Below are 52,645 nucleotides of genomic sequence, written 5' to 3'. Positions count from 1 at the left end.
GCCCTGTTTATTAGCAGGTCCCGCTAAAGAAATCAGCGCATCATCACCCGTAACATAATGTTTTACCTGAACTGCATCACCTGCTGCATAAATATCCGGTACAGAAGTTTCCATTCTGTCATTCACTACAATACTTCCCTTGATGCCAAGTTCCAGACCAGCTTCTTTTGCTAATGCTGTGTCTGGTGTGACTCCGATTGCTAGCACCACCATATCAGCCTGAAGGGATGGATTATCTTTTAATAAGATCTCCACTCCATTGTCTTTTCCTTTAAATCCTTCTACTGTATAGCCTAGTACCAGTTTTATTCCATGCTTTCTCATTTCATTATGGATCATGGATGCCATATCCGGGTCAAATGGATTCATCAGCTGCTTAGGCCGCTGGACAATCGTAACATCCATGCCAAGCTCCCTCAAATTTTCTGCCAGCTCTAAACCAATAAAACCGCCGCCAGCCAATACAGCCGATTTTGGATGATTCTTATTTATATATTCCTTTATCCGAAAAGTATCTTCTACAGTACGAAGTGTAAATAGTTTATCAATACCTACTCCAGGAAGTCTCGGCTGTGTTGGCTTTGCACCTGGAGAAAGGATCAGCTTATCGTAATTTTCTTCAAATATTTCACCGTTTTCTAAATTCTTCACTGAAACAGTTTTACGTTCCGGATGTATGGAGATAACTTCATGATGAATTTTCATATTAATACGGAAGCGTTTAAAAAAGCTCTCAGGTGTCTGTAGTGTAAGTTCTTCCGGATCTGTGATCACGTCTCCAATATAATATGGAAGCCCACAATTCGCATAGGATATGTATCCGGATCTTTCAAACACAGTAATTTCTGCATGTTCATCCAGTCTTCGTATTCTTGCAGCAGCTGTAGCTCCTCCGGCTACACCTCCTACGATTATTACCTTCATCTTATTTTTCCACCTTTCCTGAATAAGCAGCAATGCCACCGATATTATTTACTTTAGAATATCCCATTCGTTGCAACAACCCTGTTGCTTGACGACTTCGGGCTCCGGAATAACAGTATACAAACAGTGGAATTTCTGTATTCTTCACTACTGAAACAACATTGTTAAGTTGTTGTAACGGTACATTTTTACTTTCTGGTATATGCCCTTCCTGATATTCCTGCGGAGTACGTACATCCAGCAGAACTGCACCAGCAGTCCTTTTATATTCCTCTATCCCTTGATTAATATTCGCCTGTTTAAGGAAATCAAAAAATCCCATTAGTGCACCTCCTCCTTAAAGCATTTCTAAAATTGCATTCTTAGGTCTCGCACCTGAAACCTGTTGTACGATCTTCCCATTCTTCATAACCACCAAAGTTGGGATACTCATAATACTAAATTCACTTGCCAGTTCAGGCTGCTCATCCACATTGATTTTACCAACTCTGATATCAGGGCGTTCACCTGCAATCTCCTCTATGATAGGAACCACCATACGACAAGGAGCACACCAAGGCGCCCAAAAATCCAAAAGGACAGGTTTATCAGAATTCATTACTTCACTCTGGAAATTATTTTTATTGATATTAATTGCAGTCATTTTATAATCCTCCCTATCATTTCTTTGTGGCTTTATTATAATCTGATTTTTATTTCTTTTCTGTGATGACATCACCATACCACATTGACTTAACTTCTTGCCATACCATCTACACTTAATATAACACCTGTAATGTAACTCGCCTCATCTGAAGCAAGAAACACAAATGCATTGGCAATATCTTCTGGCTGTCCAAGACGACGCAATGGAATTCTTTCAATCATAGGTTCGATAACTTCCTTTGGCACGGCCTTCATCATATCAGTTTCTGTAATCCCAGGTGCAACAGCATTAACACGAATACCTTTAGGTCCTAGTTCTCTTGCTAATGATACAGTCAATCCGTTTACTGCAAACTTCGATGCCGGATAAGCAAACCCACTTGGCTGTCCCGAAATACTCACCATGGAAGAAGTTGAGAGAATGACCCCCTTGCCTCTTGCCACCATACATTCTGCTGCTACACGAGTAGTATTAAATACTCCTTTTACATTTAGATCCATGACTTTATCAAAAGTCTCCTCTGTATAATCCATAAATGAGGTGTTTTCTGAAATCCCTGCATTATTTACCAGTATGTCGACACATCCATATTTTTCAGTTGCCTCTTTAAAAGCCTTTCTGACAGACTCCATGCTTGCCAGATTTGGACTAATTCCAGCAACTATTGCATTGGGATATTTTTCTTTTAATTTATCTACAGCAACGTCTGCCGATTCCTGTGAACTTGCTGCCAACACAACTGAAGCACCTTCCTTCAAGAATTTATCAGCTGTAGCAAATCCTATACCACGGCTTCCACCCGTAATGATTGCAACTTTATCTTTTAATCTCATTTAGACTACCTCCTTACTTTGTTTGTAGTTACATTATAAGCTAAAGGTAAATCATTTTCTGTGATATCATCACAAACTATCGCAATAAAAAACCCTGTTGCTCACACACGCACCAGGGTTTTTGTTTATCTATCCGTATTTAAATAATCAGAATTTTATTCAACTTCTGAAAACTGATCTTTTCCAACATTACATAATGGGCATTCAAAATCTTGTGGAACGTCCTCCCACTTTGTTCCTGGTGCAATACCACCTTCTGGATAACCTTCCTCTTCATCATATTCCCATCCGCAAACGTCACATACATATTTCATTAGTTTGTTCCTCCCTTTACCTTCTCCCTGCATTTTTGGCAAATACCTTTAAATGAAATATCCTAATCCAAAAATTCGATTCCATGAGTGTTATGAATTCTTTCCAGCAAATCCGGTATTTCATCCATATCCACATCTGAAACTTCACCGCATTTTGTACACCTGACATGGTAATGATTTTTCAATGAAAAATCGAACCTATTCGCTCCATCCGGAACTTCAACCTTCCTTAACGAACCCTCATCTACCAATATATCAAGATTTCTATATACAGTTCCTTTTCCGATTGTAGGATATGCTGCTTTTATATCTTGCGTTCGATTGTTTCCAACTCCCGCCGTTTTTTTCTATCAGTTTTTTCTGATTTAACAACTTATCTTCTATCACGTCGATGTCTCTGTTTCCCAAAAACTCTCCAATCTGACCCAATGGCATATCCAAAACGCGCAAGTAACGAATCGTATTTAAAACCTCAAACTGACGTGCACTATAATAGCGATAGCCTGTTTCCGGATCTGTGTATTCTGGTTTCAACAGACCTGCCTGTTCATAATGCCGCAGGCTGCCAACACTGATATGAAACATTTTTGCCACATCACCAATCTGGAATAATTTTTTATTCTCCAAGCTGTTTCTCCTCATGAATTATGTCTGTCATTTTCTGATCAAAACAAGCATCAACCTGTGAAGCGATTTCTCCATCAAGCCATCCTTTTTCTACCATATCATTTAAAATACCGTAAGCTTTTTCATGTGGCATTCCCTGTTTATACGGGCGGCTTTCTGTCAGTGCCTGATAAATATCGACACACGCCATGATGCGTTCCTGTGTGTTTAATTCAGCAGCTGTTTTTCCAAATGGATAGCCTGTCCCGTCCAGTCTTTCATGGTGAAAGGCAGCCCAGTCACATATCTCTTCAAAATCATCGATTTCTGACAGAATAGAATAAGTATATGCTGCATGGTGTTTCATAACTGCAAACTCATCATCCGTCAGTCTTCCCGGCTTCTCCAGAATTTTGTTACCTATGGCAACCTTTCCAATGTCATGCAGCGCTCCTGCAAGATACATTTTCTGCATTGTCTCCTCATCAAATCCCATAAATCTGGATAATTTCTCAGCATCTGCAGCCACACCTATGGAGTGTGTACTCGTAAATGGTGATTTATAGTCTACGATGCGTGCGAAAAATTTCGCCAGTGCTTTAATCTGTTCAAAGCTAAGATCTTGTTTTGTACGCGGCACTCTGTTCCATAAACGAGTCTCCACATCTTTTTCTCCAAGTGACAGAAAATGTTGTTCAGAAAAAGCATGTCTAAATGCTTCTATACATTCTTCATCCGCTATAGAACCTGTGATTTCCTGAAGAAATGCTTCTACCTTCTGCCAGGTGTCTGAATCAAAAGAATCACTGCAGCAGACCTGGTCAAGCAGATCGCATAGATGGATAATTCGTGCAAAAACCGGTACTTCTGTCCATTTTTTTCCAAAAGGTCCACTTCCATCTGCATTCTCATGATGATACAAAATGACATTCTTTATATCCGTATGGGATGGAATGTCTTTCATGTTCTTCTCACCTGCCGCACAGTGAATTCCCAGCTCCAGTGGAATCGCCGAACCTATTGCACTTGCAATATCATTGTGTAATTCTTCCTGAATATATTGAGTCAGTGCATTATCATGTAACAACGCACCGGCTGTCAGATCCTGCAGACTCTCCCCCTGAATTCCCATCTGTTCTGCCATGCAGACACTCATATATGCAACACGCTTCGCATGCTTATCTGTTACATGCACTAACTCTGCTTCCACACAGTCCAATGCATAGGAACACGCTCCCAACAATCCCAAAACATCTAATTTCATCCCCTTTTGTCTCCTGTCTGTATTATATATCTGACTGTTATTTTATCACAAAAAATTTATATAAAAAAGGTTTCATTATTATTTATACAAAAATAACAGGCAAATCTTTATCTGCATAATTATCAAATAAAAGACGGGATTGTATATCATCATTATTATATTGTCAATAATATAGTAATAATTCTCATTATTACTAAAAGATGCTCATGCTGAGCATCTTTAATCTAAATCATTGTTCTATTTTTCGTTCAAAAACATATTCAGTATCTGATGATAAATCAGACCGGAATGAATAACCAAGTCTGTCGAATTTCTTAATATCCACCGGATTCTCAATATTATTTTCTGCCATAAATCTGACCATTTCACCACGAGCCATCTTGGCATATGTACCTTTTGTTACCATTTTATCTCCAGAAGCTTCACAAAATGTAACCGAAATATATCTGTCCTGTGGTGTCAAATACTTTTCTATACATTTTGAGTATTCTTTTGATGCAAGATTAATGATAATCCTGCTGTCATCTATTACTGAACGGTATAACAAGTCACCCCAGTACTCATACAGATTTTTGGAATCTCCAATCCTGATCTTTGCCTGCATTTCCAAACGATAAGGTGTCACACCATCCATTGGTTTCAGAGCACCATAAAATGCAGACAATATTCTCAAATGATTTTGCACATACTCAAGCTGCATATCTTCAAACACAGATGGTGCCATATATTGAAAAGCAATTCCTTCATATGATAAAACAGCCGGACTGAGCATCTGATAAAGATTCATATTTCCCAATCTATTGAAATTTTGTTCTGCAATCTTGTCATTACATTTCCAAATTCCTTTCAGTTCCTCTTTTGACTTACTTTTCAACCAACTTTGTATCTCTGTCGTCTTTTCAATAAATTCAGGCAATGCATCCGGTTCAATACTGTCAGTATCTGTAATCATCTTTTTAGCAGGGGATAATATTATCTTCATTAATCTAATTCCTTGAGCATATTTTCAGGATCATCTGCAGCCTTGACTTTATCATTTGCCTTTATAATAATCCCCTGTTCATCAATAAGATATGTGGTTCTTACTACTCCCATAGAGACTTTGCCATAATTTTTCTTTTCTTTCCAGACATCATATGCTTCAATAACTTTACGCTCCGGATCTGCTAATAGCGTAAATGCCAGTCCGTATTTTTCTTCAAATCTCTTGTGAGACGCTACAGAGTCCTTGCTTACTCCGAGAATAACAGCTCCCTTCTCAGTAAACTGTGGATAACGCTCAGAAAAGCCACATGCCTGCTTCGTACATCCTGGTGTATTATCCTTTGGATAAAAATATAAGATCACTTTTTTTCCTGCATAATCGCTTAATTTATGCACTTCTCCGTTCTGATCCGGCAATTCAAAATCCGGTGCTTTTATTCCTAACTCTAACATTTACTATTCCTCCGCTTTTGTATTTTTCACCTGTTTTCTTGTTCTTTTATTACCCGAAATCATTTTATGACCAGAATAGACTGCCATAATCATACATATCAGAGAGCCAAATGCAAAGTATTTGTGTGCTGCTTTTAACCCTTTATATCCTGTATAAAAAGTTCCAATCATTGTGATTAAAGCTCCTACTGACCAATATTTATGTGCTTTCATGTAATTCCTCCATTTTTTCAGTGTATTCAATTCTAATTATATGCTACCATATTCCTATGTCAATTTGATAATAGAGCATTCCTATAAAATTTTTCAAAATATCATTGTCAAAACTATGTATTGTTATCCTTTAATTTTTCTTTGAAATAATTGACAAAAAGTTTGCTTTCAGGAGATTACTATTTAATCTTTTTTCCATCTATATATAGTTGAAATTTATCAGGATTATTGACAACATCATAGTCCTTTCCGTATTCTACAGGTCTATATTCGGCTGTCATTACCGATTCCCCGTCTTCAATATCCTCTTTCCATAAATAGATGTTCATATCAATGCTCGTCGCATATCCTCTGTCTGTGGAAAATTTTGTCGAATGAAAAGAATCATCCTTGTACATCTGCAAAAGTTTTCTTGCAAACGCTTCTCTATCCTCTATATCTTCCCTATTTGCGACCACGGTTATATTTTCATCCCGATTTACAGAAAAAGTTCCAACTACATCTGGTTCGCCTTCTTTATGACTGGATTCAAATTTCCCATAAATACTTCCTGCAGCAATTATCAAAATTGCTGTTCCTGAAATTACTGCAATTATCTTTTTCTTCATATTTTTAATTTCCTTTTAATTTTTTTACTGCGTAATTGATTACTTCTTCCGGTGTGGGCCTGTCTCCTTTAAGTGTCATTTTCTTCCATTCTTCCTGCACAGCCGGGTCAGGATTATCAAATCCTGCATCTATGGCTATCTGCATTTCTCTGCGTACTTCTTCTGGTGTTGTGTTATACTTTTCTGCAATCTTCTCATATATAGTTTTCTCTCTCATTCATTTTTCTCCGATATATAAGTGGAATTATATCTTGTTCTATAAAATCAATTTAGCATATTTCTGTTGGCATGAAAAGAGACTTTACAACTTAAAATTGGATAAAAAGTACAAAAAAAAAGAGCTGCTTGCTCTTCCCATATAGTAGTAGTAAAATAACATGTCATGCCAACGCAATATATTACCTAGAATATCGCTATAACAGGAAAGGGGCTGTATTGTGACAGCCCCTAGTTTACTTCATCACATTGTCTACATTCTGAATGAACTCGTTCCCTGGTTTATTTTAGCATCGGTCTGGATTTTGTTTCATAAAGATAAATTTTGCCACAGACCGGTCGTATGTTTTAATGTGTCCAAACAGCCAGTCGATTACATTTTTCTGTACAAGTTCACTGAACCGATCTGTTGGTCCTTCATACTCCTGAAGGTATTCATGCAGTTCCTGAATTGTCTTTTTAAACTCTTCATGTTTTTCATGATGGTTTTCACGCTCTGGATAACCGGATTTTTCCTGAAGCTTTTCCTCTTCTTTGAAATGAAAGTCAGTATATTCATCCAGATAATCCAGCATTTTGATTGCTTTTACTTTGCTGTCGCCATTTTGACAGGCAGTTACAAAGTTCTGGATACGGTCGATCAATTCTTTATGCTGGGTATCAATTGTTTCATTTCCTGTTACTAAATTGTCATCAAAGGTAATGTTTAAATCGTAAGTCATAATTTGACCTCCATTTCTTTTATATGTTCTCTTAGGATCTTTTAATGTCTGGCAGTTTCGTACCTGCATTTTCTGCTTAGTCTTCTACAGGAACGAAAACATCTTTTCCTAATCCGCAGATTGGGCATGTCCAGTCATCTGGAATATCCTCAAATGCAGTTTCTGGCTCGATACCAGCGTCTGGATCTCCTACTGCCGGATCATAAATATATCCACATGGTTCACATTCATATTTTATCATAGTCATTTTCCCTTTTCAATGTCGATTTATTTTTGTTACCAAGTTCCTAACAATTTTTCTAACACTTTGTTTCTTGTATATTTGTATTATACATGATAATTATTCTCTTGTCAATAATAGTAATTATTATTATTGTACTTAGCATAAACTTATATTTGAATTGCAAATTTACATATTGTATATATCATGGGAATAGTTGAATAAAAAAATGAACTCTATTCATTAAAGACAGAGTTGCTGGAAATTATTTCTCTCCAACAACTTTTTCGTCTTTAATTCCTTGAAACACAATACTGTCCAATCAGATTCATCCAACTGTTATATTTATTCTTTTCACACACCTTTCGGCAAATTTCATTTTCCATCAATACACAGAACATCTTATCATAATCAAATGCCCAAACAGCACCATTCACATGGTTTTCCACTGCTTTCTGATCTATGTTCTTTAAACGTGTGACCATTTTTTCAATTTCTCCATTTCTCAAGTTACCGATATTTTTGCAGATAAACCGAAAGAAATTCAACGTTGCATATTCGTCATGCCAATGGAACTCTTCTGGATTGTTTTTTATTTTACTGGCTCGCTGCTGTTCTTTGATTATCTGATCAGCTACACCTTTCATCGAATCTTCGTATCTCATATTACTCACCTACTCTTCCTCAACGCCCAGTGACGGTTTAAATCTTTTATCCTTTGCCTGCGGTACCACGATCTCATAAAAATAAAATCCTAAATATCCAAGTGCCTGCTTCTTCATTTTATAAAAAGAAGTCCTGCCTATTCCTAACTCCTGCTGTACTTCCACATCTGTCTTATTATAATGACTGCAAAAACAGGAATGAAGGATCTCACTGAGCATCACACCATTCGGTGCATAGAACTTCACCAGTGTCATTCCACGATAGATCATATCTGACAAACCATAAATGATCATCAGGTTATTCATTTCCCGGTGCATCTTTGGCACATTCAGCTGATTGTTATAAATGCTCAGATAACTCAACGCATATGCCATATCTTCATTGATTTTCTCCTGGCACTCCATATCCAGTTCTTCTAACACAATCTGATTTTCCAAAATCAATTTCTGATAGCTTGTCATCAGTTCTTTAATATCAGTATAATGTCTTTCGATTGTAACTTCCAGATAATCCTGCGCATGGCTTGCCATCTGGAAGGTAATCTCTTTCATTGATTTAATTGCATAATCTCTGTCTGTCATCAGTTTCAAAATCTCCTTATCATCATCACACTAACTGGCGGTCTTTCAGACCAGTTCGCTTTCCCCATGATTTTGATGGGAAGCAATTACTTACTACAATTTGCAGAAGCGGATATCCAAAAGGCATTGTGGGAGCTGCCTTTGCTGACCAGAATCCCTCTTCTTATGTAAAACCTGCAGGAATATAAAGGGAAAGTGACTATCCCTGCCGGTTAATAATCCAAATAATATCGTCTATACCAATCTCTCCTTATGCTGTTTTTCTCTCCATAAACCATTTATCCACTTCGTAAAACAAGTGGCTTTCCTGCCCTTGTATCATACAGGTGTACATCATTCCTACACCGCCTGCTTTTCTGCTGGCGCATCGCTCGATTTTCAAAATTCTGTCAATGCTATACTTTCTTCCATCCTCCCATGTAAAAAATATGGGAACCAGCTGTCCGTCTTTCCGAAACTCTGCTACTACATCTACATATACTTTGTTCATGCCGACACCTCACTATAAAATCTCAATTGCTCTTGGCGATGCCGGGATTCTGCGGATATATCCATTTAACTCCAACTGCTTGATTCTGGAAAATGTTGATGATGTTGATTTCACCCCGATCAATTTTCCAAATTCCCGAACTGTCGGCGGGTATCCATGCTCCTTCGTATAATTCAAAATACACTGATAACTTTCTTTCTGTTTTCTGGTTAATACTTTTTTCAAATCTATCCCTCCAATTACCCATGAAAATAACTGTGTGGATGGATCGTGTGCGTACCAGCGTCTAAGTGGGATAAGACTTTATCCTGATACATTGCCGCTCGCTGTATACTGAAATATCCAAACCGTCGTCTAATCTCATCTACAGTACGATCCAGCTTCTCTAACTTTTCCTTTTTCTCCTGATTTCCAAATAAATCCAACTGCACGGGAATATCATCTAACACAAGATCCGCAGCTCGGATTCCCAGGCTTCTAATGGGATGTTCCCATTTGTAATTATCTTTAAATAGCTGAAATGCTGCAGTTACAATCTCGTTTGTAATATTCGTTGGCTGTCGTAAATGTATCTGTCTGGAAAAACTATACAATCGATTATCTCGAACTGTAATTTCTACTGTTTTGCATTTAAATCCATGTTTCCGCAATCGTGCAGCTACACTTTCTGCCAATGCTATTTGAATGATCCAGACATCCAGATCATTTTCCAGATCTCTCGGTGTTGTAGTGCTATTACCTATCGACTTTACTGGTGCTTCATATCCTTCCTTGCAAACCGGATCTTCATCCCAGCCATTTGCGAAAGCCCATAATACATTTCCTATTTTTCCAAAATGACTCTCTAACAACTTTTCGTCTGATTCCGCAAGTTGCCCGATTGTCCGGATTCCAAGTTTTTGCAATTTCTTATTTGTCTGTCTTCCGACATAAAGCAAATCTGACGCAGGAAGCTGCCATATCCTGTCTTTATAATTTTCTCGATTAAACTCTGTGATTGCATCCGGCTTTTTGTAATCTGAACCAAGTTTCGCATAAATCTTATTCCAGGAAATTCCAATACTCACTGTTACTCCAAGTTCGTATTTAATCCGATGGCTGATTTCTCTCGCAATCGTCATTCCGCTTCCTTTCAGATTTCCACTATCTGATACATCCAGCCAGGCTTCATCAATTCCATATGGCTCAATTTTATCTGTATACTCTGAATAGATTTCCCTTGCCATTTGAGAAAATCGCAAATATAAATCCATCCGTGGTGGTACAAAAATAATTTCCGGGCAAACCTGTTTCGCCTGCCATAATGCCATTCCGGTTTTTACTCCTTTTTTCTTGGCAATATAATTTGCTGTCAGCACAATTCCATGCCGGGCTTCCGGATCACCACCGACTGCCAGAGGCATTCCAGCAAATTCCGGATGATGTAGCATTTCTACACTGGCATAAAAACAGTTCATATCACTATGCAGGATCACACGCTCACTCAAACTTTTCACCTCCCAGCTGCTTCCTTCAACATAATGTCTTATCAATTTCTGTATGTTTAGTATATATCGACATTTCGGAGATAGTCAAGTAACATCTTGGTTGTATTTTCTCCATTTCGGAGATAGTCAAGTAACATCTTGGTTGTATTTTCTCCATTTCGGAGATTATTGTTGATTTTATTTCTAACATACGGTATAATGCATATAGAAAATTCAAATAGAAATGAGGCGAACAAATGCGTGATTTCGGGGAAATATTAGCAGAAAATAGAAAAAAGAAAGGATACTCTCAATCAGATCTGGTAGACCTGCTTTCTCAGGAAGGTATTCAGGTCACTACAAAAGCAATCTCCAAATGGGAGACCAATGCACGAGAACCAGCTTTACATGTTTTCCTGACACTTTGCCAGTTACTTGATATCGAAGATATATATGAATCCTTCTTTGGAGAAAACCCATATAACATTATGAGTGGATTGAATGAAGAAGGCAGAAATAAATTGATTGAATTTGCTGATATTTTGAAAGCTTCTAAAAAGTTTTCTCCACTGTCTGCAAAAATTATCCCATTCCATCATCCTGTAGAAATTACCTGGGAACCAGTTTCTGCTGGTACTGGAAATTACCTGGAGGATTCTGTAAAAGAAACCTATGATGTAGGACACCTTGCTCCTGAGCAGACTGACTTTGGTGTACGGATTTCCGGTGACAGTATGGAGCCACTTTATCATACAGACGATGTTGCATGGATTCAGAAAAAAGATTCTCTTGCTAATGGTGAAATTGGAATCTTCTATCTCAACGGCAATACTTACATCAAGGAATTACACGATGAGCCAGATGGTGTTTATCTGATTTCTTTAAATCAAAAATATCGTCCTATCCAGGTTTTGGAATCTGACTCTTTTAAGATTTTTGGAAAAATAATCGGGAAATGCAAAGGTGCAGAAATTCCGGGATTTCATTAGATTTCAACAGCAGGTTCATGATCCTGCTGATAACAATAAGCAAAGGAAGTGATTGAATGGCAATCAATAATACACTAAAAGATATTCGTGAAGAACGGAATCTCATTCAAGCAGATTTGGCTGAAGCCATAGGTTCCTGCAGCCAGACGATAGGCCGCATCGAACGTGGAGAACGTAATCCCTCTCTTGAGATTGCAATCCGGCTGGCACATTACCTGAAAGTGCCTGTAGAAGATATTTTTCAGGTTGAAGACTGAAACACAACTGCCAGAAAACCGAGGAGTAAAATCCCCGGTTTTCCTTTTTGCTCAAAAATTAGTGTAATCCTTTTACGAAGTCCGCTGCGTTTTTCATATCTTCTTCATTAGGATGGTCTTTAGCAATACCTCCAACCAGTTTAAATGGTCCGAATGTGTCATACCCTTTGCACCCAAATTTTCCTATCACTTTAGAATGCTTCTTGTCCAAAATCTGCTCTAAGGATTTATAATTCGCACTTCCACCATAAGTACAAATCAGAAATATCTTTTTGCCATCCGGTAGGTTCTTCTCTGCAAATCCCAATATCGACTGATGAAATTTTGAAAAAAAGATTCCTGATGCAAATCCAATCATATCATAACTGTTCATATCTGCATTTGGCTGTTTTACAGCATCAATCAAATCGACCTGGCACTCTTCTGCTATGCTTTTTACTAATTTTTCTGTATTTCCATGATGGACAGATGCATATACGATCGCTTTTCTCATTTGTTTTCCTTTCTGCCTGCTCCATCAATCAGGTCATAACTCATATCCAAAAAGTCCAGTATCTTTGCTTCACTGACCGAACCTTCCAGTAAAATCGTGATCCAGTGCTGCTTATTCATATGGTATCCTTGTAAAAATCCATAAGTCTGAATAATCATGCTGATCATTTCTGGATCGCACTTTACGTCCATGATGTCAACCAGATCATTTCCCTCTAATCCCAATTTCGATTTTTCAACCGTCATGATCACTGCATACCATTTTCCATTTTCATGTCGGAGTACTGCACTGTCCGGTAGTTTACTCCATAAATATTCCGGAATCGTGCCATACTGTTTCTGCACATATTCAAAAATTTCTTCTTTCTTCACAATCTATTCAACTCCTAATTCTTCTGATATCCTGCCCATAATCATACCACATTTTCGTATCCCGTACTACCTGCAAAATTCTTTTGCATTTTCCCGGTTCTCCTGACTTTAACTAATAGAGGGGTAAAACAGCAAGGACAGGAAGTGAGGATACACTTCCGGAAAATCCCAATTTAGGGTACCCTGCCCTAAATTGAAAAACGCTGAAAGCAACGATACAACTGCCCTCTCAGAAAGGAGAACCCGCCAATGGCTGAAAGAAAGAGAAACAAAGAAATCCATTTCTATGTCACCGAAGAAGAACGTAAGTTTATCCGCAGAAAAATGATAGAATCAAAGACAAAAAACATGGGAGCTTATCTTCGTAAAATGGCAATTGACGGTTACATCGTCAACACCGATACCACTCCATTAAAAAAACAATATGAAGAAATGCATAAGATTGGTGTGAATATTAATCAGATTGCCAAAAAAGTAAACAGCACCGGAGATCTGTATCCGGAAGAAATGCAAGAATTGAAAGAGATGGTGAAAGAATTATGGCGTATCTTAAGATCTTCCCAATTAAAGTAACAGACAAGAAAGCTCTGGACTACATCACGAATCCAGATAAAACAGATGAAAAACTGTTAGTCTCCAGTTTTGGCTGTTCCCCGGAAACTGCAGATCTTGAATTTTCTATGACAAGAGAACTGGCAAAAAAGAATGGAATGGACAAAGGCGATAACCTGGCATTTCATCTGATCCAGTCATTTAAACCTGGAGAAGTTGATGCCGAAACTGCCCATCGCTTAGGACAACAATTTGCAGACGAAGTACTGAAAGGAAAATATGAATACGTGATTAGTACCCATGTTGACAAAAACCACATTCATAACCACATCATCTTTAATGCAGCAAGTTTTGTTGATCATCACAAATATGTTTCGAATAAGCGGAGCTACCATAAAATCTGCCGGATCAGTAATCGTATCTGCCATGAAAATGGACTTGCCACCAGTATGCCAACCGGAGAAAAAGGTAAAAGCTATAAAGAGAACATGGAATATCATCGTGGCACGAGTTGGAAAGCCAAACTACGTGTTGCAGTTGATAAGGCAATCTGGACTTCCATCAACTATGAGGAATTTCTACAAAAAATGCAGTTAGCCGGATATGAAGTCCGCCAAGGAAAACACCTGTCCTTCCGTGCACCGGAGCAGAAGAATTTCACTTATATGAAATCTCTCGGAAGCTATTATTCAGAAGAAAATATCCGCATCCGCCTAGCTAAAAATCGTAACAAAGTGAAAACTCCGAAGCATCTGTCCAGAGAAGCTCGCCTGTATATCAATATTTCCACTTATGTTACGACCGGCAATCGAGAAGGATTTGAACGATGGGCAAAGCTCAATAATCTGAAAGAGGCAGCCCGCACCTTTAACTATCTTTCCGAAAATAACCTGTTGAATTATGAGGATTTCAAGCAGCATGTATCTGACATTGAAGTTTCTGTGAAAGTTGCCGACCAAAAAATAGCACAAATCAACAGTGATCTGAACACGCAGAAAGTCATTCAGAAACACTGCGATTCTTACCGGCTCTGCCGAAAAGTGATTGAGGATTGCAAATTTGCTAAAAATCCAAAAGATTACCGTACCAAGCATCAGGCAGAATACCATCTCCACGATTCACTAAAAAAAGAGCTTCAGGATCTCGGTGTCACCAAAATCCCAAGTTCTAATAAAATCCAGAAGCAAATTGAAAATCTTGAATCTGAACAGGCTGCTACCGTCCGAGAAAAACAGGAGCTGCAGAAAAAGCAAAAGACACTTGATATCATTCGGCAGAATTTCACATCACTGCTTAATGCTCCAGAAATACAAATTCCCGTATCAGAAAAAGAGCCAACTCTTTAAACAGAAGAGGTACCTACTTAACGGTGCCTCTTCCCAGATTTCCTCCATATCCGCCTGATAGGGGGAGCCTCCTGCATTGATCCGCTTGGCGATCTGATTGATATTCCGTCAGATGGCGGAAAGCTCCGCGGTGAACGCTTTGATATCCGCCGTATCGGTGTAAATGATATATCCGTCAATCGCCATCTTGCAGAGGTAGGCACCATAGCGCCTTGTGGGGAGCTGTGCCATCTTCTCGTCAATGAGCCGTTTTTCTTCCTCCGTGATATAAAATTTCATTTGAACGCTCCGCTTCCGGTTTGCCATGCTCCGCCTCCGTTTCTCATAAGAGTCTGGGATATCCCAGCAAGCATTTTTCATTTTCGGGCAAGGGACCTGAAAATCCGAAAAATCGCAAGCGGGTACTCGCTTGCTGTGCTTGCTATCGAAACCCTACCTTTGTTTTTCCCTCTGTTAATACTACAATTTGGAACGGAGATTTTGGCTGTTCGGAAAAGATATATCGTATAAATTGACAAAGAAAACGCCAGAGAAAAAATCCCTAGCGTTCATGATGTTATTGCTTATGTGCCATCTTCCGATAATCTATCGGCAAAATTCCTGTGCTTTTACGGAACAGCTCCGCAAACCGGCTGGATGTAGAATATCCAATCATTTCCGCAATTTGTCCCATCGTAAAATCCGTATCTATCAACAAGTGTTCAGCTTGGCTCATGCGACGCTGTTGAACATATTCCGTGATCGTGCAGCCTTGTAATTGCTTGAAAGATGATTTCAACTTGGTTGTTCCCATGCATGCAATCTTGGCAAGTCGTTCCAGCGGAACGTCAAAAGCATAATGGTCGTTCAAATAAGCAATCACATTTTCCAGTTGTGCTATATCCTGATCGGTTAGCTGTTTTTCCTTGCGAGTGAGAAGCTTTTTCTGTTCTTCCACCACAAGAGAAACCGCCTCGGCAACCTTAGCTTCATAAAATAAACCTGCAGCAATACCATCTCCTCGATAGAGTTTTACTTCATGGAGCAACTTTGCCATGGCTGGAAAATCCGTTGTCTGATCCACCTGCTTGAATGCAGCAAGAGGATTTATATAATCACTCGGATACTGCTTTTTCAGATAGCCCTCATAATATGCAGGCATGACCTCAATACCGATGGAATAAATGGGAATCTTCTTGTGGATCAATGCCTTATAGGGCTTGTCACCTCCGATAAAAGTCTTGATACATCCGGCAGAAAGACGCCGATATGGATTCAGTTCTTCGCCGGAGATTGATTCGTATTGAGTGATACTCAAACATTCCGGCAAATTAAATTCCATGAAAAAATCATCGTGGAAATAGAAGTCGTGAATCTTAATATCATACAGGTCTTTTTTTGCATAGACCCAATAGAAGCCTTCTCCAAACTCATGAGAAAGCCTCCAACATTGTCCAGCAGAATTAAAGCTGTTGTTGTCATCTGCTGGAATAAAATGATTATCTGTTAAAAGCGGTTCATAGTAGTCCGCAATAATGCTATTGTCCAAATAACGGCCTCCTTTGAAACGATTGGACGAACCTTTGCAATGAAAGGACGAACATCTCCCTGAATTATTGCATAATCTTCGTCCTATGAGTATTATAGGAACGTAGTTAGCAGTAACTAATCATACTATAACAGATTCGGGGCGAAAGGTCAATCGCTCCTGAAACAAGGAGGAAAATTTTATGAGCAATCAAGAAACTGTGAGAAAAGGATTGTCCGTCAAGGACTTGGTAACGACAGGAATCTTTACGGCGCTGCTGTTCGTTTTCACGATGGTGGGCGGTGTTTTCTTTGCAACAAACCCGGTACTTACATTCTATATGCCGGCAGGCAGCGCCCTGCTCTGCGGGCCAATCTACTTATTGATGGTCGCTAAAGTGCAAAAACGCTGGAGCCTGACGATCATGGGGGTTCTGATTGGCATTGTTTGGTTTGTGACGGGTATGCATTGGGCTTTTGCTCTTGGGTATATGCTTATGGGTATCATCGCTGATTTTGTCGCTGGTGCAGGACAGTACAAAAGCAAAAAATTCAATATCATTTCCTACATCCTGTTCTCCCTCGGTGGAACAGGCTCGTATCTCGTGTTCTTTGCAGACCCGGATGGATGGGCGCAAACAATGTTAGGAAACGGGACGGAACAGGGCTACATTGATACCATGCAGGCAACGGCAAATACCGGGATTCTGATTGCAATGTTCGCAGCTGTGCTTGTGACGGCCACAATCAGTGCCATAGTAGGAAGCCGGATGTTAATAAAGCAGTTTGAAAAAGCAGGTATTACAGCATGATGGGTGAAAACCGTAAGAAAGGGTTCTGGCTCGATCCACGGGCCAAACTCTTTCTTATTCTGATGTGTGTACTGGCGTCCATGGTTGCTCCGTCACTCGGATATCAATTTATACTTGTACTTCTGATTGCATTATTAGGAGTATTGTTCGGAAAGTGGAAGTATGCTGTAAACGCAGTGTGCTTCTATGCTGTTATCTGTGTTTTGACGGTGTGGATCATGACAGAGATGACTGGCACGTTGCGGACAATGTTTGTGGCGTTTCTCGGTCTGTTCCATAAGGTTTATGCCTGTGGTATGTTGGCCGGAATTGTCTTGTCAACAACGAAAGTCAGCGAATTTTTATCAGCAATGAACCGGATTCATGCACCCAAAAAGCTGGTTATCCCGCTGGCGGTCATGCTGCGCTACATTCCAACTATTCAGGAGGATTGGCGCTTTATCAAAGACGCTATGCGTATGCGGGATGTTTCCCCAACGCCAGCCGGGTTTCTTAAAAATCCGGGAATGACAATCGAGTGTATTTATGTACCGCTGATGATGGCAGCTTCAAAAGCGGCAGACGAACTTTCCATCGCTTCTATTACTCGTGGCATTGAGAACCCCAGTCCCCGCACTTGCCTTGTTCAGATAAAATGTGGGGCTGCGGACTGGATCGGAATGAGCGTTGCTGTTGCCTTTTTTGCACTCGAATTGTGTTTGCAGGGAGGTGTGATTGGTTGATTGAATTTGAAAATGTGTCTTTTTCATATCAGGGACAGGAACATAATGGCCTGCATGAAATCAATCTGAAAATCTCAGACGGCGAATGTGTCCTGTTCTGCGGACGCAGCGGATGTGGGAAAACGACAATTACAAGGCTGGTAAATGGTCTGATTCCGCAGTTTTATCAGGGTGAGTTACAAGGCCGCATATTGGTAGACGGGCAGAAAATCAGCAATCTACCTATGTATCAGATCGCGTCAAAGGTCGGTTCGGTTTTTCAGAATCCCCGGACGCAGTTTTTTAACGTGGATACTGACAGCGAGATTTCTTTTGGAATCGAAAATGAGGCACTGCCTCCGAAAGAGCTGGCAGAGCGTGTAGATCAGACAACGGATGATCTGAATATTCAAAATCTGCGGAACCGCAATATTTTTGAGTTGTCTGGAGGGGAAAAGCAGAAAATTGCATTTGCGTCAGTCTATGCAATGAACCCGGAAATCTATCTGCTTGATGAACCTTCCTCTAATCTGGACATGACTTCGATCCAGGAATTAGCGGGACATCTGCGACTGATAAAGGCGCAGGGCAAAACCGTTCTGATTGCCGAACACCGTCTATATTACCTGATGGATATTGCAGACCGCATTGTGTATCTGGATAACGGCAGGATTACAAATATTTTCACGCCGGAGGAATTGCGGCGGTTGCCTCAGGATATGCGAGAACGAATGGGACTTCGGGCAGTGGATTTGCAGGAGGTTCGTCCATTGACATGTCAGCCTGCATCTGGAAAGGAAATGCTGAAGCTATGTGATGTGGCGCTGCATTATAAGGAACGGTCGATTTTACATAATATCAATATTTCTGCTACAAAGGGTGAAGTGATCGGAGTGGTCGGTCACAACGGAGCCGGAAAGACTACATTTTCCCGCGCCATCTGCGGGCTTCACAAAGACTGCGAGGGACAATTTCTGTGGGAAGGTAAGCCGATGGATCGTAAGGCAAGGCTGAAACGTTCCTATATGGTTATGCAGGATGTAAATTATGAACTTTTTGCTGACAGTGTGGAAGCAGAGTGTTCCTTTGGTATCCGCAATCCAGATCAAACGCTGATAAATGCGACTTTGGAGGAACTGGGGCTTGCCCCATACCGAGAACGCCATCCAAACACACTTTCCGGCGGTCAAAAACAACGGGTGGCGGTAGCCGTCAGTATGATTTGTGGGAAAGACCTGCTGGTATTCGATGAACCGACCAGCGGCCTTGACTTTGACAGTATGACACAGGTGGCAGGACTGATCCGCAGGTTGTCCAATATGGGAAAGGTTATTTTCATTGTTACCCATGATTTTGAGTTTGTCTGCCGTACCTGCTCCCGTGTCCTGCATTTTGACGAGGGCGAAATGCCCGATGATGTACAAGTTACAATGGATGCCCTCCCGAAATTGAGAGAGCTGTTCTCTGTTTCAGATGGAAAGGAGAGGTAGTCTATGAAGCAGAAAAAGGAAAACAGAGTGGCTTTGCTGCTCCACTGGGCCGGTGAGCAGAAAATCTGGCTGTTTCTGGCGATTTTTCTATCGGCGGTCAGTGGTCTCTGCATTATCGTCCCTTACATTGGGATTTACAGGCTGATGGATGCCACATTTAACAATGCCTGCACAAAAGAACTTGTGGTACAGACTGTGGCAATGATTGCCGCTGCTGTCACCCTGCGTTTTGCATTATTCGGCTGTTCCGGCGTGGCAGCCCATAAAGGCGCATACGGCGCACTGTTCAAAGTGCGCTGCATGGTTGCGGAACACATAGCCAGAGCGCCTTTGGGGGCCTTGAATGAACGGCGCACCGGGGATATTAAAACGGTTCTGAATGAAGATATTGAAAAGCTGGAGTTGTTCCTGGCCCATAACCTTCCTGACCTTGTGTGCTATCTGGTTGGGCCGGTAGTCATCTTTATTTACCTGATGACCGTCAATATTCCTCTGGCATTGATTTCCCTGGTTCCGCTGATCCTTGCTGTTGTTGTAATGGGGATGATGTTCCGCAACACGGATGACCTGATGGAACGGGCCAATCGCTCCATTACCACACTGAACTCGGTTATGATTGAGTACATCAGCGGTATGAAATTGATTAAAGCCTATAACATGGGGAGCAAATCGTTTCAAAAGTTTTCAGACGCTATCCAGGAAGAAAACGCCATGTGGAATGAAACTTCCCGGCGCATGGGGCCACCTTATGCGGCCTTTGTTGTTATCATCGAATGTGGGATGTTGCTGATGGTTCCAATCGGCGGAATGTTTTTCCTCAAAGGCTCACTGGCAGCCAGCGCATTTTTGCTGTTCGTCTATGTAGGTTCCATGTATCTGGCGGAAATCCGCCCCCTGCAAGAACTGGGGACTAATTTTGCCAATGTACTGAACGCTGTTACCAAGACCAAAGAAATCCTGGATATTCCGATTTATGAGGGTGGAACGGACTTTCCCCAAAATCACGATATTGAACTTCGCAATGTCCGATTTTCCTATGACGGCAAGACCGATGTACTGCAAGGTGTCAACCTCAAAATCAATGACGGGGAACGCGTGGCTCTTGTGGGACAGTCTGGTGCCGGTAAAAGCACTGTGATTGAACTGATCTCCCGCTTCTATGATGTACAGGAGGGCGAAGTGCTGATTGGCGGAAAAAATGTCAAGGAGCTTGACTACGATACCATTCTGAAAAATGTAGCCATCGTATTTCAAAAGACATTCCTGACCCGTGACAGCGTTTTAGAAAATATCCGAATGGGCAGCAACGCCACTCTGGAAGAAGTGCAGGCTGCTGCAAAAGAGGCGCAGATTGACGATTTTATCATGTCCTTGCCAGATGGATATGACACGAAAGTGGGCAGCTTTGGCTCTCGCTTCTCCGGCGGTGAAAAACAGCGGATTGCCATTGCCCGCGCTATCCTGAAGAACGCCCCCATTTTGATTTTAGACGAAGCCACAAGCGCCTCTGACCCGGAAAATCAGATGGAGATTGACAAAGCCATTCAAAATCTCTGCAAGGGAAAGACCGTCATTGTGGTAGCCCATCGTTTGAGCGCGTTGAAGATGTGCGAGCGTGTAGCAGTGGTTGAAAATCACACAATTACCTGTGTCGGAACCCATGAGGAAGTCCGAAAGAACAATGCTTACTATCGGAAGGCGTGGGAGAACTACGAAACAGCTCGGAATATTACTTATCAGTTGGAGGGAGGCAAGCAGCATGAGTAAGCATGATGTATTGAAAAAGAACCGTAATTTTTATATTGGCGTTGGCGGGACTGTTCTGGAAGGGCTTCTCTCCGGCAGCTTGTTCATGCTTCTTTACTCTGTCATGCAATTTCTGTGGTCAGGGCAGTTTGACATGAACCGGGCATTGATATTGACTGGTGTAATTGTGGTCATTTTCCTGCTTCGTATTCTGATTTACAGCTATGGTTATACCAAAGCACAGATTGGCGGCGCAGAGGTCAGCAAAAACATCAGACTTTTTATGGGCGATCATTTAAAGCGTATCCCGCTATCCCGGTTTACCCAGGGACAGACCGGCGATTATATCAATACCATCACAAGCGATGTAAACAACTATGAAAAAATCCTGACCCATAAGATCGGTGATCTGGCAAAGAGTTTTGCACTGTCGCTCATGCTGATTATTTTTGTGATGACCATTTATGTGCCTGCCGGAATTATCCTGCTGATTGCCGACCTGCTTTTGATCCCTGGACTGTGGCTTTCTTTCCGTATGGTTCGGAAGTATGGTAAAGAAAAGAATGATATTTGTGCGGAGAATATCAGCAGCATTGTGGAGTATGTGTCTGGTATTCAAACTTTCCGGGCCTATGGCGTAGGTGGTTTGAAGAATAAAACCGTTATCAATGCCATGCGGGAGTTCTGCCGGATCAGCTTTGTGTACGAAGCAAAGGTACTGCCTATCGGTGCTGGATTTGGCATTTTAAGCTGGCTGTCCTGCCCACTGGTTATTTGGACAGCGTATGCGCCCTGGGCCACAGGGACACTGAACACGGTAGACTATCTTTTGATCTGTATGCTGCCTTTGTTCTGTGCAAAGCTGGCAAACTCTATTTTTGTAGACCTCACCAGCTATAAAAACCTGATGATTTCCAAAAACAAAATCCTGGGTGTTATGGACGAGCCGGAAGAAACAGGCAGTATGGAGACATTCCAAACAGCTACACATGAGATTCGGTTTGAAGATGTGGATTTCTCCTATGTCCCCAGAGAGCCTGTTTTGAAACACGCTTCCTTTACGGTTCTCGATCAGAAGTTGACCGCCATTGTCGGTGATTCTGGAAGCGGAAAGTCTACAATCTTGAATTTGATTGCAAAATACTATGAAGCTGGCGGTGGTACAATTTCCATTGGCGGTAAGCCGATAGATCATGTGGCAGCAGAGCGGGTACTGGAACAAATCTCTATGGTGGATCAGGATGTATTTCTGTTTGATGATACCATCCGTGAAAATATCCGTCATGCCCGTCCTGACGCTACGGACACTGAAATAGAGGCGGCTTGCCGGGAGGCGAACTGCGACGGATTTATTCGTAAGATGGAAAAAGGGTATGACACGCCAACCGGCGAAAATGGCAATCTGCTTTCAGGTGGTGAGCGGCAGAGGATTTCGATTGCCCGCGCTATCCTGAAAAACAGTCCTATCCTGCTGCTGGATGAAGCAACAGCGTCTCTTGATATTGAAAATGAGCTGGCTGTAAAGCAGGCAATCGCTAATCTTCTGAAAGAGAAAAAGACCGTAGTTATGATTGCTCACAAATTGTCCATCGTGAAAAATGCAGATCAGATACTTGTTGTGGCGGACGGCAGAATTGCAGAATCTGGCACACATGACGAGCTTTTGACGAAAGGCGGGAAATATGCTGCCATGTGGAATGCAGAGCAAAAAATTTCCGCATGAACTTGTGATTACTGGTAATGATTAGGAAACGGCGAAGCAGGATGCTTGCCGGATAGAACATGCAATCAGTGATACAGCTTTTCAGAAGTTGAAGAAAAAAGTACAGGGAACCGAATAGCGCACGTCGGCCCTGCACTGCATAATGAATTATCTGCCCCCGAACGGGGAAAGAAAAAAACCGTTGGTCTGGGCAGATAATTTCGTGTGCCCACTTTGGGAATACCATGCTTACCGGCGGTTTTGAGAGAATCAAGGTCGCCGTTTCTTTTACCCTCAAAAGGGATGACGCGCTGACGCTGGCACTCACGGCGGCTTACAAGGAGGGAGCCGCACATGATACAACCTGACCGCCGACAAATTCTAACGATGTTCTCGCAACAGTCAAAAAAATCCAGATCGCCAAATGGGGACAGTCTAACTGTGGTTGCGAATTTTCCTCTGTTCCTAATGGCAGAATATCTGAATATAATAATTTCATCCTGCACCCCCTCGTACACTTTCTGTATATAATTCTACTGCAAATCAGTTAATAAATTTAGAAGAGAAATCTCCGTACACATAAAGGCAATTTATTCCACCACTTCATCTAATTAAAAAAAAGGCCAGAAGCCACCTACACCAGTGACTTCCAGTCTTAACTTTTACCTATCTTACACCCCGATCATCCCCTCTCTCCGGCTTATCTTTTCCCTGCTTTTCTTGAATAATCCTCTTATTAATCTCAAGCCGTTCATGAATGGATAATTTCTTCCTTTAATCCGTTTTCCTTTCCTAAAAGTTAACTATTTATTCTAATATACCTCTTACAAGCTCGATTCAAAAACTCATAGTCATGTGTTACAACTATAATAATATATTTTTCTTCTGACAATTGTTTCATCAATTTTTCCACCTGACACATATGCCTAAAATCCAACCCACTGGTAGGTTCATCGAAAATAAGCAGCTTTTTTTCACCCATAACTGCCTGGCAAATAGCAAGCCTCTGTCTCTGTCCACCAGATAATATCATCGGATGATATTCTGCATACTCTTCCAAGTCAAATTTTTCAAGTAATTCCCTGATTTCTTGTTCAGAGGCTTCTTCATTTGCAAGCATACATTCATTTTTCACACTATCTGAAAACAACTGATGATTGACTTCCTGCATAACCATCCCGAACAGTTTGGTCCGGGCCTTTTCCGACAGCTTTTTCCCTTGATACAGAATCTCGCCGCCTTTGGGCTTAAGCAGACCGCACAAGCAATTGCAAAAAGTAGATTTTCCGGCACCGTTTTTCCCTGTGATACCGATGATGTCTCCCGCTCTTGCAGATAAACTAATATTCTGAAAAATCATCTGTTTCTTTCTCTTACATGAAAGGTTACAAATCTGAAGTACTGCGTCTTCTGAGTTTCCTGTAATCTCCGGGATCTGTATCTGTTCAGGAACGATACTTCTGAGCCCCATTTGTTTTCGTTTCAGATCAGACAAAGCCTTAAACTCATCTGATGTAAATTCTTGTTCTATACGTCCTTCTTTCATATAAATAATTCTGTCTGCGAATTTCTGGATCCATGCCAGACGATGCTCTGCCACAACTACAGTATGTCCCTTCTCCTTAATTACCTTCATTCTTTCACTCAGCTTTTCCATCGCTGCTATATCCAAATTCGCTGACGGCTCATCCAGCACATAAATCTGCGGATTCATGGCATATACTGATGCAAACGCAAGAAGCTGTTTCTCACCACCTGACATGGAAAATACATCCCGGTCTTCCAGCTTCTCTATATCTAATTCATTTATTGTATTCTTAATTCTTTTTCGTATATATTCCGGTTCCACGCCTCTGTTTTCCAGGCCAAATGCCATCTCAGCATTAGAATTCGTATAAAAAAACTGAGTTCTTGGATTCTGAAAAACAGACCCTACAAGCTCTGCAATCTCATACATAGGCATCTCTGCAACATTTTTCCCGCAAACCGTAATCGTTCCATCTACGCTGACATCCCTTACAAAATGCGGAATCAATCCATTAATCAGTTTTGTCATTGTGGTTTTTCCACATCCACTTTCCCCGCATATCAATACGAACTCCCCATCCTGTATCTCCAGATTTATATCTGACAGAATTCTTTTTCCTTGCATTGTTACATTTACATTTTCAAACTTTATCATTTTTTTATCCCGCAATCACCACTATAAGTATTCCAAATGTTACCAAAATCATTATCAACCCGTCTGAAATTCCCATGTGAAGTGTTATTTCACTAGTCTTTTTTCCTGGGTTCTCGATTCCTCTTGCCACTGCCGCCGCTGCTATTTCATCCGATGTATTGACTGCAGACACGATCAATGGAACTACCGTACACTCCAAGCGGGATGCCCATGAGATATTCTGAAGTTTCATAGCAGCATTTATATGTACGAACTCCTCTTTCAAAGCTGGAAAATATCGAAGTGTCGTAGACATTGCTATGATAAATCCTTGTGGTAGATGCAGTGTATACATGGCAGCGATCATTTTCTGCATGGACGATGTTCGAAGCAGCAACAAACCTGCCAAAACACACGGCAGCATACGCAATGAATAATTAACTAAAACTGGAAACACCATATTCATCCATGCGGGGCACTGCGGAAATACATACATTAGTAAAAGGTGAAAAGAAACAAGTAAAACGATACCTTTACCTGCCGCCTTATATAGTCCATGCACCAGCATAAGCAGGAGAAATATGCCTGAAAGCATACTCCCCTGCTCAGAATTTTTCTGACAGAACATACCAATATTTGCCATTAAAAGCAGCCACAGCCCAGCTCTTGGATCAAGATGATTGATGACTGTTCTCTTATTCATCAGACAATCCCTGCTTTCTTAAAATGCTTACGGAATAAACCTTTAGCAATCAACGCTCCAATCACGCCTCCTATGACTGGAGAGATACAAAGTATAATCAGCATTGGCGTAGAAATCAATCCCGATAAAGACCGGACATATTCTGCAGACATTCCATTTTGCTGAATCTGCGCCAAAAAACTGTCTTTATACACCCATATTGCCAGTGGAGAGCCAAGCATTCCATAACAGAAAAACACAAACGATATCATCATATGTGTAAAACTGTTATCATACTTTGTCACAGACCTGTACAGTTCCGACAATATACATGCAATAGCAAATGTAATCAGTAACAATACTGTAAACTGACCAGTCACGAAATAAAGCAATGCAGTAATTGTTCCCATAATAAATACTGCCCCTGGTTTTCTCACTTTAGCTGTCATAAGCAGGAATGGGATTCCGGTCACAATTCCTGTCACGCCCGGTAACAGCAGCCACAACACTGGCACAAATCCAGTAAACATAGCTGCCAGATTGAGCATAAAATAAATTGCAGAGAAGATTCCTATTGTAATAAGATCCTTTCCTGATAATTTTCTTGATTCTTCCATGTCTTTCGTTCCTCCTTAGCCGATTTTCCAGCCTTCCGACTGACTTCTAATATCTACAAAATCCTTATATTTTCCAGGAACAGCCACAAGTTCTCTATGGGTTCCTCTCTGAATAATCTGCCCATTATCTACCACCAGAATCTGGTCTGCCTGTTCAATCGTCGCCAGTCTGTGTGCAATGGTTACTATGGTTTTTCCTTTTGTAAGTTCCGATATAGCTGCCTGGATCAGATGTTCATTTTCCGGGTCTACACTGGCTGTTGCTTCATCCAGTATAATAATTGGTGCATCTTTTAGAATCGCTCTTGCGATGGAAATGCGCTGTTTTTCTCCACCGGACAGGCTCCCTCCGCCTTCTCCGATGACAGTATCGTATCCTTCCGGTAATGCCATAATAAATTCATGGCAACATGCTTTCTTTGCCGCTTCTACCATTTCCGCTTCTGTTGCATCCGGTTTTGCAAAGCAAATATTATTCCTCACTGTATCATGAAACAGATATACATTCTGAAATACCATGGAAATGTTGGATAACAGACTGTCACAGGTAAATTCTTTCACATTATGTCCTCCCACACGAACACTTCCACTGTCTGCATCATAAAACCGGGCAATCAGATTGCAGATCGTAGATTTTCCGCTTCCGGAAGGACCCACGATTGCTGTAACTGAATACTCCGGAATTTTCAGATTCACATTATGGAGCACCTGTCTTCTTTCCTTCCCTTCCCCGTAAGAAAAATCTACATTCTGAAATTCGATATCATAGTGTGCAATCTCTATCTGCTGTCCATCTGCATCAATGAATGACTCTTTTGTCAATTCATCCAAATGCTCCAGGGCGTCATCAATGACAGCCAGTACATGAGCACAGTCTGCAATCGGCTCCAAAGAACCAAACACATGAAATGACAGCAGAATCACAAACATCATATAAGTAAAATCCAACTGTCCGGAAAATCCCAGATAAAACGCAGCAATTACGATACACACACTTGCTGTTTTTAACGCCAGCAGATGCAGTGCATTATAAGGAATATATCCCCATTCTATTTTCAGATTAATGTCACGGCTGTCCCTGCATGCTTTTTTCATTGACTCCATAGAAGCTCCTGCTTTTCCAAAGGATTTCACTACAGAAAGTCCTCTCGCGTATTCCAGGGTTGCTCCGGTCAGATCCTTGTTTGCCGCAGCAAGGATTGGTGCATTTCTTGTACTGTATTTTGAAATGATGAACAGGAATATCAGGGAAACAGCGGCACCCGTTACTGCAATCAGCCCTACTCTCCAGTTCACACAGGTGAGCCACAAAAGGATGCAGATAAAATTCAGATAACCTCCTACAAAGTTATCAATCATACGGATTCCCATTCCTTCCAGTGTATGAAGGCCTGTCGTGATGGAATTAAGAATCGTACCTGTATTCATGTTCTGAAAATATCCTAAAGATACACGCTTCAGCGCATCTCCCACTGCCAGTCTGTCTCTGGCAATCAATTCATAGCTGATCGACTCCTGAAATCTTGCTCTTAAATAATCAAACAGAAAACGCAAAAAGATGAAAAGCAGCTGAATTACGATACTTTTCCCAATCCAATCCGCTGAAATAGTTTTTCCCTGCCCCTCGCATTCTACAAGCTTTCCGATCGTATATGCCGCCCATATGACCGGCATTGCCGCAAACCAGCCTGAAAAAAAGGAAAAAACAAAACCGATATACAGATTCTTTTTAAAACTGCCACACCAGTCAATGATTCTTTTTACAGTGCCAAACATGAGTCTTCACCTTCTTTCTGACTTCCCACTGCCCAGTGTCTTGCTCCCACATGAGCCTGCCACATTCGCTGATAAAGCTGACAATTCTGAAGCAGCTCTTCCTGGGTTCCCGCCCCTTCTATACAGCCATTTTTCAAAACAACGATTTTGTCTGCATCTGTGATTGTGGAAAGTCTGTGTGCAATGACCAGCAATGTCTTGCCTTTTGTCAGTTTTTCTATACTCTTCTGGATCTTGTTCTCATTTTCCGGATCCGTAAATGCAGTTGCTTCGTCAAGAATGATGATTGGTGCATTTTTTAATATCATTCGGGCAATGGCAATCCTCTGCTTTTCTCCACCGGATAACCGTTTTCCTGCTTCCCCTGCCGGGGTATCATAGCCCTGCGGCAGCTTCTCTATAAACTCCTGGCAGCATGCCTTTTTTGCCGCTTCCCGCACCTCTTCATCCGATGCAGTCGGATTGCCGAGACGTATATTTTCCAGAATGGAACACCGGAACAGGAAATTATCCTGTGTCACAAAACTAACCATTTCTGAAAGCTGTGACAATGGAATTTCCTTAATATTCACACCACCTATGGTAATACTTCCTGATGTCACATCCCAGAATCTTGAGATCAACCTTGCTACCGTGGATTTACCTCCCCCGCTCGGTCCGACCAATGCGGTAAAACTTCCTGCTGGCATTGTCAGGTCAATTCCATGCATCACCTCGTCCTTTTCCTCACCGGTATAAGAGAAATGCACATTTTCCAGTTTCACATCATAGCTGTTGATATTTGCATATACAGAAGGCTCCGGCAATTCTTTCATCGTAAGAAAATCCTGTATTCTTTCGATGTTATATTGCATTTCACGAAGATTTTCAGAGAATACCTCTATTTTTGCAAAAGATGTCACCATGGACATGGACAGCATGACTGCCAGCACAAGCTGTGATATGGTCAACTGACCATGCATCGTCAGATACAGTCCCACAGGCAAAGTTCCAAGCAGTGTCGATGGAAACAGGGCGAATGTCATTTTCATGGTAATCCAGGTGGAAGACAGCCATTTCACAACGAATTTCTTATAATCCAGAATTGCTTTTGCATATTTCTCATAAGAGGTTCCTGCCCTGCCAAATGCCTTAATAACCTCTATGCCCTCTATGTATTCCACAATAGTACTGTTCATATGTGCATTGGATTCGTCGTACTGAGTGAAACTTTTTCCGCTGATAATCATGGTAAGTGTCATAAATACCAAAGACAATGGAACGGTTACAAGAGAAGCCAGTGCAATTCTCCAGTCCAGCGTAAGCAAAGCGATAAAGCTGATTACCGGAAGCAGGATATGTCCGCTTCCTTCCGGAATCATATGAGCAATGGGTGGTTCCATATTTTCGATTTTTTCTACCATAATGCTCTTGATTTCACCAATACTGTGCCCTTCCACATCTCCTAATGGTGCTTTCAGAAAACGGTCTGTCAGGCGGAGCCTTAAACCCTCCAATATGTGATAAGCTGCTATATGGGAAATCCATGTGGATGCGGAAAAGCTTACGATTTTTATAGTGTAAAAGAGTAAGGCATATAGACACCACTTTAAAATTTCCTGCATAGGAGCCTGGTTCAGATTTCTTATATACAAATCAATGCCACGGTAAATGCAATAATATGGCATGAGTCCACTGATAATACTGATAACAGATAAAACAACGGATATTCCAAGCCTTTGCCCGCTTCCTTCGGTATAGCCAAGCAATACTTTCAGCCAGCTGTCTTTTTTTTCTGATGTTTTCCTATTTCCCATCTAATATTTCCCCTTTCCGAAATCTGTACTCTACAGGTGATAACCCCATCACACTTCGAAATGCAGATGAAAATTTTCCCGGATTTTCATATCCTAAACAGGAGGCGATCTCCTGTATTTCTTTCGCCTTATCCTGTAACAACATATTTGCAGCCAGATTCATGCGGTATCTCTTCTGATAAGAATAAATAGAATCTCCATAAACATCTTTGAAGCATTTTTTCATAGTTGTCAGTGGAATCTCATACATAGAGGAAAGTTCTTCGATGGTAAACCGTGTCTGAGGATTCCCTGTGATCTGCGCATGAATCCCTTTGATTTTTTCCATCTGAGTTTTGTAATAATATGGTCTGACTTCTTTCCTGTCTTCTACGGTCATCGTGTTTAAGTACAACAATAATTCCACGACTTTTATCTGATAATATTCTTTTGCTTTTGCAAGTTCCGGATGTGCCATGTTTTTCTGGTAAAATCCGGAAAGAATTGACCCCAGTTCCTTATCTCCACGAATTACATAAGGTTTCTCTTCTGAACAATAACGGCTTCGAAGCTCCTCAATAGATACGGAAAATCCATGAAACATTTCATCAAGTGCCTTCTGAACTTCCGCAACTTCCATGAAAATACTGACTCCATGATAATGCTTCAACGGATAATAAGTCGTCCCCTTATGATTTTCTCTGTTATCCAAACGGAGTTCATTTTCCTGCATAATACTGAACACACCTGGCTTTACCTCCATCTCAATTCTTCCCTCCCGGCAGTGGTCAATACAGAATATTTTTCTGTCATTCTTCAATTCAAATTCAGATGCGCACTGTTCCATGTGCATGTCTGAAAAACAAATCATCACACCTGGCATTACTCGGTAAACCGTCATAACGCCCTCTCCTGTCGCATCATTTAATATAAGAACAGAGCAATTCTCATTCTGAATCACAGGCTTCACATTACTTCCAAGTCTTGCAATTTCATTTATATTCAAATTTCTTCTCCTTTCACATAGTGGTATTTCTTTGCGTTAGTTTTATCTAACCTTTTCTATTATCTTAACATGAGAATCGAGCATTATCCAGACCTGAACGGACAGCAATAATCCATTTAGACAAAAATAAAGTTCCAGACTTATTATCTGAAACTTTATTATAAATCCAGCATCATTGCATTACTTCACACAACGGAAATATACCATAGAACCGTCAACATAGATATCCGTTTCTTTATATAGTTTTTGAAGGATATCTCTCAGCTCTTTCTCCGTCTGAAATGGTGGAGAAAACCACCCTTTCTTTGCAAGAATATTTTTTACCAGCCAGTCTGTCCGTTTCGATTTTCCCCTGATATAAAAGCAGGCAATAAAATTGCCGCCTGGTTTCAAAACACGCCATATTTCATGAAATGCTTTTTGCTTGTCAGGAAATGCATGAAAACCATTCATACTGACAACAGTATCAACAGATTCATTCTCCATTTGCAGATTTCCCACATCACCCTGAATACATTTGATATGTGCATGACTACCAAGTCTTTTTCTGGCTTGTTCAAGCATATCCATGCTGTAATCAATACAAGTAATATGTGCATTTTTCAGAGAACTCCATTTGTTTTCCGTAAATACAGCAGTTCCAACCGGAACATCAAGAAGATTTCCTGAAAAGTCATCAGGAACATATGATAAAACTTTTCGTGCTATATCATTATCATCAGTGCCACTCCAAAATAACTTAATATACAGTTTGCTGAAAATATTTCTTTGCGTAAGAACATCGTCATATATATTTTTTGATGTTTCATAAGCATTTTGTATTTTGTCTGCCATATTACCCTCCAAATTTAATTTTAATTCTAAAAGCTTAAAACTATCGTTCTCTAATCTTCCTGACATTATGATTCATGAGGTGTCTTCCAATATGTCTATAAGCAAATGCTTTAAAGGCTGAAATTTCTTGATGATGTTCCTTCAAAAGTTCATCTGGACAATCATAAACACCAAAATCCTGATTGATTCCCTCGCTTTGAATATAAGTATTGTTCCTATCAAACTCAATACTGAGATTTCTGAAATCCTTGACTGCTACTCCATAACCGCAAAATGCACCTGTACATTCCGAATTTTGTTCCTGTAACTTCTTTATGTAGGTTTTATCCAAAATGAAAGCTTCCAGTTCGTACCACTGATTTTCGAAATTAATTTCTACCCAGCTATGGAAAATACTTTTTGGAGCATTACGGTAAACAAGCCCGGTCATAGCCCCTTTCTGCAATCTTTTATCAATCGTAAAACCATGTACTCTGCATGGAATATTGCAGGCACGTAAAAGTGCCATAAATAAAGTTCCTTTTGTATTACATTGTCCATAACCATCTGCAAGTACTTTTGAAGCTGAAATTCCGTCATCAATATTATATCCAAATAAAACATCATCTCTTACATAGTTGTAGATTGCCTTAATCCTTTCAAATTCACCCATTTCCTTCCATTTCATATTTTGAATAAGTTTTTGAATTGCCGGATTAGAAAAATCAACCATTCGTGTTTCCCTAAGATACTTATCTTTCATTTCCTATCGCCTTTCCCATAGGTTTTCTCACAACACAATGCATTCGCATACCTTTACGAATTTCAAATTTTTCTACTTTTAATCCTGCTTTTTTGCAACATTTTATGACCACATCTCTTGTTGGCACTTGGACATCTCCATGTCCGCATATATTTGCCAACGGCATTTCCAATGTATTCATTAGCCATACCAATACTTTATTGTCACTGGTCACATCTCTCAGTATCAATCTTCCATTTGGGCGAAGACATCTCTTCACACTGTCAAAAAATGCCTGTGGATTCGGATAATGATGGAAACTCATAGAACAAATAATTGCATCAAATGAATCATTTTCAAAAGGAAAGTTCTCACAGTCTCCTACAACAAATGTTGCATTTGAAATATTTTTCTTTTTTGCCTGTTCAATCATGGCCGGAGTCAAATCCAGTCCTGTATAATGTCGGTCTGGATATTTTTCTGCTAATAAAGAAATCATCGGAGCAGGCCCACAGCCTGCATCTAATAAATCTCTAAAAGGCTCCTTCTCTAATTCTTCCAGAATATCCGGATAATCTTTCTTGCACATTTCGTAAATACCAGCATGGCTACTTTCATATCTTCCTGCTGCTTTTGTAAATTCTTTAATTGACAATTTTTTATATTCTTCATTTTTCATGCTTTTTCTCCAATCACAGTACCTTTTTCGTCTTGCATCCGCATTTCTTCATTCTTTTAATATAAGCATAAAACTGCTTATGTAATTCCCTCATTTCATCTGGTGCCTTCATAGCATGTTGATACATAAATTTATCTCCAAAACTACTTCCAAATGTAACTGCCAGCATAATCGTCAGAAATGACAATGGCAAAAAGCAAAAAATATTCATTTTCCATGGTGACAGTTTACCCTTTTGTTTTCGCAAAAAATTAAAATTTCTTTTCAGCCTTTCTGCTGTTTTCCTCATGATTTTCCATTCTTTTTCTACTTTCTCCGGATCGTCTGATTCATAATACGCATCCGCAATCGGTACCACCATAGCAAGATGACAAAGCTGCCATAGATGCATATCCGTTACTTTCTTGTATGGTATATGAGCATGCCTTAATATCTCTGAAAACTGCTTAGTTCTTTCGGATTTATTTCCTGATATTTCTGCAAATGTTGTCGGCTGAATCAACCTTGGAGTAAGTACTGCATCAAGGATTCCATCATCATTTATACTTCCGCCTGCTCCTGGAAAAGCTGGTAATATTCTTCCTTTTCCAACAATGTCTTCCCATTTATTGTAACTGTCCAGTGAATTTATCATTGTAACAATCGTATTACTTTTATTATTTTTCAATTCAGTAAGTGCTTTATACAGTTGGTTTTCCCGGACAGTAAGCAAAACAAAATCATAAATATCATCGTTTGGTAGTTCTCCAAGAATCCTAATTTCTGCCTTTATTACTTCCTGATTTTTCTTATATTGCAATCCATTATTTCTTAAAGCCTCAAGTCTTTTACCTCTGGCATAAATATTTGTATCATAACCGGCTTCTGCAAATAAAGCCGCATACAAGGATCCAATCACACCAGCACCATAAATCAATATTCTCATAAGAATCATTCCTCTCCTCTTATCCCAGTGCCACATCCAAGATCATCATCAAACTAAATCCAAGTGCAAAGAAAAGCGTACCGATATTCGAGTGCTGTCCCTGAGACATTTCCGGAATTAGTTCTTCAACCACGACATATAGCATAGCTCCTGCTGCAAAGCTGAGTAAATATGGTAATGCCGGGATTACCTGCTGTGCGACAAGAATCGTCATTACTGCTCCAACCGGTTCAACGACTCCTGAAAGTACACCTCCCAGAAATGCCTTTCTTTTACTTTCACCATCTGCCCTAAGCGGCATGGATATAATTGCTCCTTCCGGGAAATTCTGGATAGCAATTCCAAGTGATAAAGCAAGTGCACTTGTTGCTGTAATCTGTGCATTTTCAGCAAGAAATCCTGCATACATAACACCAACTGCCATACCTTCAGGGATATTATGTAACGTAACTGCCAACACCATCATCGTAGTACGGCCAAGTTTGCTTTTCGGTCCCTCTGCCTGATCACTTCCAACATGAAGATGTGGAATCAAATGATCAAGTGCAAGTAAAAACAATATACCAATCCAGAACCCAACAACTGCCGGAACAAACGATAAAGTTCCCATATTCTCAGATTGTTTAATTGCCGGAATCAGAAGACTCCAGATTGAAGCAGCAACCATTATACCTGCTGCAAACCCTGCAAGTGCACGTTGTAGTAACTTGCTAAGTGTTTTTCTCATAAAAAACACGCATGCTGCACCTAGCGTTGTTCCAACAAATGGAATCAGTATACCTTCAAAAACATTCATTAGCATTATGTATTCCTCGGTATAGTCAAAAGTACTTTCACATCGTTCTGTTGTTAGTTTTAGCTAACTACTATGTATAAAAGAAACCGTGCGAAAAGCAAACTGTAATTTCACACGGTTTTCCTTATGTTTAAGTATATCACTTACGAAATCATATAACAATATAATTCTTTTAACAATTTACAAAAAGCCGAAGGTCACAATAATCTTCATGACCTCCGACTTGTTATACTTATTCTACACTGTCCTTACACCCAAATCAGCTCCTCTCTCCGGCTTATCTTTTCCCTGCTTTTCCTGGATAATTCTCTTATTGATTTCTAAGCGTTCATGGATTGACGGTTTCTTTTCTTGGCATTGCCTTTTTCTGTGCTACTGGCTTTCTTTCAGCTTTCCCTGCGTCCTTAACTGCTATATTTGCTTCAACGCCAGCTCTTGGCACAGCTTCTCTGCTCTCATTTTTCTCTGCTACCTGCTGTTCTCGTCTCTCCTGCACACCTTTTTCTTCCAGACTGCAAAAGCTCTGCAGATACGGCAGTACATGATTCTGCATATCCGTCAGATCTTCCATATACTTCTGATATTCTTCATTGCCTTTTCCCTGCTGATAGCTGATCCAGCTTTCATCCGTCAACTTCATTTCATTCTGCATCTTTAATTGACTGATGATGCCGCCATTTCCGCTACCAATACAATCAATGATGACCGCATCATATTGATCTTTGATACCATATAATATCTGTTTCAATACATATTCCCTGCTCATTGCATTTACCAACTGTACTTCTGTACCTGCCAGTCCAATGTTAGAACAGATAATGTCTATTCCCTCTGCCTGATGTCTGATATGACAGTCGGAAGGAATATCTTCATCTTTCATTACTGCATCCATAAGAGCTGTAAGTGTTTCATTACTGTCATCACAATCACGATATCCAAATCCTGCGGATACATCAGACTGTGGATCTGCATCTACAATTAACACTTTCATATTCTTTTGTGCCAATCCTACTGCTAAATTAGCTGTACATGCGGACTTTCCCGTTCCCTCTTTTTGGTTTACAATAGAAATAATTTTAGCCATTTTTTCATCACCTTTCAATCAATAAAAATGACCGAATCAGCTAAACAGATTTTCATCCATTACGAGCTAATTCGGTCCTGTTTTACTCTATTAAATTGTAATATCACCACTTTCGTGATGCAGTAAAAGCATTTCCGATAAAAGCGGAAATTTTCTTTCATCTGAATAAGGTTTTTATAAAAGATAGGCCTTTCCTTCATAAATTTGTTGATTCGTTGCAAGTTTTTTTCAGGACCAAATCGACTCAACCCCTTGTATTTACTGGGTTTCCGTTGATTTAGTCTTATTTTATCATCATCATCCCCTGGCTGTAATCCACAAAATAGAGCCAGAAAAAATTCCAGACGGTGTGGGCAGGGCGCCTGATACACCGCTTCTAAAAAAAGCCTGGTCTGTTCCCTGGTATAGAGAGATATCATGGGCTCTGGCCTTTTTTTGCGGACTGGAGGCAAAACCAGCTCCTGCTTCAAATGTCCCTGCTTCCAGGCGGACTCTGTAACCGAACACAATAATTCATAAACAGCGTGTTCGGTACCTTTACAATATTTCTGACAGGACCGGATCAGATCTTCCATATATCCGGTATCAACAGTTTGAATAAGTGGGTCCGTTTCCATATTTGGCAGGATGACATTTTCAATGATCCAGCGATATCTTACTGCGGTGTTTTCACAGGTGCATGCTGGAAGGTATATTTTGTGAAACCAGTAATCGAGATATTCGCTAAGCAAAAAAGGACAATGACTGGAATCTTTCAGGGCCGCCAGCTCTTTTTGAAAAAGACGGGTTGTTTCTTTGTAATCCTTCTTTGCTCCGGAACGGGTAAAAAATCCAGTATGTATACATAAAACAGCCACCTGGTTCTCATGGTTTATGCGTTTCGTCTGACTGCACCATAAATGGTCGTGTGACAGAAAGACATTTTTTTTATCTTGATTCATAATAAGATCCTCCTTGAAAATCTGGGTAAAAGGAATGCATTTACAGGGCTGCCAGGATCCGGTCTATTTCAACACCGCCGGTAAGTTTTTGGATGGATTCCGGACTGCAATTGTTTTCCAGCATGGTCCAGACGAACATGTCGCGGAGATCGTACATGGAAATAAGGGGAAGACCACAGTCTTTTGTAATATGCTTCAGTCTCGTATTCAGGGTCACCAGTGTTTTTATGGAGCCGCGGCTGCTGACACAGAATGCCTGCGGGTCTTTCTTATCCGGATGCTCCAGGAAATAATGGTTGTTTTCCATCTGGCGGAGTGAAAGCTCGTCCTTTACGAAAAGCGGTACCTTCAGGGAACGGAAACGTTCTTCTTCCAGATCCTTGTAACTGTATCTGGAAGAAGCGTTTTCAGTGGGAAGAACGCCGTCTTTTGTATACTGCTTATGGATATCCAGTTCCCCGGTATCCGGGTGGAAATTTTCATAGGTCAGCCCCAGGATCTCGCCCGGACGTAAGCCGCAGAACAATGCAAGATCATACTCAAGACGGTGGGAATAAGGATCATTCTTCACTGCCTGCAGGAAAACTTTCGTCTGCTCTTTTGTATAGATACATACGTTTGAACGGGGTTCCTTGCGGGGAATAAGTGCAGAAGCAAGGTTATATGGGAGGAACCCGTTCATCCATATGGAGGTGGCGATCCTGTACAGCAGTTTATAAACCGCATATTCTGCACTTGCACAATATTCTTTGCAGGCATCTATCACGGCATCAAGATAGTCTGCATCGATGTGGCCAAGCGGTGGGTCTGTTTCAATCCTGGGCAGGATAAGGTGGTAGATGATCCAGTGATACTTCACTTTTGTAGTGCTGCTGATATCTGACGGAAGTTTCTCAAACCAGTCTTCCAGGTATTCCGTGAAAGTACAAAAGCAGCTGCTGCACATCTTCCTGTTTTTCCAGTCTTTCTGAAAAACAGTTTCTGTTTCTTCTAATGTTTTTTCGGCTTCTGTCTGGGTGGTAAATCCGGTGTGGGTATGATACTCGACCGTCCCTGATACAGCATTCAGCGTTCTGGTACGGCAACACCAGAGCTCTTTAGGTGAATAAAAAATGGATAGTTCTTTGAGTTTGTTCATAACGTTATCCTCCTGAAAATTTTGGGGTGGGAAATGAAAGGGCTCTTTCCCATCCCGCTTTTGTTGTTCGAAAGCTTCGATAGCTTTTTAAGAATATATTGTCAGAAGAACGGAAATTTTCTGCTGTTTTTTGAAAAATTTTAAAAAAAATCAATGTTTTGTTTTTATCTGCTATGGGTACCGGTTTTTAGCAGCTTTGTTTTTTATAAATATGTATGATTGGGGTCGGAATAACGTTTTTTATAAGAACATTTTTTTAGAAAAATTGATACAAAAATTCCCCGGCTTATCTGTGAGTTGTAATGAGCCGGGGATACAGAAATGAAGAAGAAATGTTAAAGAAGAAATTTAATCATAGAAATAATTCCGATAAGCAAGAGCATCAGGAAGCTGGTAGGGCCTCTGTTCCACACTGCCCTGTTTTTTCGGTAAAAGATGATGGGTCAACACATAATCTTCGATTATTTTTGAGATATCATAGGTTTCCTGTTCCTGGAAGGCTACATAAACCCTGCTTGTGAATTCTGGACTGGAATGCCCCAGGCATTTGGAGATCGTTTTCGTGTTGACCTGGTACTGGGCGAGGATCGTGGCGTAGGTATTCCGGAATTTTCTCCAGGGCAGCCGGGAGATTCCGCTCTGTTCCATCAGGCGGTTATATGGTTTGATATAAAAACTGCGGTTATGGCACTGCCCGTTTTCATGGCAGCAGATGTAGCCCAGATCCAGGAACCCTGGATCAGAAGCTTTGCGTTTTTCGTAGCGCTGCCGTTCCAGGAGGATCTCATCCAGGACAAAATCAGCCAGTACTACTGCTCTTTTGCTGTTTTTGGTTTTCAGTGGGAGTTCACTGCACAGTACCGGCCTGTTTTCCTGCTGTTTTTCCATGTACAGGTCCTTTCCAAGCTGTCGTTCCACAAAAAGTTTCTTGCCAAGGAAATCAATATCGCTGTACCGGAGTCCGGTGATCTCGGAGAACCGCAGGCCGGCAGTGACGGCAAGGAGCATGGGCAGATAGATCATGGGTTCCTGCTGCTTACACAGATATAAAAGATGGGCAGCCTGTTCCACGGTATAAACCTGCTGCCGGGTATCCGCTTTTTTCTTTAGGCATGGCTGTTTTACTTCGGAAGAGATTCCGGTATAGATATCCCTGGAAAGACAGTTGTGTTTCAGGGCGTAACAAAGGGAACCTGTGACCACACCGATTGCAGTTCTCTGTACTTTCTGATACGGGATAGCAGATAATGCATTTACCAGGTCTTTTCTCTGCAGCGTATCCAGCATTTTATGACCAATCGCAGGGAGCAGGTAGTTTTCTATGATATTCCGGTAAGCGTTGTAGGTATTATAAGTGATCCTTTTTTGCCCGATCATATGATGGTAAAACCAGAAATCATAAAACTCTTTCACGGTATAAGAAAAGGGGATGAAACTGCCTTTTGCGATTTCCATGAGAGTCTCATCCCTTTTCTGGCGGGCCAGCTGCTTGTTGGAAGAGGCGGCCCGCTGTACCATCTTCACATCGCCGGATTCAAAAACAAGTAAAAGACGAAAACAGTATTTTCGTCTGGCTTTTACATATATAACGTCACCAAGGGATTTCCCAGAGATGAGCCTGCCATAAAGGAAGGTTTCCTTTACCTGCATCTGGGGATAGATCTCATTCTTTTTCACAGGCTATTTCCCCCTCTTTTTTTCAGCACCAAGGACCGGATCCAGGGAACCTGCAACGACAGCACCAACTTCAGGATCCGTACATGGAATCCTGTTACAGAATGCCAGTGTTGTAGTCTGTTTTGTGTGGCCAAGGATACCAGAGACTGTTTCAAGGGAAAAATCCTGTTCGAGAAGAAAACGGGCGAACATATATCTCAGATCACGCATGTTCAGTTTTGAAAGGCCGGTTTCTGTGGTGATCGTTTTTAAAGCGGCTCCTAATGTAACAGCAGATTTTATCTTTGCAGTGGGACCGAGGCAAAGATAAGATTTATATTCTGTAGCAGAAGGATATCTTGCCAGAAGTTTCCGGTTTTCTTTTCGCCGGGTAGAAAGTTCTGGAAATAGAAAAGAAGGGATTTTTAATGTTCGGTTCTGTTTGGTCCCTTCCAGTTTTTTTAACTGGCAGTTCTTCCCGGAATCGTTCGAGGTACAGATCCTCTGGATTGTGATGGTCTGCTCATGACGGTTGAAATCCGAATACTTCAGTCCAAGGATTTCCCCAGGTGTCAGGCCGCAAAAAAGAGCCAGTTGAATCTCCAGGTAATGGTTGGAATTGGAAGCGGCAGTCAGGAATGTGCGAAGCTGTTCCGGGGAATAGAAAACCGGATTTCCGGGAGGCTCCGGATAGTGTCGGATCTGCTGGAAGTCCATATCCGGAAGATAATTGTTTACGCGGGCGTTTTTCAAAGCGTTGTGCAGCAGCTTATATGCATAATAGCCTCCGTTGCAGCAGTAAGCCTGGCAGGATTCCAGAACCCTATTGAGATAATCAGGAGTGACACATCCCAAAAGAATATCTTTATGCAGATGGGGCTGGATGATCAGTTTTATGATCCATTGCTTTTGAACCAGTGTACGGCTGCCATTAGAACCCTGAGCACATACATCATTCAGCCAGTAATCCAGATATTCCGAAAAGGTAAAAGGCATATCCCGGTCCTTTTTCAGTTTGGACAACTGATCCTGGTAAGAAACCAGGGAACGCTGGAAGCTCTCTTCTGCTTCTTCCCGGGATGAAAACCCGGTACGACGGCCGTATTCAATGGTGCAGATAAGAGGATTTACCAATTTGGTCAGATGAGCCCAGGTACCGTTGTCTTCCTGAAAGACGGGGGTTTTTGCTTGTTCTTTCATTGATTTGTTTTCTCCTTTGTGTGTTTGATATGCTTACAGATATTTCTCTATTACGAAACATTATATGAAGTTTCTCGGCTATTATCAATACAAAAGTTTCTTAATAACGAATTATTGATGAAAGTAGGGAATATCATGCAGAAACTCAGACCGGATATGAACATTGGCGGGAACATACAGAAAATACGGTATAGCCGAAAGCTTACACAGGATCAAGTGATTGCCAAAATGAATCTCATGGGGATCCAGATCTCCAAAAGTACCTATGCGAAGCTGGAAACAAATCGGATGAATATTAAAGTAAGCGAACTGATGGCCATGAAGGAAATCTTTGAATGTGAGTTTAATGATTTCTTTGAAGAGCTGAATGAGTAATAATATAGATAAAATATTATTCGGGGAACTCTCTTATTATCTAGGTATATGGCAAAACATAATTATATAAGAGGGTTCTCTGTCTTTTTATATAAGATAATGTCGTATGTGACAAAATGTTTACAAGAAGGTCAGAATTTTTAAATTCCTGATTTCTCTTAGCTTATGCGCCTATATCATATTGAAATTTCGCATATATAGAATGCCGCATTTTTTCATATAATTGCTTAAAATTTTCTTCTGCATAGTCAGAAGAGATAGTATTTGAAGTGATTAAGGCACTTTCGAGCCGACTGCTGTAATTAAGGGCAAACTCAGGGTATTTCAGAAATGTATCCAGGGCAGCAGATTCCAGTTCCTCTCCTGCTTTCAAACGTTCCAACTGAATACTATCAAAAAGTTCTTGTGTCATAGGTACGATCCCGTATATTGCAGCCCATTGAGTCTGAGTGAAATGTTTCAATTCTGCCGGCAATGTCAGTAATTTTTGTTTTTGCTCCAAGGTCAATTCGTTGAATAAACTTTTTTCCATAATCAAAATTTCCTCCCATTGGAATAAGTATGTGCAAGTAATTACAGTAGAGATTCTACAACTTATAATTCAATTATATATTAGTTATCCTATACTTACAATCTCTGAATAATATTGTAGTTGAGGGTAATGGTATATGGAAGATCGTAATTATGAAACTATCCGGATTAAATTGGATGAAATGATAGAAAAGCAAAACATCAGTAAGAACAAATTGGCTCACCGCGCCGAAATGCAAAGGACCCAACTCAACCAGTTTTGTAAAGGAACGGTAACACGGCTGGATACCGCTGTTTTAGCCAGGTTGTGCTGTGCATTGAATTGTAAGATCGAGGATCTGTTGGAGTACGTTCCACCAGAAAATAAGGAAAAATAAATATATCTCATAAGCTAAAAAGTGCAGAGAAGTATATTATACAGTTATACGTCTCTGTACTTTTTTGCTTATGATGGTCATATCCTTAATGAAATCATTGTAGGTAACCATCCGCTATGTTTTCACTCATGTGTGAGATATACCCCAACAACCTATATTCCCTTTCATTTTTCCAGTCACAGATCATGCCATCAGCAAAATTAAAATCTATACCTCTTCCTTTTGCAATATTCATACTTCTTGTAAATGTATTGTATAATCCTACTGTAGCCCATGAAAAAGCTGTATCCATGAAAAACACAGCTATCTCATAAGTGATATTGAATCCACAGCCAATCGTGCTACAATAAAATTATACATTTCAATATAAGAAGGAGGTCATTCTATGGCACTGCAAGAAGATTTCAATCAAATAATAGATTACGCACATTTTTGGAACTGGGCTCCTGATTGGGGAGAAGTGCAAAGAATATACGAGAAATTCCCTGATTCCTTCTCCGTACTTACGCCCTTTGCGTATTCCTATTTGGAAGAACTGATTAGAACTACAACCTCCGACTATGGACTTCCTTTATTCGATCGTAATGGGCAACCAGTTAAGGTCAATGTTGGCATGAAGTTGATTTCTTTGGCAATAGCAGAAAATCAAAATAATCAGGAATATGTCAAGGTTCTGGAAGAAACAAAGAAATATTTCAAATATGTAAAAGTAAACAACGATGAAAACGGGCGAAACAGAGTTATGCATGGATTCGTTCATCCCCGTTTTTGGAGCAAGGAGAACTTCGAACAACTCATTCATCATATTGCTGTTCTTTCACCTTACTCAAAGTTTTAATCTATAACTTCGCTTTGAAATACGTTTGGAATACTCGCTTGTGATTCTGAGGAACCATCTTGAAAGGATCTGCGTTTAGCAATTCCGATTGAGATTTCACCTGTTTTAAGAGATTTAATAACTGTTATATTTTGTTATTAAATTCTCCGCAAACCCTTGAAAACACTGAATTTATCACTGGTGAGCTTTCCCTTATTGTTTCCCTTGTGTTATATTGTCCCACCAGTGTTTTCGAACTCTGATAAGGGCAAATACAAGGGCAAGAAAATCCTATAAAACAGTATAACACAAAATAAAAGTGACATGGTGAACTGATTGAAATGCTTCTGATTTTTGCAACAAATGATTGATTTAACGATAAGGAGATTTGATACGATGAGAACAATATTTGCAGAATACAATCCCAAGCGCAACAGTATTGATGTTTATACCTCTGTTGGCTATATGCTCCGCATTGACTGTTGGGAAGCTGAAAAGGACTTAAAAACCACATCAGGATCAGACTGTGCATTAAACGCACTCGCCATTGATGATCCTCTTGAATATGCAAGATTATATCTTGATGGAAATTTGCAGATGTGGGTAGATGCGGAAGACTCATTAGATATTTTTTAATTTTTAAACAAATACAACAGTTTAAATAACTATTAGCTACAATATTTCCGGAAAATTCATCATAGGTTTGTATAAACGCAAAGAAACGGCGGCTCTGAAAATCAAAGTCGCCGTTCTAAATTGTCTGGTTTTTCTTTTGCCGTCATGCGGCAGATAATCAATTCATTCTATTTTGAACTTCTTTTATGCTACCTGATGTCTGCAATAGGAATGAATCGCCAAGAATGTAAACACAAATAATTCAATTCCTGCCGAAATCAAAATAACATGCGGTGTCCAGAAACTCATTCCACCGATATTCAGATAATTGAAATTTGCAAGCTGAGAAAGGAAATTGTTCTGCATACCAATTCCGGCAGATGGAAGTATGGTAGAGAGCCATGTTGCTCCCATCGCCACATAAGCAAAAAGCGGCATGAGAAGAACTACGATAGAGATCAGCAAAACTGTCAATGTGTCTTTACATTTTGCAGACAGGAACAACATACAGCTAACCGTTGCTAATACAGAAAGTAAGCCCGCTGCTGCGAGAATTATCTGCAACTGCCCCAGATTGATGTTTGGCAGGTTACAGTCAGGTAACGCTGGAAAAAACTAATTCCTGAATTTGATTCTTTTTTCATGATATCTGCTCTCCTTAAATTATTTACAACAATCCCCGTCACCGCATCCAAGGCAAGTAAGGGATTCTATAAAGTGTTTGTAATTCATCAATGTCTCACAATTCAAAGAATAGTGATGCCATTTTCCTTCCTTACGATCATTCACAAGGCCGCATCCTACCAGTATCTTCATATGATGGGATAAAGTTGGCTGGGTAATTTCAAATCTTTCCAAAAGTTTACACCCGCACTTTTCTCCATCCGACAGCATCTGTACAATTTCCAGCCGGTTCGCATCGCCCAAAGCCTTGCATATCAAAGCCACATCCATTGCATTCATATTGACACATCACATTGATCATTGTCTATGTTCAATATAATATATACATAGATATTTGTCAATGTATGCATTTTAAAAAAGAGAATCAAGTTTTTGATTCTCTTCATACATTCATTATAGCTTTTATCATCCATTTTATTTGCCCCAAACAGCCGCTGCATTCGACCTTACAAGCAGTTCTTCCACAGGCAGACCAATCGGACAAATATCATGACAAGATAACGACTTCCCGCATCCTTCAAAAAATCTCTTCTTATATTCAGCAGAAATCTCATTCAAATGAGTGCTTTCCTGTTCTTCATTCAGAATCCGAAATGCGTTGACTGCAGCAACAGTGCCTGCGAAAGTCCCATTTGCAGAGAAGTTAGGACACACTTCAAGGCAACAGCCACACATCAGACAGCGTGCCGACTGGTATCTCGGTTCATGTGTCCACGAACTCATATAAGCTTCACTTTCAAGCCAAAGGTTCAGTTTTTTCAAATTTTCAAACAGATTTGACCGGTCAACGATCAAATCTCTTACAAGCGGAAATTTGCTTAAAGGTTCCAAGATGATTGTAGAACCTTTTAACGTATGTAGAAATGTAGAAAATGTAGAGCATGCCAACCTCGGACGTTCGTTAATCAGCATGGCGCAAGCCCCACATTTTCGCACCATACAGCTACATTCCCAGCTGATGGGAGTAACTATATTCCCTGAATTATCTTTCAAAGGGGTTCTACTGTTCAATTCCTTTAGAACAGTGGCAACAGAGCTGTTTTTGCTTCCGTCATACTCAAATTCCTGCCAATAACTGTCTGATTTCTGACTCTCCTGCCGCCTGATTCTTATTTTATATACCAAGTGAATCACCGCCTTTCTGGAACAGGTACAAAGGAAATCTGTATCTGCTTTCCATCAAATCTGGCTACCGTTGTTTTAAGGTAATCATCGTCATTGCTCTTCGGATAATCCTCCCGCCAGTGTGCACCACGGCTTTCTTTTCTTGCAAGAGCACTCTTTAGAACTGCCATGCCAAGCAATGGAAGATTTCCTGTCAGCGCTTGTACCGTTTGAATCCCATTTAACAACGTATTCTCATTTCTGACAACGCCCATAGTCTCCTGCATCACTTTGTTTAATTGCTTTATTTCTGAAATTTGAGACGCTGGTGGAAAATCTATCTGTGTCGCACAAGATAGATCTACTACATCTGCCTGTTCGCATGCTGATTTTGCCGCAACACGTCCTCCGTATAACGCTCCTAACAGAGAATTTCCACCAAGACGGTTGGCACCATGATATTGGGCACAGCATTCTCCGGCAGCGCAAAGATTCTGAATCGGTGTTCTGTGCTGCTCATCCACCAGAATGCCTCCCATAAAATAGTGAATTCCCGGTAAAACAGACACCGGTTCCTTTCGTATATCTTTATGCAGATAGGTCATACAATCGTCTGCCAGACCAGATAGCTTATTTGAAATAATCTCCTCCGATATTTCCGTCATGTCAAGAAATACCTCTGATTCATGGCTGACCTTCCATATCTCTCTGGCGGTAATATCTCGTGGCATCAGATTTCCAAGCTCCGGGTATTTTTCCTCCATGAAATACCATTGTTTTCCATCTTTCATGGCAAACAACCTGCCACCTTCCCCTCTGGCCGCCTCGCTGATGAGCATGCGTTTTCCACCACATTTCACAGTTGTCGGATGATACTGGATCATCTCGCCATTTGCCAGAGGAACACCAAGCCGGAACAATTCTGCGGTGACTTCTCCTGTATTGCTCAGCGAACCCGTTGTATTTCCAAACAATCCGTGCATACCACCGGTGGCAACAATAACCGCATCCCCCGGTAATTCCACAGTCTCCTGACTGTATTCGTCCCTGATTACGCAGCCACAACAAATATTGCCACACAGACGAAGTGTTAGGAAAGAATGATGGCTGAACCGTTCTACCATACCAGATGCTTCTTTCCTGCGAACAGCGTCTATCATAGCTGTCATGATCTGCTTCCCGGTATCGCTCTGTGCAAAAGCAGTCCGTTTCTTTTTCTGCCCGCCAAAATTCCGCAGATCCACATCATCATAGCCACTCATGTTAAATTTAACTCCAAGTTTTAGCAGCCAGTGCACCAGCTCCGGTGCTGCCTGTGTCATTCCCCAAACTGCATTTGGATCTGCCAGACCACATGCTGCCTTTATTGTATCTGTAAAATGTTCTTCGGGACTGTCGTTTTCATCTTTTGTATTCAAAGCAGCGTTGATACCGCCCTCCGCCATAACAGACTGTGCCCGCTCTGACGGAAGGGAGGAAACCAGTTTTACATTGCATCCATTTTCCGCTGCCTGCAAAGCCGCTGAAAGTCCTGCCAGTCCAGCACCTATAATAATAATTGTCTTACTCATAGATATTGCCACCCAATATAATATAAAATAACCGCTCCCGCTATAAAAAGAAGAAGCACCGAAAGGATCAAATAAATATCACTCCTTCGTTCTTTATAACTGATGATTCCCAGTGATACAAGCAATGGGCGGATATTGATAAAAATATGAACAAAAATTGCCGCTACGAACAAAAGCTGAGTTACCATCTTTACAGTTGTAAAAGGGAACAAAATATATGTCCCATTCTGCACCTTTCCAAACAAGCCAATATGGAATAACAGCAGAATCATTATTGCCATCCCACTGGCTCGTCTCGCCCAAAATATGACGTTTTGTTTCAGATACATTTTTCCTGATTGCTTCGCTGTCTGTAAACTCTGAACTGTCAGGATGACACCAATCACTGTATGCACAACAAGAATACCAACACCAACCCATGCAAGAAGTTTCCCTGCACTACTTCCAACTCCGTTCAGCATAAAGCTGCCCATGATTCCATGAATCATAAAAATGAGAAGCATTAAAACAGACAAAATCGTATTCCATTTTCTCATAAATTCCCGCTCACCTCATTTCTTCGCTGTCCATGATCATATAGTCCATCTGTGTTAGCGTTGTAACGTCAATAAAATCATCCGATGCCAGGAATACATCATACTTTCCACTTACCACTCTTGATAGCATCATTGTGTTACTGTACTCTTTCAGATCTACGAAAAAACCGGCCTGTTTCAACCTGTCACAGAGTTTCTTAGCATAACTGACAAGCGGATAATCCGTCTCAGATACATATAACCGAAAACTAATGTCTGTTTTCATGAGATCTGTTTCATTTGTTTCCGAATCGTCCAGTGCCAATTCTTTTAATTTATTCCGGGTGTTCTCGTTGTCGAGACCATCTGACATCATATTAATACCGAGAACATAAGAGCCTTCCAACTGTGCGGAGGCTTGAGCCGCCTTTTTTGACTTCGGTGTTGCTCCTGTGACTGCATCAATCATAGAAGGCGGTGAATGTAATATGACACCAAAACCTACAAGAAAAACAATCGTAACAACTAACAGAATCAGTTTTCGTTTCACATTCCCACCTCATTTCCTATTTTTTCAAAATTCTCATTGCGTTCAAAACAGCAATTATGGTAACGCCTACATCACCAAATACAGCTTCCCACATTCCCGCAATACCAAGAGCGCCAAGAATCAGGAACACACTCTTAATTCCAAGGGCAATCACTATATTCTGCATGACAATTTGCTTTGTCGCTTTTGCCACATCAATCGCATCCACCAGCTTAGATGGTTCATCTGTCATCAGAACCACATCCGCAGCTTCAATGGCCGCATCTGAACCAAGACCACCCATTGCGATACCAACATCCGCACGAGCAAGGACAGGAGCGTCATTGATACCATCACCAACAAAAGCTAATTTGCTTCCCTGTCTCTTTTTACTGTCCAAAAGCTCAACCTTTTCCACTTTTTGATCAGGAAACAGTTGTGCATAATATTCATCCAACTGCAATTCTTCCGCAACAGCCTTTCCGATTTTTTCATCATCACCAGTAAGCATGACTGTTTTTTCCACACCGATATGTTTCAAATCAGAAATTGCTTTTTTGCTGTCCGGCTTTACTTCATCTGTTATCAAAATGCATCCGGCATATTGACCATCTACTGCTACATAAACCTTTGTACCAACTTTTTCACAGGCTGTGTACTCCACATGCTCTGAATCCATAAGTTTCGTATTGCCAGCATAAACTTTCTTCTTTCCTGCCATGGCACTGATTCCATATCCGGAAATTTCCTTGTAATCAGAGATAACTGATTGGTCAATTTCTTTTCCATAAGCAGAGAGAATGGATTTTGCAATAGGATGGTTAGAAAAGCTCTCTGCCTGGACCGCATACTCCAGAACCTGTTCTTTTGAAAATCCATTTGCAGGCAGAATATCAGTCACATTGAAAACACCCTTTGTAAGTGTTCCAGTTTTATCGAACACAATAATGCTGACATTATTAAGCGCCTCTAAATAATTACTTCCTTTTACAAGAACACCTCGTTTAGATGCCGCACCAATACCTCCGAAGAAAGTCAGCGGGATTGAAATGACCAATGCACATGGGCAAGATACCACAAGGAAAACAAATCCTCTGCGAATCCACTCTGTCCAGCCTCCACCAAGAAGGATCGGTGGCAGAATTGCCAGAATAGCTGCTAAGATTACAACAACAGGAGTGTAATAACGTGCAAATGTAGTAATGAAATTTTCTGTTGGTGCTTTTCTACTGGACGCATTCTCCACAAGATCAATAATCTTTGAAGCAGTAGATTCACCAAATGCTTTCGTTGTCTTAATCGTTAAAACACCCGTCTGATTCATACAACCGGAAAGTGCTTCGTCTCCTTTATGAACGCTTCTCGGAACCGATTCTCCAGTTAAAGCCCTCGTATCCAGCATAGAATCTCCATCCAATACCACACCGTCTAATGGGATTTTTTCACCAGGCTTTACAATAATAATCTCACCAATGGCAACACTTTCAGGAGATATGGTAATCAATTCTCCGTTCCTTCTGACTGTAGCACAATCCGGACGTATATCCATTAAATCTGATATAGATTTTCTGGAATGCTCAACAGCCAATGACTGGAAAAATTCACCAACTTGATAGAACAGCATAACAGCAACTGCTTCCGGATATTCACCAATGACAAAAGCACCAATCGTAGAAACGCTCATCAGGAAATGTTCATCAAACACACGTCCCTTTGAAATATTCCTCACAGCTTGCCATACAACATCCCCACCAAGAATAATATAGGAGACAATGAGAAAAACTAACTCGACAGGCAGTGGCACTTTCGCAAAAACTGTCAATGCCATACCAATACCATAGATTGCTGCGCCAATCGCTAAACGAATCGTCAACTTCTTGTCCTCATTGTTATAGGATGTATTGGTATCCTGTTTTTTTGCAGGTATATAGTATTCCTGTGCAATTTCGGAAACTTCTACATCTGGCTCATGGCTGTGGACAATCGTTTCAATCTGACTGGCTATTGTATTTGCGGCAACTGGAGCAACATTGATTGTCAGCGTCTGCTTCATTAAATTTACAACTGAGGATTGTACTCCATCCAATTCTCCGACTTCTTTTTCAATTTTTGCGGAGCAGTTCGGACAGTCCAAGCCCTTTAACAAATAACTCTTTGTAACGGGGATAATTGTTTCTTCCTGAACCTCCACACTCGGCTCATGGCTGTGGACAATCGTTTCAATCTGACTGGCTATTGTATTTGCGGCAGCTGGAGCAACATTGATTGTCAGCGTCTGCTTCATCAAATTTACAACTGAGGATTGTACTCCATCCAATTCTCCGACTTCTTTTTCAATTTTTGCAGAACAATTCGGACAATCCAATCCTTTTAACGAATAACTCTTTATAACATTCATAACGGTTTCTTCCTGAACTTCCACATCGGGCTCATGACTATGAACAATCGTTTCAATCTGACTGGCTATCGTATCTGCGGCTGTCTGAGTAACATTGATTGTAAGCGTCTGCTTCATCAGATTTACCACTGAGGATTGCACTCCATCCAACTCTCCGATTTCTTTTTCAATTTTTGCGGAACAATTTGGACAGTCCAACCCTTTTAATAGAAATATGCGTTTCATGATAATCTCCTTATAATTTGTTTAATTGTTCAATTACTCAACTATAATATTAAAAAATATTATTTCTGCCAAAGATGCTCAAATCCCTTGTCAATAATCTCTTTCACATGATCATCTGCCAGCGAGTAGTAAACTATCTGTGCTTCTTTACGGAATTTTACCAGATTCGCTAGGCGTAATGCCTTTAACTGATGCGAAATTGCAGATTTTGTTACCCCCAGTAGCACTGCAAGATCACATACACACATCTCACTCTGTTCTAGAGCGTGTAAGATTTGTACTCTAGTTCCATCTCCAAATAGCTTAAACAAAGAAGCCAACTGGATATAATCATCTTTTGGCTGCATCTTGGATTTCACATCATTCACAATATCCTCATGAATTACATCGCAATTACAAATATAAGACGTTTTTGACATATATTCACCTCCAAATAATAATAGTTGAACAATTACTCAACTATTATTATACTTATTTTTAAATTTATGTCAATAAGCTGATGTTAGTTCCCCATAAATTTTACAATTAAAACCAGCTCTTTATTCTTTTCTTAATCTTTTTTTTCCAGTATACCGTTTTGGCTTTCTTGTTACACTTCCTGTAAATTCCGATTGAACAAAATCGCTGCGCGATGGCCTGTCAAGGCTGTGGCGCAGTTTTTTCATTCAAAAAAGCAGTGGAATTACTTTCCATAATCCGTTATTGTTAAGTTACCACACGAAACAACTGAACTAAGAAAGCTCCACTGCCTATGATAAGAATAACATTTTCTAGTCTCTTCCGCAATCGGAATTATGACGCTAATGCACCTCCGAATAGGTAGATGTAATTATTAACACTACTTATTCTGGAGGTTTTATTATGTATAAAGATATTTTTGAATCCATCCGCAATGAAGCGGAAAAACGTAACCTGCGTGAAAGAACTATTCAACTGTATTGCTCTGATGTCAGTTACTTCCTTCGTTGGATCGAAAAAAATGTTTCTGATCTTACACTTGAAGATGCGGAAAGTTTTCTTACTGCCAAACGTCTGGAAGGCAGGTCTCCCGAAACTCACAATCACTATCGGTCTGCAATCAAGTTCTTATATAAAAAGGTGCTGAAGATTCTTTGGGATGATGACACTGTTCCGGCTATGAAAAGAGAGCGAAATCTTCCTGCTGTTCTATCCCGCAATGAAATAAATGCAATCATTGACGCCACTCCGAATCTGAAGCATAAAGCGATTATTGCAACTATGTATTCTTCCGGATTACGTGTATCAGAGGTTGTTCATCTTCATTATGATGACATTTCACGTACCAACATGACAATTCATGTTCGTGAAACCAAAGGCAGAATTGACAGGTATACAATTCTGTCTCAAAAAAATTTAGACCTTCTCACAGAGTATTGGTACAAATGTGGTCGCCCTAAAGATATTCTTTTCCCAAGTTCCTGGTCCGGTGGATATCTTGATATAGCCAGTGTTAACCTGTTCTTTAAGAAAAGTGCTAAACTCGCCGGCATTAACCGTCATGTTTCTTCTCATGTGTGCCGTCATAGTTTTGCCAGCCACCTATTCGAAAGTGGTACAGATATAAAATATATCCAGTCACTTCTGGGACATGTTGATCCTCGCTCTACAGATGTTTACCTTCATGTGAGCAACAAGACACTTCTTGGAATCCGCAGCCCGTTCGACAACCCGGAAGGTGGTGAATCATGAGTAAGGATTGTACGATTCAGGATGTTTTTCAT

The 52,645-nt window shown here is 40.6% G+C and carries 61 protein-coding genes and 2 pseudogenes; 14 read left to right on the top strand and 49 right to left on the bottom strand.

The annotated features are described in order from the left end of the window. The 20 genes and pseudogenes from OCV70_RS09215 to dinB all read right to left on the bottom strand — a co-directional run. Positions 1-924: NAD(P)/FAD-dependent oxidoreductase (locus OCV70_RS09215; protein WP_262579645.1), on the bottom strand; the 924-nt coding region annotated here is incomplete at its 3' end. Between the two features lies 1 nt (position 925). Then, a complete protein-coding gene (locus OCV70_RS09210) occupies positions 926-1,246 on the bottom strand; it encodes a rhodanese-like domain-containing protein (RefSeq protein ID WP_117854273.1) in 321 nt (106 codons plus the stop codon). A 15-nt stretch (positions 1,247-1,261) separates the two neighbouring features. Further along, positions 1,262-1,567 carry a thioredoxin gene (trxA, locus tag OCV70_RS09205; RefSeq protein ID WP_117854274.1) on the bottom strand — a complete coding sequence of 102 codons (306 nt, stop codon included), beginning with the start codon at positions 1,565-1,567 and terminating at the stop codon, positions 1,262-1,264. An 89-nt stretch (positions 1,568-1,656) separates the two neighbouring features. Then, complete coding sequence (locus OCV70_RS09200) at positions 1,657-2,403, bottom strand: SDR family NAD(P)-dependent oxidoreductase (RefSeq protein WP_005421611.1); 747 nt, start codon at positions 2,401-2,403, stop codon at positions 1,657-1,659. 155 nt (positions 2,404-2,558) lie between these two features. Beyond that, positions 2,559-2,717, bottom strand: coding sequence for a rubredoxin (locus OCV70_RS09195; RefSeq protein ID WP_117854275.1), 159 nt, complete (start codon positions 2,715-2,717; stop codon positions 2,559-2,561). Between the two features lie 62 nt (positions 2,718-2,779). Continuing rightward, positions 2,780-3,025 (bottom strand): annotated as a pseudogene (locus OCV70_RS19715) (Fur family transcriptional regulator); the annotation flags it as partial. Next, complete coding sequence (locus OCV70_RS09185) at positions 2,982-3,302, bottom strand: MerR family transcriptional regulator (RefSeq protein ID WP_243000330.1); 321 nt, start codon at positions 3,300-3,302, stop codon at positions 2,982-2,984. The pseudogene OCV70_RS19715 and the gene OCV70_RS09185, both read right to left, overlap by 44 nt. Positions 3,303-3,333: 31 nt before the next feature. After that, positions 3,334-4,587 (bottom strand): HD-GYP domain-containing protein, encoded by a 1,254-nt coding sequence (locus tag OCV70_RS09180; protein ID WP_117854277.1) that lies wholly within the window; start codon positions 4,585-4,587, stop codon positions 3,334-3,336. A gap of 229 nt (positions 4,588-4,816) precedes the next feature. Then, positions 4,817-5,569, bottom strand: coding sequence for a peroxide stress protein YaaA (gene yaaA, locus OCV70_RS09175; RefSeq protein ID WP_117854278.1), 753 nt, complete (start codon positions 5,567-5,569; stop codon positions 4,817-4,819). Beyond that, positions 5,569-6,024: a thioredoxin-dependent thiol peroxidase gene (bcp, locus tag OCV70_RS09170; RefSeq protein ID WP_117854279.1), complete on the bottom strand. Its 456-nt coding sequence runs from the start codon at positions 6,022-6,024 to the stop codon at positions 5,569-5,571. Before bcp ends, yaaA begins: the two co-directional genes overlap by 1 nt. Before the next feature lie 3 nt (positions 6,025-6,027). Beyond that, positions 6,028-6,237, bottom strand: a complete 210-nt coding sequence (locus tag OCV70_RS09165; RefSeq protein WP_008708189.1) for a DUF6219 family protein — start codon at positions 6,235-6,237, stop codon at positions 6,028-6,030. Positions 6,238-6,416: 179 nt separating this feature from the next. After that, complete coding sequence (locus OCV70_RS09160; protein ID WP_186901482.1) at positions 6,417-6,845, bottom strand: hypothetical protein; 429 nt, start codon at positions 6,843-6,845, stop codon at positions 6,417-6,419. A 4-nt stretch (positions 6,846-6,849) separates the two neighbouring features. After that, complete coding sequence (locus tag OCV70_RS09155; RefSeq protein ID WP_026648209.1) at positions 6,850-7,062, bottom strand: sporulation initiation factor Spo0A C-terminal domain-containing protein; 213 nt, start codon at positions 7,060-7,062, stop codon at positions 6,850-6,852. Positions 7,063-7,348: 286 nt separating this feature from the next. Continuing rightward, on the bottom strand, positions 7,349-7,783 hold the full coding sequence (locus OCV70_RS09150; protein WP_044924563.1) for a bacteriohemerythrin: 435 nt from the start codon (positions 7,781-7,783) through the stop codon (positions 7,349-7,351). A gap of 76 nt (positions 7,784-7,859) precedes the next feature. Beyond that, entirely contained in the window at positions 7,860-8,024 is a 165-nt protein-coding gene (gene rd / locus OCV70_RS09145; protein ID WP_117594029.1) for a rubredoxin, read from the bottom strand. A gap of 272 nt (positions 8,025-8,296) precedes the next feature. Then, positions 8,297-8,668 carry a hypothetical protein gene (locus tag OCV70_RS09140; RefSeq protein WP_262579644.1) on the bottom strand — a complete coding sequence of 124 codons (372 nt, stop codon included), beginning with the start codon at positions 8,666-8,668 and terminating at the stop codon, positions 8,297-8,299. Between the two features lie 9 nt (positions 8,669-8,677). After that, positions 8,678-9,250, bottom strand: a complete 573-nt coding sequence (locus tag OCV70_RS09135) for an ArpU family phage packaging/lysis transcriptional regulator (protein WP_008688147.1) — start codon at positions 9,248-9,250, stop codon at positions 8,678-8,680. Between the two features lie 250 nt (positions 9,251-9,500). After that, positions 9,501-9,740, bottom strand: a complete 240-nt coding sequence (locus OCV70_RS09130) for a hypothetical protein (RefSeq protein WP_005344271.1) — start codon at positions 9,738-9,740, stop codon at positions 9,501-9,503. A 12-nt stretch (positions 9,741-9,752) separates the two neighbouring features. Then, positions 9,753-9,965, bottom strand: a complete 213-nt coding sequence (locus OCV70_RS09125) for a LexA family protein (protein ID WP_117854282.1) — start codon at positions 9,963-9,965, stop codon at positions 9,753-9,755. A 14-nt stretch (positions 9,966-9,979) separates the two neighbouring features. Continuing rightward, positions 9,980-11,227: a DNA polymerase IV gene (dinB, locus tag OCV70_RS09120; protein WP_262579643.1), complete on the bottom strand. Its 1,248-nt coding sequence runs from the start codon at positions 11,225-11,227 to the stop codon at positions 9,980-9,982. 236 nt (positions 11,228-11,463) lie between these two features. Between dinB and OCV70_RS09115 the strand changes: the two genes are divergently transcribed. Then, positions 11,464-12,195 (top strand): helix-turn-helix domain-containing protein, encoded by a 732-nt coding sequence (locus OCV70_RS09115; protein WP_117854284.1) that lies wholly within the window; start codon positions 11,464-11,466, stop codon positions 12,193-12,195. Between the two features lie 56 nt (positions 12,196-12,251). Further along, positions 12,252-12,452 (top strand): helix-turn-helix transcriptional regulator, encoded by a 201-nt coding sequence (locus OCV70_RS09110; RefSeq protein ID WP_005344265.1) that lies wholly within the window; start codon positions 12,252-12,254, stop codon positions 12,450-12,452. 58 nt (positions 12,453-12,510) lie between these two features. Here OCV70_RS09110 and OCV70_RS09105 read toward each other — a convergent pair whose 3' ends face one another. Together OCV70_RS09105 and OCV70_RS09100 are read right to left on the bottom strand one after the other, a co-directional pair. Next, on the bottom strand, positions 12,511-12,945 hold the full coding sequence (locus OCV70_RS09105; protein WP_117854285.1) for a flavodoxin family protein: 435 nt from the start codon (positions 12,943-12,945) through the stop codon (positions 12,511-12,513). After that, a complete protein-coding gene (locus tag OCV70_RS09100) occupies positions 12,942-13,316 on the bottom strand; it encodes an MmcQ/YjbR family DNA-binding protein (RefSeq protein WP_117854286.1) in 375 nt (124 codons plus the stop codon). The genes OCV70_RS09105 and OCV70_RS09100 overlap by 4 nt, the downstream gene beginning before the upstream one ends. 249 nt (positions 13,317-13,565) lie before the next feature. Between OCV70_RS09100 and OCV70_RS09095 the strand changes: the two genes are divergently transcribed. Next, positions 13,566-13,889 (top strand): MobC family plasmid mobilization relaxosome protein, encoded by a 324-nt coding sequence (locus tag OCV70_RS09095; RefSeq protein ID WP_117854287.1) that lies wholly within the window; start codon positions 13,566-13,568, stop codon positions 13,887-13,889. Then, the gene (locus OCV70_RS09090) at positions 13,856-15,214 is read left to right on the top strand and encodes a relaxase/mobilization nuclease domain-containing protein (protein WP_117854288.1); all 1,359 of its coding nucleotides are present in this window, start codon (positions 13,856-13,858) and stop codon (positions 15,212-15,214) included. The genes OCV70_RS09095 and OCV70_RS09090 overlap by 34 nt, the downstream gene beginning before the upstream one ends. Here OCV70_RS09090 and OCV70_RS09085 read toward each other — a convergent pair. Both OCV70_RS09085 and OCV70_RS09080 read right to left on the bottom strand, forming a co-directional pair. Beyond that, positions 15,191-15,520, bottom strand: a pseudogene (locus OCV70_RS09085) (plasmid mobilization protein). The gene OCV70_RS09090 and the pseudogene OCV70_RS09085 overlap by 24 nt on opposite strands. Positions 15,521-15,770: 250 nt before the next feature. After that, positions 15,771-16,742, bottom strand: coding sequence for a helix-turn-helix transcriptional regulator (locus OCV70_RS09080; protein ID WP_117854289.1), 972 nt, complete (start codon positions 16,740-16,742; stop codon positions 15,771-15,773). Between the two features lie 181 nt (positions 16,743-16,923). On the opposite strand from OCV70_RS09080, the gene OCV70_RS09075 reads away from it, so the two are divergent. Genes OCV70_RS09075 through OCV70_RS09055 form a run of 5 tightly spaced genes read left to right on the top strand, consistent with a single transcriptional unit; the run spans position 16,924 to position 23,192 of the window. Then, complete coding sequence (locus OCV70_RS09075; protein ID WP_117854290.1) at positions 16,924-17,532, top strand: MptD family putative ECF transporter S component; 609 nt, start codon at positions 16,924-16,926, stop codon at positions 17,530-17,532. Then, on the top strand, positions 17,529-18,254 hold the full coding sequence (locus tag OCV70_RS09070) for an energy-coupling factor transporter transmembrane component T (protein WP_117854291.1): 726 nt from the start codon (positions 17,529-17,531) through the stop codon (positions 18,252-18,254). The genes OCV70_RS09075 and OCV70_RS09070 overlap by 4 nt, the downstream gene beginning before the upstream one ends. Further along, positions 18,251-19,723, top strand: a complete 1,473-nt coding sequence (locus OCV70_RS09065; protein WP_173768253.1) for an ABC transporter ATP-binding protein — start codon at positions 18,251-18,253, stop codon at positions 19,721-19,723. Before OCV70_RS09070 ends, OCV70_RS09065 begins: the two co-directional genes overlap by 4 nt. Positions 19,724-19,726: 3 nt before the next feature. After that, the gene (locus OCV70_RS09060) at positions 19,727-21,490 is read left to right on the top strand and encodes an ABC transporter ATP-binding protein (RefSeq protein ID WP_117854293.1); all 1,764 of its coding nucleotides are present in this window, start codon (positions 19,727-19,729) and stop codon (positions 21,488-21,490) included. After that, entirely contained in the window at positions 21,483-23,192 is a 1,710-nt protein-coding gene (locus OCV70_RS09055; RefSeq protein ID WP_117854294.1) for an ABC transporter ATP-binding protein, read from the top strand. Before OCV70_RS09060 ends, OCV70_RS09055 begins: the two co-directional genes overlap by 8 nt. 778 nt (positions 23,193-23,970) lie before the next feature. Here the strand turns inward: OCV70_RS09055 and OCV70_RS09050 are convergent. From OCV70_RS09050 to OCV70_RS08975, 16 genes are all read right to left on the bottom strand, one after another. Continuing rightward, positions 23,971-25,353 carry an ABC transporter ATP-binding protein gene (locus tag OCV70_RS09050; protein WP_117854295.1) on the bottom strand — a complete coding sequence of 461 codons (1,383 nt, stop codon included), beginning with the start codon at positions 25,351-25,353 and terminating at the stop codon, positions 23,971-23,973. Positions 25,354-25,357: 4 nt separating this feature from the next. After that, positions 25,358-26,035 (bottom strand): energy-coupling factor transporter transmembrane component T, encoded by a 678-nt coding sequence (locus OCV70_RS09045; RefSeq protein ID WP_117854296.1) that lies wholly within the window; start codon positions 26,033-26,035, stop codon positions 25,358-25,360. Then, positions 26,035-26,631 (bottom strand): MptD family putative ECF transporter S component, encoded by a 597-nt coding sequence (locus tag OCV70_RS09040; protein WP_117449263.1) that lies wholly within the window; start codon positions 26,629-26,631, stop codon positions 26,035-26,037. Before OCV70_RS09040 ends, OCV70_RS09045 begins: the two co-directional genes overlap by 1 nt. 15 nt (positions 26,632-26,646) lie before the next feature. Beyond that, positions 26,647-28,407: an ABC transporter ATP-binding protein gene (locus tag OCV70_RS09035; protein ID WP_173768255.1), complete on the bottom strand. Its 1,761-nt coding sequence runs from the start codon at positions 28,405-28,407 to the stop codon at positions 26,647-26,649. Then, the gene (locus tag OCV70_RS09030) at positions 28,392-30,203 is read right to left on the bottom strand and encodes an ABC transporter ATP-binding protein (protein ID WP_117854298.1); all 1,812 of its coding nucleotides are present in this window, start codon (positions 30,201-30,203) and stop codon (positions 28,392-28,394) included. Before OCV70_RS09030 ends, OCV70_RS09035 begins: the two co-directional genes overlap by 16 nt. After that, a complete protein-coding gene (locus tag OCV70_RS09025) occupies positions 30,193-31,188 on the bottom strand; it encodes a helix-turn-helix domain-containing protein (RefSeq protein WP_117854299.1) in 996 nt (331 codons plus the stop codon). The genes OCV70_RS09030 and OCV70_RS09025 overlap by 11 nt, the downstream gene beginning before the upstream one ends. Positions 31,189-31,368: 180 nt before the next feature. Then, positions 31,369-32,022 carry a class I SAM-dependent methyltransferase gene (locus OCV70_RS09020; protein WP_117854300.1) on the bottom strand — a complete coding sequence of 218 codons (654 nt, stop codon included), beginning with the start codon at positions 32,020-32,022 and terminating at the stop codon, positions 31,369-31,371. Between the two features lie 40 nt (positions 32,023-32,062). Continuing rightward, positions 32,063-32,764, bottom strand: a complete 702-nt coding sequence (locus OCV70_RS09015) for a transglutaminase-like domain-containing protein (protein ID WP_117854301.1) — start codon at positions 32,762-32,764, stop codon at positions 32,063-32,065. Further along, on the bottom strand, positions 32,754-33,422 hold the full coding sequence (locus OCV70_RS09010) for a class I SAM-dependent methyltransferase (protein WP_117854302.1): 669 nt from the start codon (positions 33,420-33,422) through the stop codon (positions 32,754-32,756). Before OCV70_RS09010 ends, OCV70_RS09015 begins: the two co-directional genes overlap by 11 nt. A 13-nt stretch (positions 33,423-33,435) precedes the next feature. Next, positions 33,436-34,347 carry a ketopantoate reductase family protein gene (locus OCV70_RS09005; protein WP_117854316.1) on the bottom strand — a complete coding sequence of 304 codons (912 nt, stop codon included), beginning with the start codon at positions 34,345-34,347 and terminating at the stop codon, positions 33,436-33,438. Positions 34,348-34,366: 19 nt separating this feature from the next. Then, positions 34,367-35,149, bottom strand: coding sequence for a ZIP family metal transporter (locus OCV70_RS09000; protein WP_202031117.1), 783 nt, complete (start codon positions 35,147-35,149; stop codon positions 34,367-34,369). Between the two features lie 322 nt (positions 35,150-35,471). Continuing rightward, positions 35,472-36,227, bottom strand: a complete 756-nt coding sequence (locus OCV70_RS08995; RefSeq protein WP_243000327.1) for a ParA family protein — start codon at positions 36,225-36,227, stop codon at positions 35,472-35,474. A gap of 59 nt (positions 36,228-36,286) precedes the next feature. Next, positions 36,287-37,168, bottom strand: a complete 882-nt coding sequence (locus OCV70_RS08990) for a hypothetical protein (RefSeq protein ID WP_117854304.1) — start codon at positions 37,166-37,168, stop codon at positions 36,287-36,289. A gap of 40 nt (positions 37,169-37,208) precedes the next feature. After that, positions 37,209-38,306, bottom strand: a complete 1,098-nt coding sequence (locus tag OCV70_RS08985) for a site-specific integrase (protein WP_117854305.1) — start codon at positions 38,304-38,306, stop codon at positions 37,209-37,211. Positions 38,307-38,654: 348 nt separating this feature from the next. Beyond that, positions 38,655-39,983, bottom strand: coding sequence for a site-specific integrase (locus OCV70_RS08980; protein ID WP_117854306.1), 1,329 nt, complete (start codon positions 39,981-39,983; stop codon positions 38,655-38,657). A gap of 3 nt (positions 39,984-39,986) precedes the next feature. Beyond that, positions 39,987-41,162 carry a tyrosine-type recombinase/integrase gene (locus OCV70_RS08975; RefSeq protein ID WP_117854307.1) on the bottom strand — a complete coding sequence of 392 codons (1,176 nt, stop codon included), beginning with the start codon at positions 41,160-41,162 and terminating at the stop codon, positions 39,987-39,989. Between the two features lie 135 nt (positions 41,163-41,297). Here OCV70_RS08975 and OCV70_RS08970 point away from each other — a divergent pair, with 135 nt between their 5' ends. Beyond that, positions 41,298-41,537 (top strand): helix-turn-helix domain-containing protein, encoded by a 240-nt coding sequence (locus OCV70_RS08970; RefSeq protein ID WP_117854308.1) that lies wholly within the window; start codon positions 41,298-41,300, stop codon positions 41,535-41,537. A gap of 163 nt (positions 41,538-41,700) precedes the next feature. On the opposite strand, the gene OCV70_RS08965 is transcribed toward OCV70_RS08970, so the two are convergent. Then, complete coding sequence (locus tag OCV70_RS08965) at positions 41,701-42,069, bottom strand: hypothetical protein (protein WP_117854309.1); 369 nt, start codon at positions 42,067-42,069, stop codon at positions 41,701-41,703. A gap of 136 nt (positions 42,070-42,205) precedes the next feature. Here OCV70_RS08965 and OCV70_RS08960 point away from each other — a divergent pair, with 136 nt between their 5' ends. After that, a complete protein-coding gene (locus tag OCV70_RS08960; RefSeq protein WP_262579642.1) occupies positions 42,206-42,445 on the top strand; it encodes a helix-turn-helix domain-containing protein in 240 nt (79 codons plus the stop codon). Positions 42,446-42,539: 94 nt separating this feature from the next. Here the strand turns inward: OCV70_RS08960 and OCV70_RS08955 are convergent, their stop codons facing one another. After that, positions 42,540-42,737 carry a hypothetical protein gene (locus OCV70_RS08955; RefSeq protein ID WP_147343030.1) on the bottom strand — a complete coding sequence of 66 codons (198 nt, stop codon included), beginning with the start codon at positions 42,735-42,737 and terminating at the stop codon, positions 42,540-42,542. Between the two features lie 93 nt (positions 42,738-42,830). Between OCV70_RS08955 and OCV70_RS08950 the strand changes: the two genes are divergently transcribed. Both OCV70_RS08950 and OCV70_RS08945 read left to right on the top strand, forming a co-directional pair. Then, complete coding sequence (locus OCV70_RS08950; protein WP_118583074.1) at positions 42,831-43,283, top strand: hypothetical protein; 453 nt, start codon at positions 42,831-42,833, stop codon at positions 43,281-43,283. A gap of 375 nt (positions 43,284-43,658) precedes the next feature. Next, on the top strand, positions 43,659-43,898 hold the full coding sequence (locus tag OCV70_RS08945) for a DUF6061 family protein (RefSeq protein WP_107001876.1): 240 nt from the start codon (positions 43,659-43,661) through the stop codon (positions 43,896-43,898). A 642-nt stretch (positions 43,899-44,540) separates the two neighbouring features. Here OCV70_RS08945 and OCV70_RS08940 read toward each other — a convergent pair. From OCV70_RS08940 to OCV70_RS08910, 7 genes are all read right to left on the bottom strand, one after another. After that, entirely contained in the window at positions 44,541-44,840 is a 300-nt protein-coding gene (locus tag OCV70_RS08940; protein ID WP_005330972.1) for an ArsR/SmtB family transcription factor, read from the bottom strand. A gap of 135 nt (positions 44,841-44,975) precedes the next feature. After that, a complete protein-coding gene (locus OCV70_RS08935; RefSeq protein WP_330385707.1) occupies positions 44,976-45,695 on the bottom strand; it encodes a succinate dehydrogenase/fumarate reductase iron-sulfur subunit in 720 nt (239 codons plus the stop codon). Continuing rightward, on the bottom strand, positions 45,692-47,236 hold the full coding sequence (locus OCV70_RS08930; protein ID WP_109215205.1) for an FAD-binding protein: 1,545 nt from the start codon (positions 47,234-47,236) through the stop codon (positions 45,692-45,694). Before OCV70_RS08930 ends, OCV70_RS08935 begins: the two co-directional genes overlap by 4 nt. Continuing rightward, on the bottom strand, positions 47,233-47,772 hold the full coding sequence (locus OCV70_RS08925) for a pilus assembly protein PilX (RefSeq protein ID WP_117855365.1): 540 nt from the start codon (positions 47,770-47,772) through the stop codon (positions 47,233-47,235). The genes OCV70_RS08930 and OCV70_RS08925 overlap by 4 nt, the downstream gene beginning before the upstream one ends. A gap of 10 nt (positions 47,773-47,782) precedes the next feature. After that, positions 47,783-48,301 carry a DUF6921 family protein gene (locus OCV70_RS08920; RefSeq protein WP_055062590.1) on the bottom strand — a complete coding sequence of 173 codons (519 nt, stop codon included), beginning with the start codon at positions 48,299-48,301 and terminating at the stop codon, positions 47,783-47,785. Between the two features lie 16 nt (positions 48,302-48,317). After that, positions 48,318-50,903 (bottom strand): heavy metal translocating P-type ATPase, encoded by a 2,586-nt coding sequence (locus OCV70_RS08915; RefSeq protein WP_173768501.1) that lies wholly within the window; start codon positions 50,901-50,903, stop codon positions 48,318-48,320. A gap of 59 nt (positions 50,904-50,962) precedes the next feature. Continuing rightward, the gene (locus tag OCV70_RS08910) at positions 50,963-51,322 is read right to left on the bottom strand and encodes an ArsR/SmtB family transcription factor (RefSeq protein ID WP_015512809.1); all 360 of its coding nucleotides are present in this window, start codon (positions 51,320-51,322) and stop codon (positions 50,963-50,965) included. A gap of 442 nt (positions 51,323-51,764) precedes the next feature. Here OCV70_RS08910 and OCV70_RS08905 point away from each other — a divergent pair, with 442 nt between their 5' ends. Continuing rightward, positions 51,765-52,613, top strand: a complete 849-nt coding sequence (locus OCV70_RS08905) for a tyrosine-type recombinase/integrase (protein ID WP_262579640.1) — start codon at positions 51,765-51,767, stop codon at positions 52,611-52,613. The last annotated feature ends 32 nt before the right edge of the window (positions 52,614-52,645 follow it).

The sequence above is a fragment of the Blautia acetigignens genome, from assembly GCF_025566865.1.
GTDB classification, from domain to species: Bacteria; Bacillota; Clostridia; order Lachnospirales; family Lachnospiraceae; genus Blautia_A; species Blautia_A acetigignens.
This window is presented reverse-complemented; position numbering and strand designations above follow the sequence as displayed.

Excerpts from the sequence above, each read along its gene's own strand:
- OCV70_RS09210 (WP_117854273.1), bottom strand. The coding sequence starts at position 1,246 with ATGGGATTTTTTGATTTCCTTAAACAGGCGAATATTAATCAAGGGATA.
- trxA (WP_117854274.1), bottom strand. The coding sequence starts at position 1,567 with ATGACTGCAATTAATATCAATAAAAATAATTTCCAGAGTGAAGTAATG.
- OCV70_RS09200 (WP_005421611.1), bottom strand. The coding sequence starts at position 2,403 with ATGAGATTAAAAGATAAAGTTGCAATCATTACGGGTGGAAGCCGTGGT.
- OCV70_RS09195 (WP_117854275.1), bottom strand. The coding sequence starts at position 2,717 with ATGAAATATGTATGTGACGTTTGCGGATGGGAATATGATGAAGAGGAA.
- OCV70_RS09185 (WP_243000330.1), bottom strand. The coding sequence starts at position 3,302 with ATGTTTCATATCAGTGTTGGCAGCCTGCGGCATTATGAACAGGCAGGT.
- OCV70_RS09180 (WP_117854277.1), bottom strand. The coding sequence starts at position 4,587 with ATGAAATTAGATGTTTTGGGATTGTTGGGAGCGTGTTCCTATGCATTG.
- yaaA (WP_117854278.1), bottom strand. The coding sequence starts at position 5,569 with ATGAAGATAATATTATCCCCTGCTAAAAAGATGATTACAGATACTGAC.
- bcp (WP_117854279.1), bottom strand. The coding sequence starts at position 6,024 with ATGTTAGAGTTAGGAATAAAAGCACCGGATTTTGAATTGCCGGATCAG.
- OCV70_RS09165 (WP_008708189.1), bottom strand. The coding sequence starts at position 6,237 with ATGAAAGCACATAAATATTGGTCAGTAGGAGCTTTAATCACAATGATT.
- OCV70_RS09160 (WP_186901482.1), bottom strand. The coding sequence starts at position 6,845 with ATGAAGAAAAAGATAATTGCAGTAATTTCAGGAACAGCAATTTTGATA.
- OCV70_RS09155 (WP_026648209.1), bottom strand. The coding sequence starts at position 7,062 with ATGAGAGAGAAAACTATATATGAGAAGATTGCAGAAAAGTATAACACA.
- OCV70_RS09150 (WP_044924563.1), bottom strand. The coding sequence starts at position 7,783 with ATGACTTACGATTTAAACATTACCTTTGATGACAATTTAGTAACAGGA.
- rd (WP_117594029.1), bottom strand. The coding sequence starts at position 8,024 with ATGATAAAATATGAATGTGAACCATGTGGATATATTTATGATCCGGCA.
- OCV70_RS09140 (WP_262579644.1), bottom strand. The coding sequence starts at position 8,668 with ATGAGATACGAAGATTCGATGAAAGGTGTAGCTGATCAGATAATCAAA.
- OCV70_RS09135 (WP_008688147.1), bottom strand. The coding sequence starts at position 9,250 with ATGACAGACAGAGATTATGCAATTAAATCAATGAAAGAGATTACCTTC.
- OCV70_RS09130 (WP_005344271.1), bottom strand. The coding sequence starts at position 9,740 with ATGAACAAAGTATATGTAGATGTAGTAGCAGAGTTTCGGAAAGACGGA.
- OCV70_RS09115 (WP_117854284.1), top strand. The coding sequence starts at position 11,464 with ATGCGTGATTTCGGGGAAATATTAGCAGAAAATAGAAAAAAGAAAGGA.
- OCV70_RS09110 (WP_005344265.1), top strand. The coding sequence starts at position 12,252 with ATGGCAATCAATAATACACTAAAAGATATTCGTGAAGAACGGAATCTC.
- OCV70_RS09105 (WP_117854285.1), bottom strand. The coding sequence starts at position 12,945 with ATGAGAAAAGCGATCGTATATGCATCTGTCCATCATGGAAATACAGAA.
- OCV70_RS09095 (WP_117854287.1), top strand. The coding sequence starts at position 13,566 with ATGGCTGAAAGAAAGAGAAACAAAGAAATCCATTTCTATGTCACCGAA.
- OCV70_RS09090 (WP_117854288.1), top strand. The coding sequence starts at position 13,856 with ATGGCGTATCTTAAGATCTTCCCAATTAAAGTAACAGACAAGAAAGCT.
- OCV70_RS09075 (WP_117854290.1), top strand. The coding sequence starts at position 16,924 with ATGAGCAATCAAGAAACTGTGAGAAAAGGATTGTCCGTCAAGGACTTG.
- OCV70_RS09070 (WP_117854291.1), top strand. The coding sequence starts at position 17,529 with ATGATGGGTGAAAACCGTAAGAAAGGGTTCTGGCTCGATCCACGGGCC.
- OCV70_RS09060 (WP_117854293.1), top strand. The coding sequence starts at position 19,727 with ATGAAGCAGAAAAAGGAAAACAGAGTGGCTTTGCTGCTCCACTGGGCC.
- OCV70_RS09055 (WP_117854294.1), top strand. The coding sequence starts at position 21,483 with ATGAGTAAGCATGATGTATTGAAAAAGAACCGTAATTTTTATATTGGC.
- OCV70_RS09050 (WP_117854295.1), bottom strand. The coding sequence starts at position 25,353 with ATGATAAAGTTTGAAAATGTAAATGTAACAATGCAAGGAAAAAGAATT.
- OCV70_RS09045 (WP_117854296.1), bottom strand. The coding sequence starts at position 26,035 with ATGAATAAGAGAACAGTCATCAATCATCTTGATCCAAGAGCTGGGCTG.
- OCV70_RS09040 (WP_117449263.1), bottom strand. The coding sequence starts at position 26,631 with ATGGAAGAATCAAGAAAATTATCAGGAAAGGATCTTATTACAATAGGA.
- OCV70_RS09035 (WP_173768255.1), bottom strand. The coding sequence starts at position 28,407 with ATGTTTGGCACTGTAAAAAGAATCATTGACTGGTGTGGCAGTTTTAAA.
- OCV70_RS09030 (WP_117854298.1), bottom strand. The coding sequence starts at position 30,203 with ATGGGAAATAGGAAAACATCAGAAAAAAAAGACAGCTGGCTGAAAGTA.
- OCV70_RS09020 (WP_117854300.1), bottom strand. The coding sequence starts at position 32,022 with ATGGCAGACAAAATACAAAATGCTTATGAAACATCAAAAAATATATAT.
- OCV70_RS09015 (WP_117854301.1), bottom strand. The coding sequence starts at position 32,764 with ATGAAAGATAAGTATCTTAGGGAAACACGAATGGTTGATTTTTCTAAT.
- OCV70_RS09010 (WP_117854302.1), bottom strand. The coding sequence starts at position 33,422 with ATGAAAAATGAAGAATATAAAAAATTGTCAATTAAAGAATTTACAAAA.
- OCV70_RS09005 (WP_117854316.1), bottom strand. The coding sequence starts at position 34,347 with ATGAGAATATTGATTTATGGTGCTGGTGTGATTGGATCCTTGTATGCG.
- OCV70_RS09000 (WP_202031117.1), bottom strand. The coding sequence starts at position 35,149 with ATGCTAATGAATGTTTTTGAAGGTATACTGATTCCATTTGTTGGAACA.
- OCV70_RS08995 (WP_243000327.1), bottom strand. The coding sequence starts at position 36,227 with ATGGCTAAAATTATTTCTATTGTAAACCAAAAAGAGGGAACGGGAAAG.
- OCV70_RS08990 (WP_117854304.1), bottom strand. The coding sequence starts at position 37,168 with ATGAATCAAGATAAAAAAAATGTCTTTCTGTCACACGACCATTTATGG.
- OCV70_RS08985 (WP_117854305.1), bottom strand. The coding sequence starts at position 38,306 with ATGAACAAACTCAAAGAACTATCCATTTTTTATTCACCTAAAGAGCTC.
- OCV70_RS08975 (WP_117854307.1), bottom strand. The coding sequence starts at position 41,162 with ATGAAAGAACAAGCAAAAACCCCCGTCTTTCAGGAAGACAACGGTACC.
- OCV70_RS08970 (WP_117854308.1), top strand. The coding sequence starts at position 41,298 with ATGCAGAAACTCAGACCGGATATGAACATTGGCGGGAACATACAGAAA.
- OCV70_RS08965 (WP_117854309.1), bottom strand. The coding sequence starts at position 42,069 with ATGGAAAAAAGTTTATTCAACGAATTGACCTTGGAGCAAAAACAAAAA.
- OCV70_RS08960 (WP_262579642.1), top strand. The coding sequence starts at position 42,206 with ATGGAAGATCGTAATTATGAAACTATCCGGATTAAATTGGATGAAATG.
- OCV70_RS08955 (WP_147343030.1), bottom strand. The coding sequence starts at position 42,737 with ATGGATACAGCTTTTTCATGGGCTACAGTAGGATTATACAATACATTT.
- OCV70_RS08950 (WP_118583074.1), top strand. The coding sequence starts at position 42,831 with ATGGCACTGCAAGAAGATTTCAATCAAATAATAGATTACGCACATTTT.
- OCV70_RS08945 (WP_107001876.1), top strand. The coding sequence starts at position 43,659 with ATGAGAACAATATTTGCAGAATACAATCCCAAGCGCAACAGTATTGAT.
- OCV70_RS08940 (WP_005330972.1), bottom strand. The coding sequence starts at position 44,840 with ATGAATGCAATGGATGTGGCTTTGATATGCAAGGCTTTGGGCGATGCG.
- OCV70_RS08930 (WP_109215205.1), bottom strand. The coding sequence starts at position 47,236 with ATGAGTAAGACAATTATTATTATAGGTGCTGGACTGGCAGGACTTTCA.
- OCV70_RS08925 (WP_117855365.1), bottom strand. The coding sequence starts at position 47,772 with ATGAGAAAATGGAATACGATTTTGTCTGTTTTAATGCTTCTCATTTTT.
- OCV70_RS08915 (WP_173768501.1), bottom strand. The coding sequence starts at position 50,903 with ATGAAACGCATATTTCTATTAAAAGGGTTGGACTGTCCAAATTGTTCC.
- OCV70_RS08910 (WP_015512809.1), bottom strand. The coding sequence starts at position 51,322 with ATGTCAAAAACGTCTTATATTTGTAATTGCGATGTAATTCATGAGGAT.
- OCV70_RS08905 (WP_262579640.1), top strand. The coding sequence starts at position 51,765 with ATGTATAAAGATATTTTTGAATCCATCCGCAATGAAGCGGAAAAACGT.